The organism is Paenibacillus sp. 2RAB27, assembly GCF_052115445.1.
Classification (GTDB): Bacteria; Bacillota; Bacilli; order Paenibacillales; family NBRC-103111; genus Paenibacillus_E.
Map to the genome: position 1 here is coordinate 1 of NZ_JBFRGR010000046.1, position 57,671 is coordinate 57,671.

Genomic DNA, 57,671 nt, shown 5'->3' on the forward strand with positions numbered 1-57,671 from the left:
AGTAGCACAAAACATAAAAAAGATCGCCCGACAGCTTGCGAAGTGCGCAAACAAAAGGGGGATCTTTTTTATTGCATGTAAATATGCGTGGAAAGCAAATTGGAGGGTATTGAAAGTTTCATGAAAGCGCTTTACTCGACAGCCTGAATATATACAGTTATTTTTGCTAATTAACATGAGTTTTATTTAATAAATGGAAAAAATGCATCTAATTTGAGCGCAAATAGTGGTTTGGTTGATTTTCGCTCAAATTAACTGTAAGAAATACATCTACTGCGCCAAAATGGCGAGAATCAGTAAAAATAACAACACAAAATCCATTTAATTTGTTTGTGACAGTTGGCTGGTTGGCGGCTGGATGCCATCCCGATACTGGCTGGGTGAGATGCCATGCAATTTCTTGAACATCCGACTAAGATGCAGCTGATCCGTATACCCTACAGAGTATGCGATCTCCTTAATCGAAAGTGACGTACTCGTCAGCAGCTCACACGCTTTGCTCAGACGGATCTCGCCTAAGTAGTGCTGAGGCGGTGTCCCGATGGCAGCTTTGAAAAGGCTCGTGATATATTTACGGCTGAGCCCCAGCGTTTGCGCCATTTCCTCGATCGTAATCGTTCGGGTGTAGTTGTTTTTCATAAAAGAGATCGCCTGCGCCACGTACAAGTCTTTCATAGTTTTCTGCTGCGAGAAGGAGGACTCCTGTTGAGAGGACTCCAGCAACAAAGCTAGAAAGGCATACAGCGCCGAAGTCAACTGCAACGGTTTGCTGTAGACCTGTTGGTTCGCATCAAACAGTTTGTTGAAGCACTGCCTGATTTCCAACTCGCGATCGCATGTAATGACGGGATTGTCTGGTGTAAAGCCAGCTTGCCGCAAATAATCTTGGACGATGCCACCGCCGAATGCGACCCACGAAAAGTTCCATGGCTCCTTCTCATCCGCCTGAAAAAAAGAAACGACATAGGGAGATATCAGAAAAACATGTCCCTGAGATAAGTGATACGTTTCATCGCCGACGCGATAAATCCCCTTGCCACTGTGAATATAGAAGATTTTATAGCTCTGCTTAATCGCTGGTCCCCAAAACTGGCCCCCGACGCATTGTTCCGTGCCCGTGTAATAGAATTGGATATCCTGTTGGGCTTCAATCGAGTACTGTGCAATTTTATGGTTGGCCATCGGCAGCTGCTCCCTATACGTATTGAAAGAAAATATGTCTTTATGCTATATAGTTCTTCCATTGTATTATAGCAGTGACTTCCGATATGGACTAGAATGAACGAACCGATTACTGCAGAAGATTTTAGACCGACGTCCATTTAGTCCGCTAGCGGGTGGACTGCTTGGCGGCAATGGCCTTTCAGCTGACAAAGGTACGCGAAGAAGCAGACAAAGTGAGGCGCTCGTAGCTAAGCATCGCAATCAGCTGGAAGAATTTGTAAGCTTGTGCGGCGATCTAGGTGAAAAACCCGCGCATGTGGCATTAGCTTGGCTTCTCGCCAACCCTGCCGTTACAGCGCCAATTATCGGGCCGCGTACGGTGGAGCAGCTGCTGGACACGCTTCGAGCGGTAGAAATTAAGCTAGATGAAGCGACACTGAAGGAGTTGGATCGTATTTTCCCAGGGCCAGGCGGAGCGGCTCCCGAGGCATATGCCTGGTAAGGCGTTAGCTACCGTGAGGTATGTCGGTTACTTTTACAAATAAATGTAAGGAGCTGTGTCTATGAAGAACAATCGTTGGGCCTTGGTCACCGGAGCAGACCGCGGGCTAGGCCTCGCTTTGGTCAAAGGACTTTTAGCAAGAGGTTATGATGTATGGGCAGGGCAGTATGCGGAGGAATGTCAGGCATTGCAAGAGTTGGAGGCCGTCTATGGTAAACGGTTGCGTCCTATTCGTCTAGACATTAGCGATGCGAAGAGTGTAGCGGAAGCACTGCGTACGGTGGCTGCTGAAACGGAGCAGCTTGATCTGCTCATAAATAATGGTGCCATCCTAGGTAACATTACCTCCACGATTCAGGATGAGCTAGATTTTGAAGACATCGAGGAAGTGTTCCGCGTGAACACACTTGGCGCATTGCGTATGACGAATGGACTGATGGATCTCATTTTAAAAAGCAATGACAAGATGATTGTGAACATCTCGTCCGAAGCAGGCAGCATCGGGGCTTGTAAGCGAACAGCTTGGTATGCCTACTGCATGTCCAAGGCTGCGCTCAATATGCAATCGCAGCTCGTTCATAACCAAATTTCTCCGCTAGGCGGTAAAGTGCTGGTTGTGCATCCCGGGCATGTACAGTCCTACATGAAGGGGGAGCTTGATACGTCTGCCAACCTGTCGCCAGAGCAATCTGCTCAGCACATTCTCGGCCTCGTCGAACAGCGGCTCGGACCCGATTGGCCGGATCAGGCGTTGGCACTGAGCGATTACCAAGGCGGACAATGGCCGTGGTAAGATAGGGTGACATGAAGTAAAAAGGAGATGGATTCGTATGGCAAGCATGCCTACCTTGCTTCTAGGCAATAACGACGATGCACCGTACCATACGTTGCGGGCGGTGCAGGAGCTAATTATCGATAATCTTGGAGCGTCTTTTCAAGTGAAAGCGGTAGAAGGGACCGGTCACCTGAAATTGGATATCCTCCAGCCCTATCCGTTAGTTGTTTCATACTTAGATATTTGGGGGAAAGTACCTGCGACCGAGGAAGCAGCAGGCCTCCTTCAGTATGTTGCTAGTGGTGGCGGACTGCTGGTCATCCATAACGGCATCTCCATCCAGGGCAGCCCGGAGCTTAGCCAGTTGATCGGAGCTCGTTTCACGGGGCATCCGGCTTACACCACACTCCCCTTCACGAAGACCGAGAGCAATCATCCGTTGATGGAGGGACTTGAGCCGTTCGTGATGGACGAAGAGCCGTACCGTTTCGAACTAGATCCGTTCGCACCGATCGAGCTTCTTCTTACCTACACGCATGAAGGCCAAGAATGGCCTGCAGCTTGGACGCGCACATATGGATTGGGCAGGGTCGTTTACCTGATGCCCGGCCATCATCCACCATCCTTTCAATCGGAGGCTTATGGGAAGTGGATTCGATCTGCGGGCTTTTGGGCAGCAGGTGTGCCACTAAGTTAAGTTGACATTTGTCTCCATGTAATACACAAGAACCAGCGCCTGGATAGGCGCTGGTTCTTGTGTGCGTTCTATTCATCATGCTCGCACTCGTCATGCAACTCGTACCCGAACCCGAACCCGAACCCGTACCCGAACCCCAACCCCAACCCGAATGTTGTCTGGATAGGTTAGGTGAGCGGATGGCATTCCGGACGAGCTGCTGCTGGCGTAGGGGCGAGCAGAGGGTTGTAGGCGTGGAGACAAAGCGGCGTGTTGGAATGGGTCTCTCCCATTTCTCAAAAATGCAAATGTACAACCTTTCCTACCAATTTTTGGTTGAAATTGACAAATGCGTGCAAATAGGCAACCTTTTTAACGTAATCATGAGTATCTCCTGAAATTACTCCAAATTGATGCCTATGTGCATCAATTTCCAATAACGGCGGGGAAAACCATTCGAAAAGTGCTCTTTTGCATTTTTGATAGGGTTAGAGGACTTGTATGCTACTCATTACTCCACATTCTCCTCTTTATCCTCACTACTCATTACACTCAAAAATTTACTTTCCTTACTACTCACTACTCATATTGGCAGTAAGGGCCTCGCACCCGGGCCCCGCACCCCCGGCACCCCGACCCCGACCCCGACCCCGACCCCCGGCACCCCGACCCCCGAACCAGCCCCCCGCTAATGGACACAGGAGATGTTATTTGTTGAGTAATTGAAGGTTTGGAATTCCTGACGGACACTGTGGACGATATTTGTGAGTAATCGAGGGTTTGGAATTTCTAACGGACAGAGGAAACGCTATTTGTAAGTAATCGAGGTCTTGAAATTTCTAACGGACACGAGTGCCTCTATTCGCCCGATATCTGCCATCAAACAGCACTTTATGCTACAATAACGCCTGTGGTGTCCGTTAGCTCCCCAAAAGGGCCGCTAAGCAAGAATTACTGTCCATGGTGTCCGTTAGCGCAGCAATCCCCTGATTAGCCCCCTATAAACGCCGCTAAATGGTGAGCCAATGTCCTTCATAAGGTGAAGTAACCAAGGCGCCTATTTAATAAGTATAATACTTTTATATAGTCAATTTAAAGACTTGTCTTTTATATGTCCCCTTTCATACAATAGGAGAAGATAGTAAGTAACACCTTAGGATTGGAGCGCTGTGTGATGCGTTTTAAAGATGTGTTTTCCATCATCGGTCCCTCGATGATCGGTCCCTCCTCCTCGCATACCGCGGGTGCGATACGCTTGGGACGCGTCGCCAGGCAGCTGCTAGGCGAGCTGCCGCTCAAAGCAGAGATCACGTTATACGGATCCTTCGCGGATACGTATCGAGGGCATGGCACGGATCTCGCGCTGGTTGGCGGGATTTTGGATTTTGAGACAGATGATCCACGTATTCCTCAAGCGGCAGATGAGGCAGAAGCGTTAGGCGTCGCTGTAGCTTTTCATATTAGTAAAGATAAAGCTGATCATCCGAACACGGTGGGTATTGTACTTACCTCAGAATCGCGGAAAGTCAGCATGAGAGGCGCCTCGATCGGAGGAGGCAATGTAGAAATAATTAATGTTGATCAATTTGATGTGAAATTCACAGCGAATTATCCGACATTGGTCATTTCACATCATGACCGGCCAGGAATGATTGCAGATATTACAACGCTGTTAGGCAGCAATCTAATCAATATTGGCTTTATGGATTTGGATCGAAAAGGGCGCAACCGAGAAGCGATGACGGTCATTGAGACGGATGCATCCATTCCAGCTGCTTTAGTTGAACAAATGCTGCGGTTGAACATGATCACCGACGTTAGAAAAGTGGATCTTGCAGAAAGAGGTGACGCATGAGATTCCGGACATTAAAGCAACTTGCCGAGGTATGCGCAGCAGAAGGCTTGACCATAGCGGAAGTGATGCTGGCTGATCAAAGTCACGAATCAGGGAAATCGCCTGAGTATGTATTTGAGAAGATGCGAGCGTACTATCAAATCATGAAAGAGGCGGTGGCCAAAGGCCTGACCGAGGACACGACATCGCAAAGCGGATTAACAGGGAAGGATGCGCAGCGTGTCGCCTCCTACCTCACGACAACGGAGGCTTCGCTCGGAGAAGAGGCATGCAAGGCGATGGCTTATGCGCTAGCCGTTTCGGAGGTTAACGCATCCATGGGGCGAATTATTGCGACGCCAACAGCGGGCTCGTGCGGGATCATTCCAGGTGTATTTATCAGTTCGCAGCAACGTTTTGGCTGGGAGGATGATCATCTGGTGAAAGGGCTGCTATGTGCGGGTGCAATTGGTTATGTGATCGCAAACAACTCATTTGTTTCTGGTGCGGAAGGCGGATGTCAGGCCGAAGTTGGCTCTGCGATCGGGATGGCGGCTGGTGCACTTGTTGAGCTACGCGGCGGAACGCCAGAACAAGCGATGCATGCAGTAGGGCTTGCGCTTAAGAATACACTTGGATTGATCTGCGATCCTGTAGGCGGACTGGTGGAAATCCCATGCATCGTTCGCAACGGATTCGGTGCGGTTAACGCCATGGCGGCAGCCGATATGGCATTGGCCGGCGTCCGATCTGTGATCCCTTCCGATGAGGTCGTCCAAGTCATGTACGAAGTGGGCATGGCCATGCCGGAGAAGCATCGGGAAACGGCCAAAGGCGGCCTAGCTCAGACACCAACAGGGCGCAAAATTATGAAGGAACTGAATTTAAGTAAAAAAAAGTGACTCTAAAGTCTGTGGGGATACCCGCAGGCTTTTTATTTTAACTTCCCTCCATTTCGGTATATAGTAGACATATTGAGGTTGAAAGGAAGAGGATCATGCGCACACCAATGACTACCACTATGACGGAAGAACAACAAGGTATTTTTCCAGCCGTCTGCCCTCTGGACTGTCCAGATCAGTGTGGTTTATTGCTTCATAAACAAGATGGGAAGATTGTTAAAATAGAAGGAGATCCCGATCACCCCGTGACACAGGGAGCTATTTGCAACAAAGTTCGCAACATGACGGCACGTATTTACGATGATAAAAGGCTGCAGTATCCCATGAAACGTATCGGCCCCAAGGGGGAAGAGGCCTCTTTTGAGCGGATTTCCTGGGATGAGGCATTGGACACCATCACGAGTCGCTGGAAAGAATTGATTGCCTCGGAGGGTCCAGAAGCCATATTGCCGTATAGTTTCTATGGCAATATGGGACGGATTGGGACGGAAGGCATGGATCGTCGCTTCTTCCACCGGATGGGAGCTAGCCGGCTGCTGTATTCGATTTGCGAATCTGCCGGCACTGAGGGCTATAAATATACGATGGGTGGCAGCTATGGGACCGATCCCGAGGATACGGTGCACGCGAAGCTGATCATCATGTGGGGCATCAATGCGGTCAGCACGAATATGCATCAGGTGATGCTGGCTGAGAAAGCCCGCAAAAACGGCGCACAAATCATCGTCATCGATGCGCATAAGAACCAAACAGGCCGCTGGGCGGACTGGTTCATTCCCATTTTACCCGGGACGGACGCGGCTCTGGCCCTAGGGATGATGTACATTCTGTTCGCTGAGGATCTGACGGATCAAGTTTTCCTGGAGCAATTCACGATAGGATATGAGGAGCTTAGGGAGCATGTGAAGTCATATGATCCTGCTAATGTATCCGAGATTACAGGCGTGCCGGTAGAGGACATTTATCGCCTTGCTCGTTTATATGGTGAGACTTCACCTTCCTTTATTCGCATAGGGAACGGGATTCAGCACCACGATAATGGCGGCATGTGCGTACGAACAATTGCTTGCTTACCCGCGTTAACAGGGCAGTGGCTGCATCAAGGCGGCGGCGCGATCAAAGGGAATGGCGCTTATTTGGAGCATAATTTACCGGCCTTGCAGCGACCGGACTTGCGTGCAAAGGAGGCGCGTCAGATCAATATGAACCTGCTGGGCAGCGCTTTACTCGAGTTAGATCCGCCTATCCATGCGCTATATGTGTATAATTCCAACCCAGCGTTGGTCGCACCTCATGCGAATAAAGTGAAAGAGGGGCTGGAGCGAGAGGATTTATTCACCGTCGTGCATGATCTGTTCCTAACGGAAACAGCCAAGTATGCGGATATTGTGTTGCCAGCTACGTCCTCTTTTGAAAATACGGACTTCTATCGCTCCTATTGGCATCACTATGTGCACCTTCAGCTACCGGTGATTGCGCCTTATGGTGAGAGCAAAGCGAATGTGGATGTGTTCCGATTGCTTGCATCGATGATGGGCTACGAGGATGAAGCGCTGCGGGACAGCGATGAGGACATGGTTCGTCAGGCTTTGCACCATCCTGGCAATCCAGCATTGGCTGACATATCGTTCGATGCTTTGTTGGATACCGGATTCATGAAGGCGGCGACTCTGCCCTTATTTCCTGGGAAACTTCGGACGCCTAGTGGCAAAATTGAACTACACTCGGCAGACATGGCGAGTAAGGGGTTTCCAGCGCTTCCAACGTATGTGCCGCTTGCTGAGACTAGTGATTTGCCATTTATGTTCATTCCGGCGCCGAATCATAACTTTTTGAATTCAACTTTTGCGCATAATGAGAAGCATGTCCGCATGGAGAAAATACCGAAGCTGCATATGCATGAAGACGATGCATCGGCTTTAGGTTTGGTCAGCGGCGATCTTGCACGGGTGTGGAACGAGCGCGGCGAGTGTGAGCTGGTCGTTATGGCTGGTCGCGATGTGAGGCGCGGTGTCGTTGTCAGTCAAGGGCTATGGGCAGATGCGCCAGGCAGTAAAACGCGCGTGAATGTCCTGACGCCAGATCGTGTGGCCGATATGGGCGGCGGAGCGACCTTTTTCTCGGGAAGGGTAGGCGTGGAAAAGTTGACCTGAGCTTGAACCTTTGGGCGCCGAGCGGCATACGGTACATCAGGAGATGATGACTTATGCCTATTCAGCAAAAAGCTTACGCCTTAATCGGGAGGCCCGTTGGTATTTCCCTGATGGATGGTACCGGAGTATCCGGCATTCTGTGCAGTGTACAAGGTGGATCGATCTACGTCATTGAATATTTATACCATACACAATTCGCAACTAAACATTATACGTTTAATCAAGTGAGAGATATTTTGCCATACCCGCAATGCCCGCAGCCTTATACACCACAACCTTTGTACTAAGTGGTAGAAAATTGGAATTGAGCACCTAACCGATCCTTTTGGATCGGTTTTTTTGCCACGCCAGAAAGTATAGCGCACAAAAATTGTGCGCTAGAGATTCCGCCGCCGTCAGTCGCGCACTAGCGCACAAAAATTGTGCGCAACGGCATTCTTCCGGCGGGCAGTCGCACGCTAGCGCACAAAAATTGTGCGCAATGGCATTCCGCCGGCGGCAGTCGCACGTTAGCGCACAAAAATTGTGCGCAAGGGCAGTCCTTCGCCGGCAGTCGCACACTAGCGCACAAAAATTTGTGCGCAATGGCAGTCCCCCGCCGGGAGTCGCACGCTAGCGCACAAAAATTGTGCGCAATGGCAGTCTGCCGGCGACAGTCGCATGCTAGCGCACAAAAATTGTGCGCAAGGGCATTCCGCCGGCGGCAGTCGCACACTAGCGCACAAAAATTGTGCGCAAGAGCAGTCCCCCGCCGGCAGTCGCACGCTAGCGCAAAAAATTGTGCGCAAGAGCAGTCCTTCGCCGGCAGTCGCACACTAGCGCACAAAAATTTGTGCGCAATGGCAATCCGCCGGCTGGCAGTCGCACGCTAGCGCACAAAAATTGTGCGCAATGGCAGTCTGTCGCCGGCAGTCGCACGCTAGCGCACAAAAATTGTGCGCAAGAACAGTCCCGCGCCGGCAGTCGCACGCTAGCGCACAAAAATTGTGCGCAAGAGCAATCCGCCGGCTGGCAGTCGCACGCTAGCGCACAAAAATTGTGCGCAACGGCAATCTGCCGGCGGCAGTCGCACACTAGCGCACAAAAATTGCGCGCAAGAGCATTCCCCCGCCGGCAATCGCACGCTAGCGCACAAAAATTGTGCGCTAGAGCAGTCCGCCGGCGTCAGTCGCACGCTAGCGCACAAAAATTGTGCGCAGTGGCAGTCCCCCGCCGTCAGTTGTCTTTGCTCGTCGTGGAATGGCCTCGATAGAGGTGTTTTGATACGAAATCCTAATTTATCCACTCCCTAACCTAAATAAATGACAATTCAATTGCGGAGAAAGCGAGTATGATCATTTTTGTATACGCTTACAATGGACGAAATATAAACGATAAGGAGTTTTGTCGGAATGAAATTTCATCTTTTCAAAAGTAAGATAAGCATCATGTTGATTTGTTCAATGATATTTTCGCTATTACTACTTCCTGTCGCTGGTATGGCGGCTGATCMAGAGGTGGTTGTTAGCGCGCTGCCTCCTGCAGAAGATGGTGCGATCCATTGGAAGACACCTGATATCGAGGTGCCATCTGTATTAGATACGGTCTATGATAGAAAAAATGGATCAACGGATGGGTTATTCAGTGTCTCAACTAGCAGTACGCAAAAGAAACAGATGTATTTTAAGTTTGATGTGACTAGTGCATCAGATCTTAGCTACAAATACATTTTGCAGGTTTCAGCTAAACTAGGAAGCAGTTTGACCACAGCAGATTTGCAAGTTTTCGGATTAACCGATAATTCATGGCGGGAAAACACATTTACATGGAATAATGCCTCTACGCTTCAAAAAGATCTATCGCAAATGGAACAGGTAGGTCAATTTACGATAACCACACTCAATGGTGGTAAGCCTATCTATCATGATATTGATGTTTCCGATTATGTTAGACGACACTTGGCGGATGGGGTTGTAAGTTTCGTGGTAGCAGATTCCTTGGTAACAGGGAAATCCGTAAACCTGTATTCCAAAGATAATACTTCAGCCTCTAACCCAGAAACGCAGCTTCTTGTGAAACGTGTTGTTCAAAGCGACACAATACCGCCGCAATGGCCTAATGGCGCTGCTTTAAAGTCCATAAATTTAGGGACAGACTTTGTCCAACTAGCTTGGCCAGCCGCTACAGATAATAACGCAGTTTCTAATTATAAGGTTTATCAGAACGACACGTTAATTCAAACTGTTGTCGGCAGTACCTATTACACAGCGCAAGGTTTAACCCCTCAATCAAGTGTTACCTATGCTGTCTACGCGGGTGATGTTGCTGGTAACTATTCCACGCAGCCGCTAATCTACAGCACAACAACCTTAGCGGCACCTGTGATCCCCATTCCAGTCGTAGAAGTGAATGCCAGCAGCAGCGACGGAAATGTAGAGAGCAACACCTTGGATAATAACTTATTCAGCCGTTGGTCAGCTTCGGGTGACGGCCAGTATATCATGTTTGATTTAGGTCAAACGAAACGAATTGGCTATTTAGGCATCGCTTTTTATAAAGGTGATCTACGTTCTACACGGCTAGATATTGAGACATCTAATGATGCAATAACATGGACAAACGTTTTTAGTGGAAACAGTCGTGCTACCACAGCGAATATGCAGGCGTTCGATATTCCAGATACGGATGCTCGTTTCGTTCGAATCGTCGGACATGGAAATTCAGATGGCAGTACGTTTACCAGCTTAACAGATGTCATGATCTATGCACCCTATGTGACTGGAGACACGCCAGTTGCTATTGTTCCGAATATTACACCTACTGCACCTCCGGGAGCAGTGCCTTTCACCAAAGCGGGATTAACGAATCCAGACGGTACTGTACATCTGCTACATACACCGAATCCTGTCACTGGATCAATCATTAATGTAACTAGTTATGGTGTGGATCTTGCTGATAATTCTAATGATGACCGTGTAGGCATTCAAAATGCAATTAATGCTGCTTCACCAGGAGATGAAGTCTACCTACCAAACGGTGTGTATAACCTAATTACTACACCTGATGGATTTGTAAATTTGAAGTTGAAGTCCGGTGTGAATTTACGCGGCGAAAGTGAAGTAGGAACTATTTTGAAGTCCAGCATCGATGATATTAAAAATAGTTCGGTTGTGAAGTCATCAAGTCAACACGACATTGTGGTTTCTAACTTGACGATCACTTCAACGTGGAATCGCTCGTTTTCACTTGAACATGCTACAAATAATCCAGATGCTGGGGGGCCAGATAGCAGTATTGCTATTGCCAACTACGGGGATACGCCATCTTTTAATGTGACGATTGATCATGTTACCGTTGAACGTTTTAGACGTATGGCGATTCGAATTGAAAATAGCCATGATGTTATCGTTCGTCATAGTACCTTCCGTAATGCAACAGATTTAGGCGGAGGCGGAGCGGGATACGGAACTTCCATCCAAGGTATGCCTAAGGTGGATCGACTTGGTTTCGACAATGATACGTATTGGAATGTTGTTGAAGATTCAACGTTTGAAGGACCGTATTTACGTCATGGTTCCCTAATCCAAAATGTCGCGCACAATAATGCTCTAAGAAATAATCATTATATAAATACTAAATTAGACTCTATCGATCTACATGGCGAGCTTGAATACTTAAATGAGGTTTACGACAATACCATTGAAAATATTTATACTGGTGGAGGTGTAGGTCTTGGGAATACGGGTGGGACTGCTCCCACTAATCATAGTAAATCTGGCCCTAAGAACCATATTCATGACAATCTAATCCGCAATTCGCGAGAAGGTATTGTTGTAACGATGGGAACGCCAGAAACGCTGATTGAAAATAATATTATTGAAAATACGACATCCGTAAATAATGCAGCAGGCATTAATATTCAAAATGGACCAGGTACTCGCATACTGAATAACATCATTCGTAATAATACGGCGACCAACTACTGGGGAATTTTACTTGAACACGATAAAGGTGACCAAAATGCTAATTTTGTAGGTGCTGGAGATCCTCAAGACGTACAAATAATAGGGAATATCATTACAGGAAATACAAACGGGATTCAATTGCAGGCAGGAACTAATATTCATGTAAGTAAAAATATCTTAAACAATGTCGGAACAGATTATGATAAAGCTGTAGGCGTGACGGCAACGGAAATATGGCCTTCGACGGACAACACGTTAAGCATTTTGGAAATCAGCGCAGGAACGTTAAGTCCAACATTTGATGCGGCTACAAAAGCTTATACATCAATTTTGCCAGATGGTATAAGTGAGATTCTTATTACGCCAACAACCAACAACAGTGGAGCAAAGGTGACTGTGAATGGAGCTTCTATCGTAGGTGGCACAGCTTCCAATGCCATTCAATTACAAGTAGGTGACAATGAGATAGAGATTGTAGTTACCGCAGAAGATCTATCGACGAAGACTTATCAATTGACAGTTACACGCGTTGTATCAACAAATAATAATTTAAGTAACCTAGCCATCAGTGCAGGAACGTTAAGTCCAATATTTGACGAGGCTAAAACGGAGTATACATCGAATGTATCTAATGGGGTAACTGAAATACAAGTAACACCGACGGTAGCTAACAGTGCGGCTAAAGTAACTGTAAATGGAACAACTGTCGAAAGCGGATCGGCTTCCAATGCAATTCAACTACAAGTAGGTGACAATGTCATTGAAATTGTAGTTACCTCAGAAGATCTTTTGACGAAGACATATCGTCTGAAAGTAACTAGAGATAATAGTCCATCAACTTCACCGTCAGCTGGTAGCAATCCGCCAAGTAACCCTTCGGATAGCCTAAACGCCATCATCACAGAGGTTAATGGTAAACCCATAGCTACAGCAACTTTAGATGAAAAAACGCTGGACGCTATTTTAAAAGCACAAGGGAGCGGTCCAATTGCTATAGTGGTGGATTCGCCAAACGATGTAGGGCAGGTACAGCTTACGCTGAATCAGCAGGCTCTGCAGAAGTTGAACGGCATCCCATCCGCGACGATTGAAACAGAAATTGGAAGCGTGAAACTCCCTCTCAATCAGTTGAATATGTCTCAATTAGCTCAGGTCCAAGTGACTATTAGTAAGAACGACAACGCTTTAGCACAAGCAAATGCTGCTGGATTCAACGTATTGAACGCAATCGATTTCACGATGAAGGCAGTCGCAGGAGACGGGAAATCAGCACCTATTTCCAGCTTCAATACTTATGTACCGTATACCGTACAGGTAGATCAAGCGATCAACGAACGTAATCTTGCAGCCGTTAGAGTAGTCAAGGATGCGCAAGGAAATACGACGTATGAACCCGTGCCGTTTAAGGTGAAATCGGGAGAAGTGACCCTTTATAGTCATTCGAATGAGACGTTTCTATTAATTGAAACGAATATTTCGTTTACCGATACGAATAAGCATTGGGCAAAAGATGGCATTGAGCGTATGGCGAATAAATGGCTTGTTCAAGGTGTTTCCAAAGAGGAGTTCCGTCCAGATCAACCAATCACACGTGCAGAGCTGGCAACGCTTCTCACCCGGACGCTCGGCATCAAGTCATCGCATGCGAATACGGCTTTCAAAGATTTGAGCCTTACGGATTGGTTTAATGATTCCGTAAATGCTGCTGTAGAAGGCGGAATCATCACGGGGTACGAAGATGGTACGTTCCGACCTAATCAGACGATTTCACGTGAGGAAATGGCTGTCATGATCGATCGGGCGCTGCAGGCTGCTGGGTATGATCCTCAACAAGCAACAGGCAATGTGCTTGCATTCACAGATCAGAAGCAAATTAAATCATGGTCGACTGACGCGGTTCAACGTTTAGTTCAACTGCAGTTGATGGAGGGCATGAGCCCCACTTCATTTGATCCAGAGAAGGATGCAACAAGAGCACAAAGTGCAGTACTCCTACAGCGCTTATTGCAAATCCTAAATTTTACGAAGTAGGCAAAACAAGAAAAAAGCTTGGTCAAGTCCCATTTGGGATTGATCAAGCTTTTTATTTTCCGCTGGTATCTTAGCGGTTATCAATTTTCTCTGGATACAGATCATGATTCATCAAGCGATGCTCAGCCATTGTTTCGTACTTCGTACCTGGTTGACCCCAGTTACAATAAGGATCAATGGAGATACCGCCGCGAGGCGTGAACTTGCCCCATACCTCGATATAACGCGGATTCATCAATTCGATGAGATCGTTCATAATAATATTGACACAATCCTCGTGGAAATCACCGTGATTGCGGAAGCTGAATAGGTAAAGTTTCAGGGACTTGCTTTCCACCATTTTGATCGTAGGAATATACGAAATGTAGAGGGTAGCGAAATCCGGTTGTCCAGTTACAGGACATAAGCTTGTGAATTCCGGGAAGTTAAATTTGACGAAATAGGCCCGATCTGGGTGTTTATTATCAAATGCTTCCAAGAGTGTAGGATCATAATTGAAAATGTATTTCGTGCCTTGATTACCTAAAAGGGTAATGTCTTTCAAGTCTTCATTGCTTCTTCCTGCCATTGGTAATCCTCATTTCATAGTTTTTTAGAGAGGGAGTTTGCGAACCTCTTCTATAAGCAGATAGGTCCGTAGGTCCGCTCATAGAGGTGACTTCCTATTTCATGAAATGTATCATATTTTGCAGGAAAAAGCATCTTTGAACCGAGTGGCAATAATTACTGACTTGCACATATCGTCTAGCTCACGCTTATAGCAACACGGGTTGGCCTAGTGCCACGGATTTGTAACCCGCTAAGGCGACAACGGTTGAACGTAATCCATCTTCCCCTGTGATCGGCACCTGTTCGCCATTCAGCAACGCTTKAACAAATGCTTTCACTAAGTAAGCATCCATGGAGTCACCCCAGAAATTCCATTGGCCCTTCCCGTTATCTAAGCTATATAGCTCATTCTTTTGAGCAAAAGCATCGATGGAGAGCGTTCCTTTCGTACCCACAATCGTCATCGTCACATCTCCCCATGTTGGGAAAGAGGCATTCCGCGACCAGCTTGTGTCTAAGACGCCGATTACCCCATTAGCGAATTTGACATGGATCATCCCCGCATCATCGATCTCTAAATTTTCATTGAATAATGTAGCAGCGTAAGCATAGACTTCTTTCACTTCGGATTGGGTCATCCAATTCATCAAGTCCATGACGTGTACAGTATGATCTAATAAGGCACCGCCGCCGGATAGCTCGGATTGAAGGAACCAGCCGGAAGGAAGAGAGCCGCGATTGGTTCCCTTGATGGCTACGATCTCTCCGATTTCACCCTGTTCGATTGCCTCCTTGGCTTTAACAACCGAGGCCAAATAGCGGCAAGGGAAAGCCGTCATCAATTGAACACCGTTTTCTTTACAGGCAGCAATCATGGCCTCCATTTCCGAGACCGAAACGCCAAGCGGTTTTTCACATAGCACGTGTTTGCCGGCTTTCGCTGCTGCTATCGTGATCTCTGCGTGATGGACATTTTCGGAACAAATGACAACAGCATCCAGATCCGTGGCGAGTAAATCCTGATAATGTTCATAATGAGGCAAGCCGTATGCAGCGGTTACTTTTTCCGCGCGGCTGTGACTCTCATCTGCAAAACCCGTGACCTCCACCTGCGGGATTGCTCGTAGTGATTCCAAATAAGAGTATGCATGGCCGTGCGCGAAACTGATCATACCTACTTTTAATTTCTTCATATTGTTTCCTCCCCGAACGCCCAGCTCGTCTTCAGTTGGACAGATTTCCCCGTGCGAACCGATTCCAGCGCAGCCATCGTAATTTCTAGTGCTTTATAGGCATCGTTCGCAGTAACGATGGGCTCGCTTCCATCTCGTATGCACTGAATGAAATGGGCAATCTCCAAATTATAGGGACTAGCGTATCCCGGACTTTGCGGAACTTCCGCGAAACGTCTGCCTTCTGAATCGGAAGGGGCTTTGCAGATGTGCAGGGAACTGCTTTTTTGGCTGTCGCTGCGGATTATGCCTTTGCTGCCTGCAATTTCCACGGCGGTTTGGAACGGCCCTTGGTAACCCCAGAAGGCTTCCACGTTGGCGACAGCTCCATTTTCAAAAAGAAGAGTGACTAGCGCATAATCCAAGTCGTTGACACGTTGATTCAAGGCATAGACGGATTTCACTTCGCCGACGGCCCAACGCAGAAAATCAATATCGTGGATCATGAGATCGGCAATGACGCCTCCACTTTTAGTGAAATCTTTGAACCATGGTCTGACATCACCAGGGTGTGAACCGATTCGTTTGGCATGAATGACGCCGACGCGTCCTAACTTGCCCTCATCGATGGCTTGCTTCATTTGTACATATTCAGGGAAGAATCGAACGACGTGTCCGACAAACAAGCGGACGCCGTATTGCTCGCAACCTTGGATCATAGCTGCTGCATCCTCTAAATTAAGGGCAAGTGGTTTCTCGCATATCACATGTTTACCGGCTTGTGCCGCTTTTAACGTATATTCCTTATGTAAGTAGCTTGGCAGTGTCACACTGACGACATCGAAATCAGCCTCATTCAGCATGGCTTCAAAAGATGTAAAAGCAGGTGCTCCTGTCTTAAGGGAAAGTGCTTGTGCTAGCTCGATATCCAGATCGCATACACCTGTCAACTCCACATCAGGCATATTGACATAGCTGAGGGCGTGCACATTCCCMATCCCCCCGCAACCAACGATCGCTATTTTCATGCCAAATTCACTCCTCATATTATCGTATGAAAATATGTAACTAAGTAATATGATATAGGTATTGTGAGGTAGCGTATATGCGGACATTTATTCAGTTTATATCCAAATTTGTCATCAGTGAAAGAGCGGTGTTTGAGAGCCATGCATATTTATAAAGAGCCTATCCCTTATCAGAACCCCTCATTATGCATGAAAGTGTGGCGATTCACCCAATCAGGGGCAGAAAAGGAGTACGGGAATACCTGGCATTATCATAAAGAAATTGAATTCATTTTAGTTGAGCAGGGTATCCACGAAATTCAGACACCCAATCATATTTACACGATCAAAGCAGGAGATGTGCTGCTGATCGGTTCCTCCCAACTGCATAGAGGACGCAAAATAAGCGATAAAGACCTCGTCTATATCGTTCTTCATATTGACCTCCAACCTTATTTTGATCCGGCAATGATGCGGTATTATCGAGATTTTCTGGAGATTTTTCATCCGTTAGAAGCGCTCAATTACATTTTCCAAGAAAATGAACAAGTGAAGAAAGAAATTGCCAAGATTATTACGGATACCCATGATGAAGTTATGGAAACTAAGAAGGGGTATGAAATTGCGGTTAGCATGCACATCAAGCATCTGCTCTTAATGCTGCTTCGCCATGACAATCGGGATCTGTTAACGACACATGGCAATGTGGATGGGGATGCGGATATCATACGGTCACTTGTTGTTTATGTGGACGAGCATTTGACGGAGAAGATCGATATGGGAGAGGTCAGTCGAATCGCTGGCATGAGTTACTCGTACTTTTCGAAATATTTCAAGAAGAAGATGGGCACTTCATTTATCGACTATGTCAACCAGAAACGTATTTCAAAAGCGGAGCGGCTGCTCGTTACTGAAAAACGCAGTGTGAATGAAATCGCAGAGTCGGTTGGCATAGGAAATATGGCGCATTTCTATGAGTTGTTCAAACGATTCAACGGCTGTACACCTAAACAATATCTGCACAAAATGAACGTAAGTGAGAGCTAACTTGAGTGGTCGATGCTTGTAGAAAAAGATTGACAACGGAGTGGAATTATTGAATTATGAACTTGAAAACAAATCTGAAACAAACCAGATAAGATTTTATTTGAGGAAAAGGATGTATAAGTGAACTAGATGAGAATCAGAATGGAGTTTTACAAATTCACTTTGAGAACACGGTGAAGTAAACGGAGGCCATATGATGATCCAACTATCAAATCTGGAAGAGTTATTAGCGTATCAAGTTCACACGATTAAGGATGGGCAGCTTGTCTATGTGGATGGGTATTATCAAAAGGGAGACGGTGGCTCCAAGCTTGTTCGTTGGATGATTGGCAGCACTGAGGCCGACAACGGCGGCACGATTCATGATCCTAGACATGGTGGAAGCGGCCGATGGAAGACCGTGCATAACGGTGTAGGAGATTTTCGGTGGTTCGGCATTCTGGACGCGACAAGGCATGCAGATGACGCCTTGGATGCGATGGTGAACGATGTATCGATTCACCGGATTGAGTCGCATTCTGATCTTAACTTTGTCAGAAGACATACGTACGACCGCAGCAACATCGAACTCGATTTTGGAGGGCACCGTGTCACAACAGTCGGGATCGAGCTAAATGCGAAAAGCAATCCATTCGGAGCTGTTATTTTTTTTCAGGGGAAAGCAACAGGTGAAACACAGACTCTTACACTCTCTGCTAATCTTCCAGAGCAATCTGACGTGCTAGAGGTGCTAGATACGGCGTCTTTTGAGGTGGGAGACTGGTGGGTAGCGAGGATTCAGAACCACCCGGAAGGCTATGCGCAGCGCGAGCTGGATTATATGGTGCAGGTCACAGAAATCATAGACGATAGCCATATTCGTGTGAATTATAAGCTCGGGTGGACGCTTGTTGCTGGACGGGAAATCACGTTCAAGAAGATGCAGCCTGTTTGCCACAGTCACATCAGGAATATGAATTTTATCGGTGTTTCTGTGCCTGATAATGGGTCGACGAGCGTAAAGCCATCTGAGGATTGGGATCAAATAGGATCACATCCCATTGCCTATGAATTCGCCGTTGCTTGCAATGTTAGCGACGTCACAGCCACTAAGGTTTTCTGGCCGGTCATTGAGCGGCGTTACTGCACTCATTTTGTGACGGAGCGTTGCAAGCTAATGAACCCAGAAGAAGTGATCTGGGGAGGAACCGGATATCTGACGCAGCAACTCAACGTGTTGTACGGTCATGTCCGAGATTGCCATACAAGCAACGCCCGTCACTTAAACGATTTCACATGTGGAGCATACTGCATGGTGGAGAACTGCCATGGTGATGGTGATGAACATGGTTCTTTTGTCACACACGGTCAATACGAGCATGATCTCACGTTTATCGGGAACTCAGGTTTATTGTCATTTGCCAACAGCGGTACAACGTGGGGAGATAGTGCGAAACGAATCTCTGTGAAGAAGCATGTGGCTTCGCGTGTAGTTGCACACAAGCGAATTACAGATTTGACACTGGAGGATGTTCATGCCGTCTGGAAAGAGGGATTAGTGGATTCCGGTACGATTTGGGCCAATGCAGATGGGCTGCAAATGAGAGGCTGTACGGCGGACACGATGCTTACACTTTCACAGAGCTCATCTCGTTCACAGCGAAGTAATCTTGCGGATGGTTGTTCCTTTGGCATGACGAAGGGGGCTGAAATCGCTCGTATGCCCGATAATCCCCATGTAGGATTTCGGCCAGTTATGACGGACTTCACGATGCAGAATTGCCAATTTCACAACGTTGATGATAATTCACTGGGTAGTATCAACAAACTAATTTTGATGAATACATGGTTTAGAGGAGCTTCTCCAGAAGCAAAACCCATTCAAGTTTGGTGTCCTGAGGTGGTTGTGCAAGGCGGGGGTTGTGAGAATAGCGGCATGATATTGATGGGTGCATTTCATCTGGATGAGACAGGTGCAAGTGACCAGTCCATTACGGTGGATGGCGGCACCGTGTTCAGTGGGACGAATGCAGCAAAGGCCTTTTTGAAGCGTGAAGAAATGTCAGGAATCGTAACGTGGGTATTCGGCGAGTGCAAAAGCTCAGTAATGGATGCCGAGACGGCGCATTTCAGCATACATAGCGGTCCTAATAAAATGAGGGCGATAGGTTCTCGTTTCTCTGGCGGCAAGTATGAGATTACGGAGGGAGCGATTGGCCATGATTCCTATTTACTCATGATGGCATGTGTAGAAGAAGGAGTCGATCGGTCCGCTCTTCCGGTTGAATCGGATAGAGTGAAGCATAAAGAGGGGAATATGATCATAGTTGAATAACCGTTGGAGCCTGTCTTTTATTAGATAGGCTCCTTTTACGTTACATACATGTCATGTAATTAAGGGTAATTGATTAGTTAGTGTTATGTTATCTAACATTGTAAGCGATTCCAAATTAAAAAGTTATTGACAACACACATGTCAGGTACTTATAATAAAAACATCAGAAACAAACCACAACGAAATGTTCTGATGATTGTGGTGTACTTTACAAATTAGAAATAAACCAGAAAAGAGGTAGGGGTTATGAAAGCAGTAAAGGGCATCAATGGTTCAGCACAAGTGTTGGAGCTTCCGAACCCGGAAATGATTCCTCAATTTGTCAAAGTGAAAACGGAATATTCTGTCGTTAGCGTAGGCACCGAGCTAATGATGATAACCAATAATGGGGATGCCAATTTAGGCTACAGTGCCAGTGGCATTGTAATGGAAATCGGGGAAGGTGTTACGCATGTCATCCCCGGACAACGAGTTGCTTGTTATGGGGTACCAGCCCATAGGGAACTCCTGCTTGTACCCAAGCATTTGGTCGTACCTGTGCCAGAAGGCGTGACTCAGGAGGAAGCAGCATTTGTTGGTATTGGTGCCATTGCGATACATGCTTTGCGTCAAGCTCAACTGAGCTTCGGAGAAACGATTATCATCGCGGGGCTTGGCATACTTGGGCAAGTGATTGCCCGTATTGCACATGCAGCGTCCTATAAAGTGATTGGTTTAGAGTTAATAGAGGAGCGCTGCCGAACGCTTGAGGCTATTGGAGCGATAGCCTGCCGCACCAAGGAAGAACTTCAGAGGGCAGTGGAGTCTGATCCTTCTTGTAAAGGTGCAGATGCTGTCATGCTTTGTGCGAGCAATAGGAAGTTTAGTATGATAGATGATGCGCTGGGTTGGCTGAGAGACCGCGGTCGCGTAGTGATCGTCGGGGATACAGGAACGGAATTTGATCKGGATCTGCTTTTTATGAAAGAAGCGAGTATTCACATTTCACGTGCGGGCGGTCCTGGTCGTTATGAGGAAACCTACGAGCAGCATGGGGTCGATTACCCGATAGGTTATGTTCGTTGGACGGAAGGCAGGAATATGGGGGAGTTTCTACGTTTGATCGCACAGAAAAGGATTGATATTCAATCGTTGATTACCAATGAGTGCGCACTCGAAGAGTTACCCACCATGTATCAAAGCTGCTTTGAAAAGCCACAGAAATCGATGGGTATTGTCGTGCGATATGAACAACCCAATCCCGCCGGAGTAGCAGATTCCTTTAACAATTAATAAAGGAGGTGATGGGGTATGCGAGCAAGTGTGAAGTCGATTACCGGTGAACCCATAGGAAGAAAACGAATGACCACGCATATTTGGAAAACGTTTCTCCGATACAAATGGTTGTACTTACTTATGGTTCCGGGGATTGCATATTACATTATTTATCACTATGTACCGATGTTCGGACTTGTGATTGCGTTTAAGAAGTATAACCTCATGAAGGGATTATGGGGGAGTGAATGGGTTGGCTTCGATAACTTTCGAACGATATTCGGCTCGCCGGAGTTTCCAAGTCTAGTCCGAAATACGCTTCTCATCAGTGTGTATCGTATTTTGTTTAACATGCTTCCGGACGTCATGTTGGCACTTATTTTAAATGAAATTCGTGCTCCTTGGTTTAAAAGAATTGTACAAACGATTACCTATGGGCCTCATTTCTTATCATGGATTATCGTGTACGGTCTTGTGTTTTCATTCTTTGCACCTGGTGCGGGGCTAGTGACGACGTTCTTTCGCGATATGGGTTGGGGAGAGCTTGATGTATTGACCAACTCGGACTATTTCCGTTCCCTGCTAGTGACGTCAGATATTTGGAAGAGCACTGGTTTCGGAGCCATCATCTATTTGGCAGCACTGGCCTCGATCAACCATGAATTATATGAAGCAGCCGTTGTTGATGGCGCAGGTCGTTGGCGGCAATTGTGGCATATTACGCTCCCAGGTATTCGCGAAGTGTTCATTTTACTGTTAATCTTGCGAATCGGACATATTATGGACGCTGGTTTCGAACAGGTATACATATTCCTGAACGCACGAGTTTATGATGTGGGGGATATTCTTGACACCTGGATCTTCCGTAGAGGAATTGAACAAATGGAATTCAGTGTGCCAGCGGCAATGGGTGTATTCAAATCAGTTATCGGTCTGGTGCTTGTGATTGGAGCGAATAAACTGGCCAAAAAAGTCGGCGGGTCCGGCATCTGGTAAAGGAGGCATCGTTATGCCATTCATGCTTAAGAAAACCAAATTAGACCGCATTGTAGATGCCGTTCTTTACACCGTACTCGGACTTTTCTGTTTAGCAACGCTGTTTCCCATCTACTTTGTCTTCATTATGTCAATCACACCCTATACGGAAGTGCTCAAAAACGGTGGATTTGTCATCGTACCGCATGCGATCACCTTCGAAGCATTCAAAACGATTTTCTCCAGCAATACGGTGCCGAAAGCGCTGCAAGTATCGATATTCGTTACGGTCGTTGGTACAGCGTGCAATCTAGCGATTACGACGATGCTAGCCTATCCGTTATCGAAGAAATTTTTGCCGGGACGCAATATCGTCCTGATGGGCATCGTGTTTACCATGTTGTTCTCCGGGGGGATCATCCCCATGTATTTGACCGTGAAAGCCACGGGCTTGATGGATTCCCTATGGGCACTTATCATTCCAGGTCTGGTCTCGTCCTTTAATATTCTGATCATGAAGACCTTCTTCGAAGGCCTGCCCTATGAAATTGAAGAAGCGGCAAAAGTGGATGGCTGCAGCGACATTGGTACACTTATGCGAATTGTGCTGCCGCTCTCGATGCCGATTATGGCAACCTTGGGATTGTTCTACGGTGTCAATCACTGGAATGCGTACTTCGGCGGGGTCATGTATTTGAATGATCGCAGTCTATATCCGATACAGGTTGTGCTGCGGAACATGATTGTGTCACCAGCCATTAGTCAGGAACTTGCGATTTCTCAATCTTCATTAAATACAATGCCGCCGGAAACCATCAAGATGGCAACCGTTGTGGTGGCAATCATACCAGTTCTTATCGTGTATCCGTTTCTACAAAAATATTTCGTCAAAGGCATGCTGTTAGGCGCTGTCAAAGGATAAGTCTAACAGCAGCTTTACCACAATTGGCTGTAAGCCAGTTACGTATTAAGTACGAGGAGGTGACAACGGGAAGTAGATCTACAGTGGTTATTTCGCAAACGATTCGTATCCATTGATTTGACGGAAGTAAATGGCTTGAAAGTAGTTTCATACGCGTTCTCATTCTTCTAAAACGAACAGGGGGGTCTTTCATTTGAAAACGTTATCAAAAGTAACTACGCTATTATTAGCATCTTCGCTGGTCCTTGTCGCATGCACGAGTTCGAAAGAGGAGGCTTCTAGTTCCCCAACTAACACGGCGGCGACAACGTCGTCGAGCCCAGATGCCAAGAAGGAAAAACTAGACCTGAGTTGGATGGTTATCGCAGATGCAAGCGCCCAACTTCCTTCGGCAGATAAAGACTTCGTGAAGAAAGCGATTGAAGAGAAATTCAATGTCTCACTGAAAATGACCTACTTGCCGTTTGGCCAAGACTATACCAATAAATTGAATACAATGATCGCATCAGGCGACATTCCCGATGTTTTCTACGCAGACGGAGTACCTTCTAATAATTACATCCGTGATGGTGTTGCCAGAGATTTGACGGGGATTGTCACACCGGCCAAAATGCCAAACTACTTCAAAAATTGGGTGTCGGAAGCAACTTTGAAGTCGTATCAGGTACAAGGTGCATTCAAGCGTGCTCCTGTTCCGTACGAAACAAGCTACTACCGTACCTTCTACATTCGGAAAGACTGGCTCGACAAGCTTAATTTGAAAATGCCGACGAACTACGACGAGCTTGTAAGTGTCATGAAAGCTTTTACTTTCAATGATCCAGACGGTAATGGCAAAAACGATACGTATGGTTTTACAGCGGCAGGCGGCGGTGCAAGCATTTCGATGGACTTCCCAGAATTCCTGAAAAATGGCTTTGCGGGTGACACATATGTAGAAAATGATCAGTTCATTGACGTTCGTACCGATATCCGCATGCAAAATGTGCTTACAGATATCAAGGCGCTACTGGACATGAAAGTTGTCGATCCGGACTGGTTCCTGAACAAATACGGCCAGCATTTTGATAAAGCTGCACAAGGTAAAGCGGGTATCGTGATCGGTCAAGGCAGAGACCTTGCCTTCGATAACAATCCGGCTGGATTGCAAATGAAAGCGAAGGCAGCAGGTCAAACAACAGCAGACTGGGAGCCGTTCCATCCGTGGGAAAAAACCGGTACTTGGGTAGAAACGATTCCACAAAATCCGTTCTTGCTCAGCTCCAAAAGCTCAGATGCCAAAGTACAGCGCTCTATTGAAATTCTGGATTGGCTCGCTGGAGAAGAAGGCTTCTTGTTGACGCGTTACGGGAAAGAAAACGTGGATTACAAACGCAATGGGAAAGACATCGAAGTCAATCAAGATGCCTATAAAAAAGACGTTATCGACAATAACAACTTTATTGAAGTGTATGGTTGGTTTACACCACGTAAACCTGAAGTGTTCGGATTGAATATCATTGATCCTAAAATAACCGAGCGAGATAAGAAAATCGTTGAAAAAATCAACTCTTACAAGATTCTTCCGTCGGTGGGTACTGCTCTTACTGTCAAGGAAGGCATGGATATCGGAGCTATGCGCAAACGGATGAATGAACTTCATGTTCAAATCTTGTATAAAGAGAAGGACGCTGCGAACTGGCCGCAATATCGCCAAGAAGTGATGACCAAATTCGGCGGCAAAGCGATTTTCGATAACTATGCTGAGCTTACTTCTGCAGCGAAAGGTAAAACAATCAAGTTCAAATCGGATAATTAATCGAGCTGTTCTTCTAAATCAGCAACTCAGACTGGTGAATGCATAGGAGTGTTCGCCAGTCTGACTTTGCAGGTATGTGAACTACCTAGGGAATGGAGGGCTTCCCGCGTGCGATTGCAAGGAAAACGGGCATTGATTACAGGAAGTGCCAGAGGCATCGGTCAAGGGATTGCACATAAATTCGTGCAAGAAGGGGCGAGTGTCGTATTGCTTGATTACAGGGCGGATCAGCTTGAAGCATCTGCAGACACAATTCGAAAGCAAGCCATAGATAGAGAGCAAACACCTCAAGTTGCAACCGTCGTCTGTGATTTAAGTGTGCCGGAGCAAGTGGACAAGGCTGCTGAAAAAGCGTGGGATTACTGGGATGGCATCGACATTTTGGTCAATAACGCTGGCATTGCAACACGCGAGTCGTTTATCGACATCCCGCTCTCTCGTTGGCAGCAGGTAATCAACATTAATTTGAATGCGACTTTCCAACTGAGCCAATGGGTGGCGAAGGGGATGATTGCTGGTGGGATTCATGGTTCGATCGTCAATATGGCTTCGAAAAATGGCTTAGCTGGAAGTGCTGTATTGGCCCATTACAATGCATCAAAAGGTGGCGTTGTTTTGCTAACGCAGTCGATGGCTGTTGATTTGGCTCAGAATCACATTCGTGTTAATTGCGTTGCGCCTGGCTTCATTGATACACCTCTTGATCGCGAACTGAAGGAGAAATCGGAAGTCACACTTTCATTGACGGAAAGAACCCCGATGCGCAGGCTCGGTACCATTGAGGAAGTGGCGAACGCGTTTCTGTTCTTGGCATCAGACGAAGCATCTTACATAACGGGCACGACACTTGTTGTAGACGGAGGTCATCTCGCCAATGCTTGTGATTTGTAAACAAACATCGAGATTACGTGCAGGGAGGACTTACTAACATGGCGGATGAAGACAATATTCATGGGGTAAATGGTGAAGACAAACTTCGTGGTGACAAATATTTTAACGATACCGGGCTTTGGGGTTTTATCCACCGTTCATTTACGAAGTCCATGGGCTACACAGATGATGATTTGAAAAAGCCGGTCATCGGCATTTGCAACACGTTCAGCGAGTTGAATAAATGCCACTCTCACTTTAGGGAATTGACGGACTATGTGAAGCGTGGTGTCTGGCAAGCCGGCGGTCTGCCCATGGAATTTCCGACTATTTCCATAGGCGAACCCTATGTAAAGCCGACGACGATGCTGCTTCGGAATCTCATGGCGATGGACACAGAAGAAATGGTCAAAGCGCATCCGATTGATGGCGTTGTACTCCTGGGCGGATGTGACAAAACGGTACCTGCGCAGCTGATGGCTGCGGTGAGCGCTAATATTCCAGCGATTGTCCTTACCGGCGGACCGATGCTGAACGGCAAATTAAACGGCCAGACGCTTGGCGCGTGCACCGACTGTTATCAGTTTACGCTTGAGCACAAAGCGGGCAATATCTCAGATGAACAACTCACCGTTGCTGAAAATGCCATATGCCGCAGTGATGGTCACTGCATGGTGATGGGGACAGCCAGCACGATGGCGGCGATTGCCGAAGCGCTTGGTATGGCACTTCCGGGCTGTGCGGCAATTCCTGCCCCAGATTCCAGGCGGCGCCATATGTCCGAGCAGACGGGGAAACAGATCGTGGAGCTTGTCCGACGCAACATCCGACCGCGTGACATTATTACCAAGGAATCACTGGATAACGCGATTCGAGTGACGATGGCATGTGCAGGATCAACCAATGCAATCATCCATTTGGTAGCTATTGCTGGACGACTTGGCTACCGGTTACCGCTTGAAAGGTTCGACGAAATTAGCGCGACGACGCCGTTTATCTTGAACGTTCGCCCATCTGGCAAATATCAGATGGAAGAGTTCTTCGAAGCAGGCGGTGTGCCTTCCCTGATGAAGGAAATTGAACCGCTGCTGAACGGCAATTGTTTGACTGTTACTGGTCAAACGGTGACCGAGAACCTGCGAGGCGTGCGGGTTACTGACCGCGAACTGATTTATCCGCTTGAGCAGCCTATTGCTCCACAAGGCGGTATTGCGGTGCTGCGCGGAAACCTCTCTCCGAACGGTGCACTGATCAAGCAAACGGCGGTTTCACCGCATCTCAAGAAGCACCGTGGACGCGCCGTCGTCTTCGAATCGCCGGCCGATCTGAATGCACGGATTGACGATCCCGATTTGGACGTCGATGAGAACAGTGTCCTCGTGTTGAAAAATGCGGGACCGAAAGGCGCGCCAGCGATGCCGGAAATCGGGCAAATCCCGATTCCGAAGAAGTTGCTGATGCAAGGGGTGCGCGACATGGTACGCATCTCGGATGCCCGCATCAGCGGCACTTCGTACGGCACTTTGATTGTGCATGTTGCTCCTGAGGCAGCCATCGGTGGACCTCTGGGGCTTGTGCAGAACGGCGATGAAATCGAGCTCGACATCGACATGCGCAAGCTGGAGTTACATGTAGATGAAGATACGCTTCGAGAACGCAAAGCGAAGTGGGAGGCTCCTCCACCTGCCTATGATCGTGGATATGGCCTTCTGTTCCTAGAACGTGTGCTGCAAGCGGATGAGGGCTGCGATTTCGACTTCTTACTGCCGCCAGAGCTTCGCAAGTAGCGATTTACGTAGTTGTCTTACCTATTCCCCTTACGAAGAGGAGTTGTTCAACGATGTTCTTCCTAGATGACAAGAAGGGAAAATCGAATGCGACGAACGTAAGCACCGAGGAGAATCAAACAAATGGTAAGTCGAATGAGGCCATCAGCAGACGTAAAGTTTTGGCCACGATAGGGCTGGGCGGCGTCATGTTGGCTGGCAGTGTCTTAGGCCCTCGACTCGCCTCGGCGGATAACGGGTCATCGAATGACAAAGATGCCAAAGACAGTAAAGACAGTAAAGACAGCGATCGCGTACTGCAAGTTAACAACGTGGCTGAACTAAAGTCACTCCCAATGGGTCAAATGAAGGACGGCCAACATGTGTTCGTTGGCGGTTACAACAAGAGCGGTGACGGAGGCGGCAAGCTGGTTCGGTTTGTAGCGGACAGTACCAAAGCTGACAATGGCGGGACTGTTCACAGGCTGACGAATGGCGGCAATGGACGCGAGCAAAATGATGCAGCCAGGGGAGGCAAACCACCCAAAGGAGAAGGTTGTTTTGAAGTCGTACACCAGGGTGTAGGCGATTTCAGGTGGTTTGGTATTTTCGACAAAAATATAAATGCGGATAATGCGCTGGATGCGTTGATCAATGATCTTTCAATTCATCGTGTCGAAGCGCACTCAGACCTTAATTTCATAAAACGCCATGTGTATCACCGCAGCGATATTGAAATTGATTTCCACGGCTACACAGTCACAACCGAAGGAATCGAACTGAACACGTTGGATAACCCGTTCGGAGCGGTCATGTTTTTCCAAGGTGTCGTAACTGGTGTGACGCAAACGGTTACGTTAACGGAAGATATATCTGAATATTCAGATATATTTGAAGTGGCTGATTCATCGATGTTTGAAGTGGATAGCTGGTGGCACGCGCAGATTAAGAACAACACGGCTGGCGGTGCTCAACGTGAGCTCGATTACCTGATCAAAGTAACCGAAATTTTCGATGCCACCCACGTCAGGTTCAACTATAAGCTCGGTTGGCTGCTTGCTAAGGGGCGTCCGATTACATACAAAAAAGTGAATCCAGCCTTCCGGTGCCATGTGCGCAACATGAGTTTTGTCGGCATCCCTGTGCCGCCTAACGGCACTAGTCTCAGACCATTCCCGACATGGGATCAGATCGGTTCAAATCCGGTCGCCTATGAATTCGCTGTTGAATGCGATGCATCAGGCATTAAGGCTAGCAAAGTGTTCTGGCCGGTCGTCATGCGGAGATACAATACGCATTATGTAACCGAACTCTGCCAATTGATGAACCCCGAAGAACGCGATTGGGGCGGCACTGGCTATTTGACGCAGCAGATCAACGTGTTGTATGGGCATATCCGAGATTGCAATACGAGCAATGCACGTCATTTGAATGATTTTACCTGCGCAGCTTATTGTATGGTTGAGAACTGTCATGGCGATGGCGACGAGTACGGTCCGTTCGTCACGCATGGTCAGTACGAGCACGATCTGACGTACATCAACAACTCTGGTCTGTTGTCCTTTGCAAACAGCGGTACGACCTGGGGGGATAGCGCGAAGCGTGTGACCGTCAAGAAGCATATCGCATCGCGAATTGTCGCGAGCAAGCGGTTAACTGATTTGACACTTGAGGATTGCCATGCCGTCGTTACGTACACCAAACCTGGTGTTAAAATGGCTAATTCGGGCTCATTCTGGGTGAATATGGACGGCTTGCAAATGAGAGGCTGCACGGCACAAGAGATGGTGACGATATCCAAAGGCTCCTCCCGTGCCAAAAGGAAAAACATCATCGATAGCTGCTCCTTCGGCATGCTGAAGGGCTACGAAATCGCTCGTCCAATCCGTAGTGGAACGACTCAAGTAGGGTACACGCCGAGCAATGGTGAACTCACCATTCTCAACAGTGAATTTTACAATATCGAAGATGTCACACTAGGAAGCATCAATAAACTGACGCTCATTAATACTTGGTTCAAAGGTCTCCCTCAGGTAGGAGGTACTGTGAAGATTGGCACKCGTGAAATCATCATGCAAGGTGGTGGTCTCGTTGACTGTTGCTTCTTGCTCACAGGTGCTTGGGATAAAGTGGGGGACGTCAACAATCCGAAGAATAAGCCGGACCAATGGATCACCATTGACGGCAGTGCGATATTCAGCGGAGTGAATGGTGAGAAGGCGTTTTTGAAAAGTGTAGATGCTACGAATGTCGTTACTTGGAATTTCGGAAACTGTACGAGTATAGCCTCGGATGCTAGTACAGCACATTTCTCCATTCAAGGTGGAATGAATAAATTGAAAGCGATCGGCTCCCAATTTACGGGAGGGAAGTATGAAGTATCGGCTGGCGCTTTCGGCAGCGGTGCCTACTTCTTCATGACTTCTTGCGTGGAAGAAGGCGTCAATCGGACTGCACTTCCAGCAGAAAGTGATACGGTGAAACATCGTGTAGGCAATTTATCGATTCCTTGATAGTAGGCATAAGAATAACAGGCAGAATTAGTGATTGAAGGGTTTCACGCATATCTGGTTACGTTATGTCGTGAAACCTTATGTACATTGACATGTGATGGTGGGTCGTTGCTATAATACTAATAACAATGCGGATACAGGAAGTGCCCATGTCTCCTGATCTTGTCAGTGTATCGGATGGAAATGAGGTTTATAGATGGAAAAACGGACAACTCGCAGCTCCTCTCGCACGCGCCTAAGCGAACTCGTCAACGCATTGAGAGAAGATATTTTGACAGGAAAGCGGCCAGTTGGTGAATATTTACCTTCTGAGAAAACGTTCGCCGCGGAATACAATTTAAGCAATCAATCGGTACGAAAAGGGCTGGACGTACTTGTTGCAGAGGGACTTATTGAGAAAATTCCTCGTGTTGGAACCAAAGTTGTCGGTGCACCTGAAGGCGCTTTCGTCACAGTGAAGCTTGGCTTCCATAGTTCCGTTACGGATGAGGCGGATATTCATAGGCTGCTATCCAGCTTTCAAAAGGAAAACCCACATATCCGCGTACAAGCGGTGCCTACATCCAGCAATAACTACAGTTATATTAGCGAGTACTTGTCCAGCGGTCTTCTCGACGTGGTCATGATGAACTTTAAGGATTTTCAGGAATGTGTGGAAACGGGTGAAGAAGGGATGCTGGAGCCGACGGAACGGAATCCAGAGCTGTATTCATTTCTATCGGATGCTTTTGTGGCAGACGGTCGTCAACTCGTACAACCTTTTATTTATTCACCGCTTATTCTTTGCTATAACCGCGAACATTTCCATGAGGCGAACTTGCCGGAGCCAGATAGCAGCTGGCAATGGAAGGATCTGATCACGTATTCGTCAAAGCTGGCGATTCCGAATGAACGCCTCGGTTTTCACTGTGATTTGTATTCGCCCAATCGTTGGCCGCTGCTTCTGTTGCAAACAGGCGAGAAGTTCGAGCGTCATGAAGATGGCAGACTTAAGCTTGCTGGTACAGCTATGATGGACGCGCTTCGCTATTGTGGCGAGATGAAGCACAGTATTCCTTCGTTATCAGAAGGGATTACAACTGGTGAATCAGAGCTGCTCCTGGCCAAAGGCAAAGCGTCGATCATCATGACCAGTTACTTCTACTTAAATTACTTGCTTGGTGAGAGGCTGTCCTTTGACATTGCACCTGTACCGCATTTTGGTACACCGATGACGATGCTGCTTAACACGGGACTTGCTGTTAATCGGAAGTCACAAGTGAAGGACGCGGCGGTCAAATTAGTGGAATATTTAACTAGCTATAAGGCCCAACTTTTCGTTCGCCAGCACACATACAGTCTTCCCGCCAGAAAATCTGCCGCAGAGTGGGTAGGGGAAGAGAAACGTTATCTGCCGTCCAGATTCTCACTATTTCGCGAGACGATACCTGGTTTCCGATATTTCACGGATTTAGCTATAAGTTCAAGAGAGTTATCAGAAATCAACCAAGAACTCAAAATGTATTGGGCGGGCTTGGAAACGGAAGAGGTATTGTGTTCTCATATCGAAGAACGTCTTACCGTTAGTTCTGTGTGAGAACAGCTTCCAATTACGATCTTTGTAGGTCAAAAGTTGTCAAACCAGAAGGAGTGAGTTATGTGCCGCATTTTAGTGCTTCAACTATTATGTTACTAATTATAACTGCACTGGTATTGTTCGGTCCCAAGAAACTACCTGAATTAGGTCGTGCGTTTGGCAAGACGTTGAGGGAGTTTAAGAAAGGAACCAAAGGCTTCATGGAGGAAGATGAGTCACATCCTTCCCTGCAGTCACGTAAGGATTCCCGGATGGATGAGGCCAATAAACACTAAATGATCTCCTTTGGAATAAAGCTATGAAACAGATCGACTCTATGGGGCAACTGCCGGATGGAGTACGGTCTCTTTCCGATGCCCTTAAAACGCCAACAGACGTAACAGAATGTTAGATCATTTTAGCTAAAAGGCGGTGCAGAAGATGATTTTTGATTGTCATACGCATTTATTTCTTCCCGGTCAAACCGATGGACCCTTCCTAGCTGCGGTAAAACGCAGTTGGGGTGAGCATATGGATATCCTTGCCACGCCAGAGATGCATGAAGAAAATATTCATTCTTTTGATGGGGCTATCGTACTTGCTTTCGACGCTCCTGCTACCGGCATCCAAGTACCTAATCAGGTTGTTGCTGAGTATGTAGCTAAGCAACCTGGACGATTATTCGGCTTTGCGAGCATCGACCCAAACAGGCCAGCTGCAGCTCGGCTGCTAGAAGAGGCTATCAAGGAATATGGCCTTAGCGGACTTAAGCTAGGTCCGATCTACCAGAATTTTTACCCTGGCGAACAACGTCATTTTGAGTTGTATGCCAAAGCGGATGAATTGGGATTGCCAATGATGTGGCATCAAGGCACGTCTTTCGTACCCGAAGGATACCTCGATGCGTCTAGGCCAGCAGCATTAGATCCGATAGCCCGTGCATTTCCTAATCTGAAAATGGTTATTGCACATATGGGCCACCCTTGGGTGGATGAATGTATTGCCGTAGTTCGCAAAAATGCCAATATGTATATGGATTTATCGGCATTAGGTTCACGACCATGGCAGTTCTATAACGCACTCGTTTCAGCCATGGAGTATGGGGTCACACATAAGATTTTATTCGGATCCGATTATCCGTTCTTCAGCACGCAGCAAACCATTGACTCGTTTCGGAATATTAATCACTTGGTGGAAGGCACGAAGATGCCGCACATTCCAGAGCAGATCATCGAAGACATCATTCACCGCAACACGCCAGAGATACTCGGCCTAACCGCGTCCCTCAAATAAATCATTATTCAGGAGGTAAGAGATATGTCAAACAATGCAGAACTGTATGAACAATCGAAACTATATTCGCCAGGCGGGGTACATACGTCCATTCGTAACGTGAATCCTATGAAGGTGTTTACGAAAGGTGAGGGTGCTTATATTTATGATGCAGATGGCAAAAAGTACATCGATTATCAAGGTGCATTCGGCCCGATTATTTTGGGACACAGCCATCCTTATGTCAATCGCAAAGTGATTGAAGCTATTGAACGAACGGATTTGTACGGCGTCGGCTGTACGGATCTAGAAGTGGAATTGGCTCGTAAAATTTGTACGCACGTCCCTTCGTCAGAGCAAGTGCTTTTTTGTAATTCAGGATCCGAAGCCACCTATCATGCGATTCGCTTAACTCGTGCGATTACAGAACGCAACAAGCTGATCAAATTTCAAGGCTGCTATCACGGCTGGCACGATTATGTCGCTCGTAACATGCTTAGTTCTTGGGACATGATTGGCAAAAGGGATCCGGGCTCTGCAGGTATGTTAGATGAAGCGATCGATAATACCTTGGTCTGTACATTCAATGATCTGGATGATGTGGAGAGGACCTTCCGTGAAAATAAAGGGCAAATCGCATCGTTGATTGTCGAGCCGATTCCCCATAATATCGGTTGCGTGATGCCGCAGCCTGGCTTCTTGGAAGGGCTTCGTGAGCTTTGCAGTGCACATGGTGCACTCCTTATCTTTGATGAAGTGATTACAGGCTTCCGCCATGATATTGGCGGTTATCAGAAGGTTGCGGGTGTTACCCCCGATTTGACAACGATGGGTAAAGCGATGGCGAATGGCTATCCAATCGCCGCTGTAGCGGGTAAGCGTGAATATATGCAGCGTTTCAATACGTACCCAGGTGGGGACGTATGGTTTGCAGGCACGTATAACGGGCATGCCGTAGGCACGGCCGCATCGATTGCCACACTTGAACTGATGGAGAACGAACCGGTGCATGAGCATATTTTCCGATTGGGCGAGAAGATGCGTTCCGGCATTCGGGGCATTCATGAACGACTTGGCATCGAGGCGTATGTGGCAGGCTTCGGTTCTGTATGGACGACGTATTTCATGAAGAGCGAGCCGAAGAATTACTCAGATTTGCAGCAAAATGATGCGGAGCTGTATGTAGACTATCGTAAGAAGTTGATCGAGAAGGGCATCTTCAAAATGCCGATGAACATTAAACGCAATCATATTAGTTATTCTCATACCGATGAGGACGTCGACACAACACTTACGATCATCGAGTCCGTGTTGAAGGAACTTGTTTAATTAATCTAAAGATAGGAGGATACGGCACATGAAATTCCTTTCGTTTCTTCATAAAGGTGACTACCGATTAGGTGTCAAAATAGAGCAAGGTGTGGTCGATGTTGTGGCGGCACTCTCCGCAGTTACGGAAGAGAAAGCAATTCCGACAACCATCCATGAGGTTATTTATGGCGGTGCCGAGGCTTTGAACCATCTGCTTTCATTTATAGAATGGGTCCTTGTTTCGGATGCAGATCAAACCGCTTATCTATTGGATGAATCTACATTAACCCTTGGACCATGCGTCATGCATCCGAATAAAATCATATGCGTGGGACTTAATTATCGCAGACATGCGGAGGAAACGAATGCACAAATCCCGCAATTTCCTATTCTGTTCAACAAGTTCAATAACGCCTTAGCGAGTCATGGGGAGGACATTTCGTTACCTAAGGTTTCGGAGAAAGTGGATTATGAAGCGGAATTAGCCATTGTCATTGGTAAAACAGCGAAATATATTTCGAAGGAACAAGCACTTTCTCACGTCTTTGGGTACTGTAATGCGAATGATTTGTCTGCCCGCGATTTACAGGTAAGGACGCAGCAATGGCTATTGGGGAAATCGTGTGATCAATTTGCGCCTATCGGTCCCTATATTGTGACAGCTGATGAAATTGGCAACCCGAACGATCTTGAGATTAAAACGGTTGTAAATGGAGAGGTAAGGCAGCATTCGAATACATCGGATATGATATTCCATTGCGATGAAATCGTCAGTTATATTTCACAGCATATGACGTTAATGCCGGGAGATATCATTTTAACAGGGACACCTGAGGGTGTTGTTTTAGGCTATCCGCCTGAGAGGCAGGTATACTTGAAAGATGGAGATATCGTGACGATTGAGATTGAGAAGCTCGGAGCACTGACCAATCGGATGGTGGCGGAGTAAGAGGAGTTTTGACAAAACGGGACTGTTCCACAAGTAGTGTAAACTACTTACGAGACAGCCCCGTTTCTTTATGTCATCTATGTAGTTCGATTAGGCCAATAATTTCAAGAATTCCCGCATGAATCCTGGTAAATCCGGCCAAGCATGACCGCTGACGAGCTTCCCATCGACATGCAGCGTATCAGTTGTATACGTCGCGCCAAGCGCTTCTACATCCAAGCGACATGCGTTATACGCTGTCAACGTGCGACCCTCGAAGAGGGAGCGGTCCTTCAGAGCGGCGAATACTTGTGCACCATGGCAGATGGCACCGATAGGCTTATCCGCTTCAAGGAAATGCCGAAGGATGCGTGGAACATCTTCACTCGAACGAATGTATTCAGGAGCTCTGCCGCCAGGAATGATGAGCCCATCGAACTGGCTAGGATCAACATCGGCGAAAGCGACGTGGGAGGGGAGAAGATGTCCTGGTTTCTCGGTGTACGTTTCCCAATCTTCAACAAAGTCGTGAACGACGGTACGAAGTACTTTCTTCGTTGGAGATGCGATAACGGCCTCGTATCCCTCTTCTAGTACACGGTAGTAGGGATAGTACACTTCCAATACTTCAACAGCATCACCCGTTAGAAATAAGATTTTCTTGGACATGAAATCACTCCTTGGAAATAGTTGGTAACCCATGTTTAATTATGAACAAACCTGGTTTTCTTGTATACGGGTGGAATTTGAGATGAATTGTCGAATTGGATGATGTTATAATAGAAGATATGTCGAAAATGTGGGGAATGATTAAATTATGAAAGCTTATTTAGAACTGCTTAAGGATGTCTTAGATCAAGGTGTAGAAAAGGGAGATCGCACGGGAACGGGAACGATTTCTGTTTTTGGGCGTCAGATGCGAATCAACCTGAGCGAAGGGTTCCCTCTTTTAACTACAAAGAAGTTGCACATCAAATCCATTGTTCATGAACTGCTGTGGTTCATAAGCGGCAGCACGAATGTCCAATATTTGCGCGATAATGGTGTTACAATCTGGGACGAGTGGGCGGACGAAGACGGAAATCTTGGCCGCGTATACGGTGCACAGTGGCGTACATGGCTTGCGCCAAATGGGCAAGTTATCGATCAAATTGAGAAGCTGATTCACCAAATCAAGACGAATCCAGATTCACGCAGACACTTGGTCAGCGCTTGGAACCCTGCCGAAGTGGATCACATGGCGCTGCCGCCGTGCCACTATGCGTTTCAATTTTATGTAGCGAATGGTCGTTTATCGTGTATGTTCCAAATGAGATCCGTGGACACGTTCTTGGGTCTGCCTTTTAATCTGGCGTCGTATGCCCTGTTAACCCATATGATTGCTCAGCAGTGCGATCTCGAAGTGGGGGATCTGATCTGGAACGGCGGCGATGTACACATTTATCAGAATCATGTTGAACAAGTGAATAAACAGTTAGTGAGAGAGCCACAAGAGCTGCCAACGCTTCATATCAAAAGGAAGCCAGCTTCCATTTTCGACTACCAATTCGATGATTTTGAATTTCTTAACTATACACCGCTGCCGGGCATTAAGGCGCCGATTGCGATCTAAGGAAGTTATTGTAACGAAAGGAGTGTTGGCCGTATGAGTATCTCATTTATTTTTGCCATGGATCGTAACCGAGCCATTGGCGTCAATAATAAGCTGCCTTGGCATCTGCCAGGCGATTTGAAATTTTTCAAAAACGTGACGATGGGGCACCCCATCCTGATGGGACGCAAAACGTACGAGTCCATCGGCAAGCCGCTTCCCGGAAGACGCAACGTCATTCTCACGCAAAATTCCGCGTACCAGGCCGAAGGCTGTGAAGTTATTCACTCGGTAGACGAAGCGATCGACGCGTTCCGTGATCAGGAGCTGTTCGTCATCGGCGGAGCAGAGATCTTCAAGCTATTTGCCTCCCATGTGAATCGGATGTACATCACTTACATCGAGGATGAGTTCGAAGCGGATACCTTTATGTCGGACCTCGACTTGTCCAATTGGACCCTGGTTTCATCTGAGCAAGGTGAACGGAACGAGAAGAACCCGTATGAGTACTATTTCCGGATTTACGAGAGATGAGCTTCTCGGACCTAGTCCTCTGGGGCTGTTGGACAATGAGATGAGTTAACTGTTTTAGATGGTTGCAAAGACGTCTATCGAATGTATCATCCGATGGACGTCTTTTTCTGGTTGTATCGCGATGCAAAAAAAGGACTGCCCACAAGGAACACCTTGTGAACAGCCCTTTAAACCAATGAAACCGTTACTACTTACGTTTTCTTACCAACGATACGATCAACGCTAACGCGCCAAGCACCACAGCAGCAATCGACAGGTACAGCGATGTGTTTGATTCTGAACTATCTCCAGCAGAAGCTGTGCCAGCCGTTACATTCCCGTGACTATCCGTTGTCGCACCTGCGGCAGCTTTCGCTTTAACAGTAGTGACGGATGCGGGTTTGTCGGAGCCATTCGCCCCAACCCATTCCACGACAGAGCCATCCTTGTAAGTTTGGTAGGCTTTCCAGATGATTTGAGTAGCGGCATCAGCCACTTTACCTTGCATGCTGAAATCACCGAATTCAGTTGCTCCTAGACCATCACCCGTTGCAGTCCAAGTAACGCCAGTGATTTTGCCAGCAGCATCCTTGGCGATATCGTACTTCCAACCTGCTTTAGGTTCAAAACGAGAAACAGCTACGGAATCAAGCGGGAATTTGATTTCGACCTTAACTGTCGCAATGTCCTTCTCGGAAGGTACACGTACAGTGAAAACTTCATAGCTGCCTTGCGTAGCTTCTTTGGGATATACAACGACATGAGCACTTGCGATCCCTACGAGAAGCATGGATGCGATCATCATCGAACTTACGGTTAACATAAACTTTTTAAACATGGAATTATATTCCCCTTTCAATCTCAACTCTTATCATGTTGTCCATGTTACCTGATCGACAAGCATAAGAGTATGACTCGACTGGGCTATTTTTTCGACTAGTTTTGTCCAAATCGTAGCATTTTTGTGACTCATGTCATAAGTCGTCTCTATTTTTGGATAAGGGCGTGATGATGTGTGACATGCTGGCTGCGAGTAGAGAGGGAGTGGAAATAGTGTGGCCAGTTGAGTAGCCTTATTTTCAAATAAATGTAAAATATACAGTTAATTCTGCTGGTTTTCATGAGGTTTAGTGAATAGAGGGAAAAAGTCCATCTAATTTGAGTGGAATTAGTAGTTTGGTGGATTTTAAAAGAAATTAGCTGTAGGAAATCCATCTATTGCTCGTAAGTAGTGAGAATCAACAAAAATAACAACATAAAATCCATTTAATTTGTTTGTGGCGGGTGGAGGAAGGTTTGGCGGTAGAAGTAGAAGTAGAAGTAGAAGTAGAAGTAGAAGTAGAAGTAGAAGTAGAAGTAGAAGTAGAAGTAGAAGTAGAAGTAGAAGTAGAAGTAGAAGTAGAAGTAGAAGTAGAACCTCACGCGTGGCGATTGGATACAGCAGTAAAAACCAGTTAGCATCCGCAAAGTCGAATGTTAACTGGTTTATTTCATTTCCGTGTCAACCCGTGCTTAATGGCAAACGCGGTAAGCTGTACACGATTCTCTAGGGATAGCTTTACGAGTATATTTTTCATGTGATTTTTCACGGTATGCTCGGAGATGAGCAGCTTTTCGGCAATCACCCGATTATTATCCCCTTGTGCGACATAGGCGGTAATTTCTTGTTCACGCGATGTAAGCATGTGAGGGCTTGGGCCTTCCGTGTGTGCGCCGACAGGTGAGCGGAAACGTCCGAAGAGCTTGTCCGCCATCCCGCGCGCCACTTCTGAATTATCGTCAAGCAGGGCACGCAGATAGCTGAGCCATTCATCGGGATCCATGTTTTTGAGCAAATAGCCTTGTGCGCCGAATTGCAAAGCCGTGAAGAGATCAGCAACATCATCCGACACTGTGAGCATAACGATGCGTATCCCGCCATAGGCTTGTTTAATGTGTCGTGTAGCCTGTAATCCGTCCATGGGTGACATATGGATATCCATTAAGACGACATCGGGAGCAAGCTCTCCGCAAAGTCGGATGGCATCTTCTCCTGTGCTGGCTTCGCCAACGATGAAGAAATCAGCACATGGCGCAAGCATGCTTTGTATCGCTTTGCGTGCTAAGGGATGATCGTCAACAATTAGAACGCGAAATGGCATGAGATCAGGCATTAGCTGTTCTCCTTTCTTTCGGCTTGTACAATTAGTTCCGTGCCAGCGTCTTTCTGGCTCTGAAGCTCAAGTGTAGCTCCGAGCTCGGAAGCCCGTTTTTGCATGAGATCGATGCCGTAAGTCGTGCTCTTAGCATTAGCTTTCGGATCGGGTTGTAGTCCGCACCCATTGTCCGTGATGTGCATTCGCCAGCGATTGTTGTCATCTTCCAAATGGAAGGTAGCATCTGTGGCCATCGAATGCTTGCGGATGTTGGTGAAAGCCTCCTGCATAATGCCGAAAAGGAGAATTTCCTCATTAGGTGTGAAGCTGTTTTCGGTAATTTTCACGGTCTCTTGAAGTTCAATGCCTGTGACTAACCGCCAGTTGTCTAAGTAGGTATGAATGCGTTGCCCGAAGGAAGTACCTTCTTCCGGCGGCGTTCTCAGATTGAAAATAGCCTGACGAAGTGAATTGTCGATCTCGGAAACAGCAGCTTTCGCTTCTTCGATGTCGCCTTGACGCAGCTTCACGTTCAAGAAGAAGAGGGTCTGAGCCAAATCGTCATGCAGCTCTCGAGCCAGACGTTCTCGTTCCTCGAAGACCGCTCTGCGGGCTTCACTGGTCAGGATTTTCTCATTGCTGCGTTCCATGCTGGTAAACATCCAGGAAGCGAAGAGATACGAGAGGAGCAACGTAATGACTGTAATCGTGAAATTGCCGGCCTCCATCGTCAAATAGCGCAGTAAAAATTCATGACGAATATATTCAAAGCCTCCAATAATTAAGACGGGCACCAGCACTGTAAAAAGCTTGTATTTACGCATAGACATGCAGGGGATCAGCTCCTTTTTTGAAATAAAAGCATGGATATGTTTCCTAAGTAAGATGGCTGTAGGATTGGAACGGTTTCTATTATATCAGATCTCATTTAGAATTCTTCACAAAAAATAGATGCGCTACTTCTCAATTCCCGTAAGCTTGTGCTACATTATTAGTAAATCGTAACACGGATAGGAAAGGTGTGGTTGAATTACTATGTGGAAATCTTTACTGCAGGAGAGGAAAAGCTGGGCCGGATACATTGGCTTTATCATCCTCCTACACGTATTAGGGCTGATCGGATTATATACCGTGGCCAAAACATCTCCCGCTTTCTGGGGGATCGGGCTTCTTGCTTACACGTTAGGGATGCGTCATGCGTTCGATGTTGATCATATTGCAGCCATCGACAATACGGTACGGAAGCTGGTGCAACAGAAGAAAAACCCACTTGGCGTCGGTTTTTACTTTTCTTTAGGGCATTCGTCAGTCGTGTTCGTTATGGCGATTGTAACGGCCTTCTCTGTGCAATGGGCAGCTCGTGAACTGCCGTGGATGCAGCGTTTTGGCGGCGTGATCGGCGCTTCCGTGTCGGGGCTATTCCTTGTCATCATTGGTATCATCAATCTGTTAATCCTTATTAGTCTCTATAAAATGTTTCTGAAGTTTCGCGGCGGCAATTACGATAACGACGAGTTTGAAGAGCTCTTAGAATCACGCGGGTTTATTGCGCGACTCATTAAACCGCTATTCTCGTTTATCACCAAAAGCTGGCATGTATATCCGTTAGGCTTCCTTTTCGGTTTAGGCTTTGATACGGCAAGTGAAATCGCCTTACTGGCCATATCCGCACACGCGGCGAAAGATGCAATTCCGTTCATCGGTGTCATTTCGCTGCCGCTCTTGTTCGCAGCTGGGATGAGCCTATTCGATACAGCAGATGGTATGTTTATGACAAAAGCGTACAAATGGGCTTTTCATACACCGGTACGCAAGCTTTATTACAATTTGACCGTTACCGCACTTGCGGTTGTAGCGGCATTAATTATTGGTGTGATCGAGCTTGGACAGGTGCTTTCCGAGGAATTCAGTATGGAAGGTACATTCTGGACGTGGCTGCAAGAGATTGATTTCGGTACGTTAGGCTTTATTCTGGTTGGGATGTTCGTCATCGCGTGGATCGTTTCGATCGCCGTCTGGAGAGGTATGAAGATTGAGGAGCGCTGGGGAGCAAAGTATAATCCATAGAAGACATAGGGCCTCTGTGCATATGCAAGGGGGCCTTTTTGTGCATGGTGAACAATGGAATATGAATTTTTTCTAAAGGTAATGCTAGAAAAAAGGATTTTTCAATTATTCGTTGAAAGTAGTCTGTCTAGCACTTGAAATTGTGTAAAAGAAAGTAGGACGAATCATGATTGAGTTTAAACATCTTTCAAAAGTATATCCAAATGGTACTGTTGGCCTAAATGACATTAACCTTACCATACACCCAGGGGAGTTCGTTGTAATCGTTGGTTTATCAGGCGCTGGTAAATCCACACTGCTACGTTCAATTAATCGTCTGCATGAGACGACTAGCGGTGAAATTCTAATCGATGGGAAATCCATTACCAAAGCGAATGGTGCACAGTTGCGTCGGATGCGTAGAGACATCGGGATGATTTTCCAAACCTTTAATTTAGTCAAAAGATCCACGGTTATCCGTAACGTCCTTTCCGGCCGCGTTGGCTATCATTCCACACTTCGCACGATGTTTGGATTGTTCCCTAAAGCAGACCTTGAGCTTTCGCTCAAAGCACTGGAGCGGGTTAACATCCGTGAAAAAGCGTATTCGCGCGCCGATGAATTGTCCGGCGGTCAACAGCAGCGTGTTTCCATTGCTAGAGCGCTCGCACAGGAAGCGAAGATCATCTTGGCGGACGAGCCTGTTGCGTCATTGGATCCGCTCACGACCCGTCAAGTTATGGATGACCTGAAACGGATTAACAAAGACCTAGGCATTACAACCGTCGTCAACCTTCACTTTATCGATTTGGCTCGCGAGTACGCGACACGCATTATAGGACTTCGTGCAGGGAAGGTCGTGTACGATGGACCAGTAGCTGATGCGACGGATGATGTGTTCTCCGAGATTTACGGCCGCGCTATCAAGAAAGATGAGCTGCTGGGGGTGCAGGAGGGATGAGTGTAGCAACCGTCAAAAAGCCTCCGCGCACTAAGTTTTATATGATCATCGCGATCATGGTGCTCTTCTTGATCGGCAGCATTTATCAGACAGATGCGACGCTGACAAGATTAGCTACAGGTACGCCGGAGATCATGAAATTCATCGCAGAAATGTTTCCGCCGGATTGGCTATTCTTCGCTGATATTTGGAAGCCGATGGCACAAACCATCCAAATGTCCATCCTGGGCACGATTGTCGGAGCACTATTTGCATTCCCAATGGCGCTGTTGGCTGCTCGTAACGTAACATCGTCGCCATGGTTGTCCTATCCTGCTCGATTTATTATGAATTTTGTTCGTACCATTCCAGATTTGCTCTATGCAGCCTTATTTGCCGTATTAGTAGGCTTTGGTCCAACAGCAGGTACGTTAGCACTAATTTTCTTTACTTTTGGTATTATTTCAAAGCTTTCTTATGAATCAACGGAAGCGATCGATCCGGGTCCGCTTGAAGCGATGACGGCAGTCGGAGCTAATAAGTTGAAACTGATCCGCTTCGGCGTTCTGCCACAAGTTGCTCCTACGTATCTGGCGCATTTCCTGTACACATTTGAAGTGAGTATCCGTGCTTCCGCAATTCTAGGTCTGGTTGGCGCGGGTGGTATCGGCTTATTGCTCAAAAATACACTAGATCTGTTCCGTTATGATCAGTCATGTGCCATTGTTATTTATACATTGCTGATCGTCGTCATCATTGATTTGGTGAGTACACGATTCCGTACGTATTTGCTAAAAGGCAGTGCCAAACCGATGTCTGAGACACAAGCTAACACGTATAAAATTATTGGCGCAGTGGCTGTGATCGGTCTTCTTGTTTGGGCTCTAACGGGCTTGGAGTTAACAGGCTTCCAACCAACGACTTGGATTCTTACAAAAGCGATGATCAGTGGATTATTCCATCCAGACTGGGCTTATGTCTATATTCCAGAAGGCGAAGATTTACTTCGTTCCTTGCTTGAAACCTTATCGATTTCCTATTTAGGTAATTTCGTATCCGCAATCGTTTGTCTTCCTTTTGCTTTCTGGGCCGCGGCGAACATGAGCAAGTACCGTGCTGTTTCTGGTACAGGAAAGCTATTCCTAAGCGTCGTTCGTACGATTCCAGAAATCATTATGGCTTTGATCTTTATTAAAGCAGTTGGACCGAACGCCTACGCGGGCGTAATGGCTCTTGGCTTGCATTCTGTAGGGATGTTGGGCAAATTGTATGCCGAGGCCATTGAGAACATGGATATGGGGCCTACAGAGGCCATGACGGCCGTTGGAGCGAACTTCTGGCAGCGGATGTCATTCGCCGTCATTCCGCAGGTTATACCGGATTTCATTTCGTATACGTTGTACCGTTTTGAAATTAATGTCCGTTCCGCGACTCTACTAGGGGTCATTGGTGCTGGAGGGATCGGGACACCACTCATCTTCGCACTGAATGCAAGGCAGTGGCCGCGAGTAGGAATTATCTTGATTGGGATTATCGTGACTGTCTCGATTATTGACTATATTTCGGGAACACTACGGAAACGAATCGTATAACATGTTCGAACAAAAAAGGCAGTTCCTGAAGGTTGTAACCTTCAAGAACTGCCTTTTCTTTCTTCAAGAACCATTTACTTACTGATGACCCCACCCTGTGCAACCAAGTGGAGGATACGAGGCTCACGAAGTCGATGCGAGGCTTGAGAGATGGGGTCATCCGGCCCTATAATTTCAATTTGATCAATTAAGGTGAGCGGGATCATGATGTTGTTTATTTTTAAAAGCTGAAATTCTGGGTAATACTGCGCAATAACGCCTCGAACTTCATCGGTGCCGCACCGAATAATCACTTCTGTTTTACGCATGATCAGCATTTCGTACATCCCGTTTTTCACCCCACAATGAGTTATGACACGACCGACTTAGTAAACGTTTGATAGATAAAAGTAAACGATGAGCTTGGACGGGCGTGCCACATTCATAATATGCAAGGAAAGTCTGGTATAGAATGTAAATTTTAGAAGGGAAAAACCACCGCGTCATGGATGTTAGACACATGCTGCGGTGGTTTGTTCTGTCGTGTGTAATTTAATTTACAATTATTTTGAAATTATTTCAAGCCCATTGCTTTATTCGCTTCACGAACGATGTTGAATTTATCATCAGTCGTAGCTACATAACCTTGGTGTGTGTATACATCGATGATCACTTTTTTACCTTCTGGATCGTTACCAATCGCGATGAAAGCATCTTGAATTTTCTTCTTCCAAGCCGCATCCATATCGGAACGAACAGCGATTGTATCGTTTGGAATTTTGTCGGAGTAAGAAAGAACCTTCGTTTGTTTGAAAATTTCCGGGTAATCTTTCAACATGTTAGTACGGATATCTTGGAACACGCCAACTGCATCAACTTGGCCGTTTAGAAGTGCGATAACTGCTTTGTCATGTCCTTGGAATTGAACGCCTGTTACATCTTTCACTGGATCAACACCAGCTTGCTTTAATACAAGACCTGGGTAAACGTAACCAGCTGCGGAAGTAACACCTTGCCAGCCCATTTTTTTACCTTTCAAATCAGCAACGGATTTAATTGGTGAATCAGCTTTAACAAGAATTTCGGATTTGTAGAAATCAACAAGATCTTTCGTTGGTTGACCCGTAGCATCATCAACGCCAAAACGTTGTGCTTGTACAAGAAGATCAGCAGCTTTACGATTATCGTGAGCAACAACATAGTTACTTGGTGGCAAGAAACCAACATCAACTTGTTTGGAAGACATCGCTTCGATAACAACGTTGTAATCTGTGGAAACGGAAACCTTAACTGGGATTCCTAATTTATCTCCAAGCAATTTTTCAAGCGGCTTAGCTTTTGCTTCAAGTGTCTCTGCATTTTGGGAAGGAACGAATTGTACTCTAAGTTCTTTTGGAACGAAACCTGCAGCTGCCGCTGGAGTAGCCGTTGCAGCTGTTGTTGCTGCTGCTGTCGCTTTAGCAGTTGATGAAGCAGCTGGAGTTTCGTCTTTTTTCGCGCAACCAACAAGTGCACCTGCCGCTACGATCATGGATAAACTTAGTACTGTTAATTTTTTCATGTTTTTTTGACCTCCGTTTAAATATTTACTTTTTATCTATGTTGTACTATAACATTATCATAAGAGATATGGAAGATAGTGTGAAGTATTTGTTAATTTGACAAATAGTATGTATAAATTGACAATATTTCGGAATGGAGTGAACCGCTTGAAGCATGCAGGGCAAGAGAAAACTAGTCACATTACGATTTTAGAAACGAGCGACCTCCATGGGAATATGTTCCCCATTCATTATGCAAATAACCATCCCAATGATGTAGGATTGACGAAAATCGCCACCTTAATCGCACAGGAACGCGCCAAGGAAACGCATGTTATTGTGTTGGATAACGGGGATTTGATCCAAGGAACGCCACTCGCCTATCACCATGCTCGCTTGGATAATGAACCTATGAATCCCATGGTGCTAGGTCTAAACTATTTGAAATATGATGGAGCGGTACTCGGGAATCATGAATTCAATTATGGCATGGACGTGCTTCAGAAAGCAGTTCGGGAATCTAATTTCCCTTGGTTGTGTGCCAATATTGTGAATGAGGAGACGGGAGAGCCATTCTTTGGAAAACCGTATCTTATTAAGCAATTTGCGGATGGTGTGCGTGTAGGAATTCTTGGATTAACAACACCGTATATTCCGAATTGGGAAGATCCGAAGCATATTGTAGGCTTACGGTTTGAAGATCCAATTGCAGCAGCTCGAGCATGGATACCATTCCTTAAGGAGCAGGAACAGGTTGATGTCATTGTTGTTTCCTACCATGGTGGATTTGAAAGAGATATCGCAACTGGTGAGCCTACGGAACCGCTGACAGGCGAGAATCAAGGGTACCAACTGTGTATGGAAGTAGAAGGGATAGACGTTCTTCTCACAGGTCATCAGCATCGAAGTATTGCTGGGGCACAAATTAACGGAGTAACCATCGTTCAACCTGGCACAGCTGGCGTTACGCTTGGGAAGGTGGACATCGTGCTAGAGCAGGTAGAAGGGAAGTGGCGCATTGCTTCTAAACAGTCGGAGCTTCTATCGGTTGCGAATGTGGAGCCAGATGAGGTGCTGCTCACGCAGATCAGTTCTTACGAGGTGAAGACACAGATATGGTTGGATCAACCCATCGGAAAGCTTACGGGGGACATGCTTGTGAAAGATCCTATGCAGATTCGTACGGAGGATAATGCGCTAATTGAGTTTATTAACAAGGTCCAGATGGAGCTGTCAGGTGCCCAGATTTCAAACACGGCGCTATTTGATAACGTTTCACCTGGATTTCCATCGGATATTACCATGAGAGATATCGTTTCCAACTATATTTACCCGAACACGCTCAAGGTCATTCGAATCTCAGGTCAAGATATTAAGGATGCCTTGGAGCAGTCTGCGGAGTATTTTGAATTAGCGGAAAATGGAGAGCTGCAAGTAAGCAAGTCCTTCATGGAACCGAAGCCTGCTCATTACAATTACGATATGTGGGAAGGGATCTCCTACACGTTAAACGTTTCTCGTCCAGTCGGAGATCGGGTTGTTCAGCTGGATTATGAAGGGGAACCGATTGGGCTCAATGTCTCTTTCGATGTGGTCATGAACAATTACCGCGCTGCAGGCGGGGGCAACTATGCTATGTTTCAGAATAAGCCAGTCGTCAAAGATATTCCAACGGATGTAGCAGAGCTTCTAGCGGGCTATATTATGGAACGAGGTACCATCGAGGCGAGCGTAAACCATAACTGGAAAGTGATTTGGACATAGTTCGTTTGCATATAAAAAGCCTGACAAGAGCGAGAGAATCGTATAATCCTCCGCTATTGCCAGGCTTTTGGTTTCTGAAAAGCAGGTTACTTTTCACGAATATAAGCACGATCTCCCGTTCGAGGATTGTAGTAAACCCGATAGGTGAATCCGTCTTTGGGATCTATGAAAACTTCAGGTGTAGAAAGAAAGCCGTTTGGAGGCGATTGTGGTGTCGCGGCCCCATCCGTTTTGTACCGTTTGTCGTAAACGAGATAACCTAGAAGAAGTAAAATAAGGAAGCCTACAACCCACAAGCCGTATACGAACAAGATGGAGAAATTCCCGCTCATAGCCTTCGCGTCCGAACGACAGTGCCATACGCGACGATTTCGCTCATATTTTGACCAATATCCCCGCTGTCGAACCGCATCATGACAATCGCATCCCCACCCATGGCAGCGGCATTCTTGACCAGTCGGTCCATGGCTTGCCTGCGTCCATCCTCCACCATTTGCGTATACTGCGTGACTTCTCCGCCGATTAACCCTTTCAGAGAAGCCATAATATCTCCGCCAATGCCTCGGGCCCGCACGACGACACCAAAGGTACTGCCTAGAACTTCTGTAACCTCATAACCGGCAATGTTTTCTGTTGTAACTACAATCATGTTAAATCGCTCCTTCAGAATTGAAATAGATGCTTTTCTACTGGGTAAGGATTGGCTATTATTAACTTAGTACGTTAATCACATGAGGGGGTTTCACATTGAACACAGGGACAACAATTGAATTATGGCCAGGAGCTACTGAGGACAGTCAAGGTGAGGAAAACCAAGGCTGCCCAAGCTTAAGCTTATATCCAGCAGAGGGAGACGGCTTGCGTGCAGCAGTTATTGTATGTCCAGGCGGTGGTTACGGTAGACGTGCCCCTCATGAAGGCGAGCCTATTGCCAAATGGCTGAATGGTTTAGGCATATCCGCTTATGTGTTGAACTATCGCGTAGCACCTTATAAACATCCTGTTCCTTTGCAAGATGCGCAGCGGGCCATTCGTACCGTGAGACATCATGCCGAGGCATGGGGAGTCGATGCGAACCGAATTGGCATTCTTGGTTTTTCGGCAGGCGGGCATTTGGCAGCAACAGCGGGTACGCACTACGATGCGGGAGATCAAACCTTCGACGATCCAATTGAACATCACAGCTCTCGTCCGAATCTGATGGTGCTGTGTTATCCAGTTATTTCATTTGGTATGAATGCGCACCAAGGTTCACGAATTAATTTGATAGGCGCAGATGCTAGTGAAGAGTTAGTACAGAATTTAAGCAATGAACTTCAAGTAACGACAGATACGCCGCCAACTTTCTTGTGGCACACAGCAGATGATGCAGCGGTTCCGGTTGAAAATAGCTTGTTGTTTGCTAGTGCGCTTAGCCGCAATAAAATTCCATTCGACCTGCATGTCTTCGAGTCAGGACGTCACGGTATTGGAATTGCAGACGATCATCCAGAAGCGTATGTCTGGCCTAATGTTTGCGCGAATTGGTTGAAAAAGCAGCATTTCGCATGACCAAGCTTGCCTACGAATGCCATCCGCTTGGAGATTCAGCGATCGTGATTCGTATAGGTGCGGACATTTCGTTAACGAATCTACATAAGGTCAGGCAAGTCGTGAATTATTTAGAAAATAACTGGCAGGATGGCTTCATTGAGCTGGTCGCCGCTTATACAACCATTACAATTTATTATGATGCATTCCGCATTTATAACTATTCTTCTGACGTTGTGTTAAAAAGTGGGCGACCCGATGGGACAGCAGATTGGCTTCCCTATGACGAAGTCCTGCAAAGCATTGAGCAGTTACTAGATGCGTATAGGCAGGAAGACAGTGAGGGATTAGCTGTGCAGTTAGGGGCTATCAGGGAGATCCCGGTCTGCTATGAGGCGGCATTTGGACCCGATCTAGTAGATGTAGCGGATTATCATCAGGTGAGCACGGAAGAAATTGTGTCTTGGCATACTTCTCGTGTGTATCCAGTTTACATGATTGGTTTCGCACCTGGTTTTCCTTATTTGGGCGGGATGGATGAACGACTTGCTACACCGCGTAAATCAGTGCCGCGCACACAAATTCCAGCAGGTTCTGTCGGTATTGGCGGGGCGCAGACGGGCATCTACCCTTTTGAAACACCAGGAGGCTGGCAGCTTATTGGTCGTACGCCACTCCGTATGTTTCGTCCGGACATCGTTCCCCCATCCTTCCTCAAGGTTGGTGATCAAGTGAGATTTGTGTCGATCACATCAGAGCAGTTTCATGCCTTAGAGAAAGGGAATGCGAGTCATGAGCTTTGAGGTCATTAAACCAGGCCTTTTGTCCACCATTCAGGATGAGGGCCGCTATGGTTTTCGAAAACATGGTGTCATAGTGTCTGGACCGATGGATCGGTTTGCACACCGGGCAGCCAATCTGTTGGTTGGTAATAGCCCGCAAGCCGCTGCCTTGGAAATGACACTTCAGGGGCCAATTCTAGTTGCACAGCGTGATATGCTGGTAGCCATTTGCGGAGCAGACATGGGGGCAGAAGTAGATGGTGTTGCAGCACCTTTATGGCAGCCATTTATTCTTTATTCAGGGAACGAGCTGCACCTTCATTATGCAACCCATGGGTGTAGAGCGTATCTAGCTGTGCATGGCGGGTTTAAGGCGGATTACGTACTCGGAAGTCGCAGCACCTATCAGCGATCGGCTATTGGTGGATATGAAGGAAGGGCACTTCGTGCTGGGGATGTATTTGAAGTAGAGAAAAATGGATTGGCTTCTGAGGTTCTGAACGAGGTTGACCGTCGCGGCAAGTTTGTCAGTACAATGATTCGTCCTGACTATCGCGACAATCCGACAATACGGATCGTGAAGGGGAAGGAAGCCTCCTCATTTACATCTAACAGCTGGTCGAGATTGCTTTCTCAAAACTTTCTCGTTACCTCACAATCGGATCGAATGGGGTATCGGTTGTCGAGTGAAACTAAGCTTGAGCTCGAAGCTGGCTTAACCTACGAAATGATCTCTGAGGCAGTCGTTGCAGGGACGATCCAAGTTCCCGCGAGTGGACAACCCATTCTCCTGATGGCGGATTGCCAAACAACAGGCGGCTACCCCCGAATTGGTCACGTGATCACCGCAGATCTACCGCTGGTGGCGCAGGTGAAGCCAGGTGGACAGCTGCGTTTTCAAGAGGTTACGCACCTGGAAGCACAGGAGCAGCTGTTGCTTCAGGCGATGGATCTTAAGCTGATGGGAGCGGGGATCAGGGCTTGGTTAATGGGTTYGTGAACATTTCGAAGACTACCTAGCTCCCCCTCAGCAACTTTAACTGGAAAAACTCCAGCTATTTTAGGCACTTTTCAATGTTTTTGGAAATTAACTGGAAAAACTCCAGTTAATTTCGCTTAAATCACCCGTTGGGAAGGAAATAGCTATAATTAACTGGAGGAAATACAGTTATCTCGTAAATTTACTCAAATGCTCTTTGATTAGCTGGAGAAAATACAGTTATTTCTTAAATTTACTCAAATGCTCCTCCATTTATCTGGAAAATCCCATAACATCTGCCGACGGTACCCCCACCGCCTCTCCACTCCCACACCACACTCCCAAGAATGAAAATAATGCTCTTTGTAGTGTGTTGAGTAGGAAATATGCTGAATTGGGATGAGTAAGTGTCAGAGTGAATTGAGAGAAKAATGAATTGAGAGAAGAATGAATTGAGTAAAGAATGAAATGAGTAAAAATTGAGTGAATAATGATACAGAGTGGCATTCATCTAAATGGAGAGTGAAATCGTCATGCTGCGCATTGACTTGAATTGTGACATGGGCGAAGGCTTCGGCGCGTATCGCCTCGGCCGCGACGCGGAGCTGCTCGACTACGTCAGCTCCGCCAACATCGCCTGCGGGTTCCACGCAGGCGACCCCGCAACCATGCGCAGCACAGTTCAGCTGTGCCTGCGCAAGGGCGTTGCGATCGGGGCCCATCCGGGCCTCCCCGATCTGCAAGGCTTTGGCCGGCGCGAGATCGCGATCACGCCGGCAGAGGCTTACGAGCTGACGTTGTATCAGCTCGGGGCACTGCAGGCGTTCGTCCACGCCGAAGGCGGACGCCTGCAGCACGTCAAGCCGCATGGCGCGCTCTACCACATGGCCGCGAAGCGCCATGAGTTAGCCGCCGCGATTGCGGCAGCAACGGCTAGCGTCAGCGCGGAGCTGACGCTGTATGGCCCGCCAGGCAGCGAGCTGCTGCGGGCGGGCACCGCCGCGGGGCTGCGGACCGCGAGCGAGGCTTTCGCGGACCGCAGCTACCAGCGGGACGGCTCTTTGACGCCCCGCGATCAAGCGGGGGCGCTGCTTGAGAGCGCCGCCGAGGCTGCGGCGCAGGTGGAGAGGCTTGTCCGCGATGGCAAGGTCCTCTCCCTCACGGGAGAGGACCTGAGCATGCGTGCGGACACGATCTGTATCCACGGCGATGGGGTGCACGCCGTGGAATTCGCGCGCGATATCCGCGCGCTGTTGAACCAATGCGGCATCGAAGTCAAGCCGCTTTGGACCTAGCGCAAACGCTAGGTCTTTTTTTCATGTGTAACCAACTAGACGAGTGCGGTCCTCAGCACGTTTCTATAAGATACCATCTCATTTCAAAACTGTGCCCAATAAAATAACTGGAAAACCTACAGCTAATCAGAGGGTTTTATCACTTTCTTGAGAAATAACTGGATTTCCTGTAGCTAATTTATCCGATTTCATCATAAAGCGGGTTAAATTCGAATTTTAGCTGTAGGTTTTCCAGTTAAATCTGTTTTTCTCCGAAAAATGAGGGAATTAGATGTAGTTTTTACAGCTAATTCGCCAATTCGGCGAAAGTCCTCACTCACTCCCCACAAGGAAAGAATCCCTATAACCATTCTTTCACTTGAGACCAGCTCGGCAATATGAGTTAATAGGTATGTAGCCGGCCGGCTAATGCCTTCGGAAAGGAGTGATCAAGGTGATTACAACGCAAACAGAGGTGATCTTTGCGTAAGCAGAGGTCACTGTTCCAAGCGGGGGCCACTAGGCCCTCGCATAACTTTTACTTACGAGTAGACAGCGAGAAGCTTTTTACATATAATGAGAAATGTGAACACGAAGTGAACACAACAATAAACTACGGTGAAGGGAGTGCTTTTTAATGAACACAATGACAATGACAGTAGCGATGAATGTTGCGGCCGCCGCAGAGGTACTCGTCTCCTAACTGAATATCATTCGTGGAATAACCGTTCACCTGAATTGTATAATTGCATATACAACCKACAGGCACGATTATGATCGTGTTTTTTTTATTCCATTTTTGAGAATGGTAGGAGGTTAAGGGGCGATGAAGATACTCTCTGCAAATCAGTCAAAGTTAAGCTTTGCGACAATTTGAGGAGGTTTTCATCCATGAGTTATAAGAACGGGAAAGATGTTCTYCCCCCTAACCTATTAAAACAATTACAAGAATATATCCAAGGCGAAATCGTCTATATCCCTAAGAAAGAGCAGAAACGCGCTGGCTGGGGAGAGAATAACGGCACTCGCATCATCATTGAGCGGAGAAATCGTGAGATTTTCCGATTGTATCAAACGGGTTCGACGGTGTTGGAGCTGATCAAGGTGTTTCATTTGTCCGAAGACAGCATCCGCAAAATTATCGTCAAAACACGTGAATTAACAGCCAATCAGGCATAGCAGCGGCATCCTTCGTGATGCTGCTTTTTTTTTGTAGGAAAACTTAGTTTCCATGCCGAAATCATTCATACAGTGGTGTAAATGTATAGGAGGAGTAGAGAGATGATAACTGTATTTGTATATGGCACGTTACTAGCGGGGGAAAGCAATCATCATGTTGTCTCTCCGTATTTATTGGAAGTGCAACCTGGCTCGATCTATGGACGTTTATATGATGTAGGACCTTACCCTGCGTTAGTACTTACAGACGATGAACATAGGATTGAAGGAGAATGGTTTGAAGTGACCGAAGAGGGACTGGCCGCTATGGACATTTTGGAAACGTACTACAGTCCAGGTCATGCTGATAATGAGTACGAGCGAATTTGGGTAAAAGATGCCACTTTGGAGAAGGAAGGTTGGGTGTATTGTTATCCTAATCCGCGCGGTCTTCCAGCTATTCACGGCTCCTCTTGGAAATCTTACCTGCACAATAAGTAGGCATGACTTTATTCGAGTTTTTCCGACATTTTCCTATCTTGGCCACAGATATGATGATATAATTAGTACTAATTTATGGACTCGAGGAGAGAGAATATGTCAGCTTACAAAATTTTGCTAGCCGATGATGAATTGGCACTTCGCTTTCTGCTGACGGAGACGTTATCGGATGAGGGATATCTCATCACAGAGGTTGAGGATGGTCAACAAGCGATCGAGCAGCTCAGCAAGGAAGCCTACGATTTAATTATTCTGGATTACATGATGCCGGAACGTACGGGCGTAGAGGTGTGCTCCTGGTTGAGACAAAGTGATAATGTGAATAAGGACTTGCCGGTGATTCTGCTGACGGCTAAAGCGCTAGAGAAAGATAAAGAGAAAGCGAAGGCAGCGGGTGTCACCACGTACATTGTAAAGCCTTTCAGTCCACTTCAATTATTAGATACCATCGGACAGCTATTGCAACGCTAAGTTGGAGATGGATGCGCTGGGATCAGCTAGATTAAGCTTATAAAGGGTGATTGTCTGCTATGAGCCATAGGAATATAGAGAGAGCCAAGGATTCAGCTTCTGAATCCGATCGTGATGCAAGAATCCTCAAACAAGGAAAAAAGCTGTTTATTCGTGAATATGACAAGCAACTGCAGCAGTTGCAGTCCTTACTGACAGCGGTTCAGATGAAGCCGATCCTAGAGGATTTGCAACAATGCTATCGGATTGCACATACACTCAAAGGTAGTGCGCCAGTCTTTGGTTATATGCGAATTGGTAAACTAGCAGAAGACATGGTGCGGAAATGGGAATGGACCCTAGCTATTGAGAAGCCCGACAATGAGTTGCTTCTTTCGATGAGCCCTGTACATGAGAGTATTGAACGAACGGATGAGTTATTGCTTGAATTGAAAATGGAACTGGATATCGGCTTAACGGAAACTCAGCTGGATGAGGAGAAGGATCCTGCCTCAGGCTCCATGCTTCGAACGCTCAAAAGTCGTATTTTACTCGTTGATGATGACGATGCACTTCGCTCTTATTTGACTAGACGATTGCAACTTGATGATTGTGTGGTTGATGAAGCTGCTGATGTCGAGTCAGCGAAAAAGTTACTGCGCGAGCATACGTATGATCTGGTTACGCTAGATCTTATGATGCATCCGCAGTCAGGCTATGAGTTGTTCGATTTTCTCAAAGAAGATCCTACGCTGAAATGGTTGCCGCTTATCGTGTTATCCGGTCGTGATGATATCAGCGATAAAGTTCGTTGTTTCCATTTAGGAGCGGATGATTATGTGACGAAGCCATTCCAATATGAGGAATTGGCAGCGCGTATCTATGGACTCCTTAAGCGGACCCGGAATTTTGAACAACTGGCCTTTCGCGACCCGCTGACGGGTGTGTTTAATCGCCGCTATTTTGATCTGCAAATTGGATTAGAGCTGCAGCGCATCGAGCGCTACCCAGCGCCAATTTCTCTCGTGTTTATCGATATTGACAGCTTCAAAAACGTCAATGATACGTATGGACATCATGTAGGGGATCTGGTTCTCCAAGGTCTGGCACATCTGTTGCAGGTCAATCTGCGTTCGACAGATTTATTGGCTCGTTTTGGCGGTGAAGAGTTTGTCATCGCACTTCCGAATACGACAGTGGATCAAGCTAGGTCTATTATGCAGGATATTTTAGATAAAGTTCGTATGAAGCCCGTAGCGCAGAATGAGGGTCAAACGTTCTCCATTACGTTCTCAGCTGGTGTAGCCGAATGGCAGGTAGGGATGACGATTGCGGAGTGGGTAGCGAAAGCAGACGATGCGATGTATCAAGCGAAACAGCAAGGTAAGAATCGCATTGTTCTGGCTGACTTAGAAGATGAGGGTGCACAATTCACGAAGTTGGTTGCCCATGCCAATGCCCAGCTGCAGAAGAAAAAGCTCTTGATCGTTGATGATGATCCGATTCTCAGAGCGATTCTGATTTCGCAATTGGAGCACTTGCCGATTGTAATTACACAGGTTTCTGATGGTGAAGCGGCATGGCAGCTATTGAGTGCTCAAGTGTTCGATGCTTGTATTTTGGACGGCATCTTGCCAGGACTTGACGGGTTTACGATCTTAGAGAAGCTCAAGACGGATACGAATGTGCGATCCAAGGATCTGAAGGTACTGATGCTTTCTGGTAAGAAGAAGGAAGCGGATGTGGCGAAAGGTCTGCTAATGGGAGCTGACGATTATATGACGAAGCCATTCTCACTCGTGGAGCTGGAGAATCGCGTCAAACAGTTAATGAAACTTATCTAGGAAGGAGGGGGACATGTCCTCTCCTTTTTTTGCTTTTTCGTCACATGAACGTTGTCTAGGGTTCAATTTCCCTTGAATGAGGTTTGCGACTCCAACACTTTCTGATACAGTAGAATGATAGATGAAGATACAGATGAAGGAGCAAGATGAATGTCGGATAAAGACAATCTGGTACGTTTTGGAATTTCGATGCCGCAGTCTCTAATCGAGCAATTCGACCGATTGATTGCCTTACAAGGGTATGATAATCGCTCGGAGGCGATTCGTGATCTGGCGCGCAAAGCGCTTTTGACCTCAAGCAGTATGCAGCCAACAGAAATGGTCGCGGGCACCATTGTTATGGTATATGACCACGATAGCCGTGATTTGCCGATCACCCTAATGGATCTTCAGCATGACTACCATCATGCCATCATTTCAACGATGCATATCCATTTAAACCATCAGCAATGCTTGGAAATACTCGTCGTTCGCGGTGAAGTTCAGAAGCTTCGGGAGCTGCAGCAGCGCATACAAGTGTTAAAAGGTGTTGCCTACGCTGAGCTGTCTGTTACGCATGTGGACGAGCATAGTCAAAGACATGGACACAGCCATCATCATGGGCATCATCACGCTTACGATAAGGCTGAGACGGAATAGTGGAATTCGTAGTTCGTTTGTTTTTTTGCTAAAATAAAGGATATGGAGGTGCGTTATGTCGGAGAAGAGATGGTTCTCTTTGGAAGAGGCCAATCATTTATTGCCATTTGTTGATCAGGAATTGAAGAAGATGCAAGCCTTGAAGCGTGAATTCGAGGACAAATATATGGAGTTGCGCCATAAGAAGAATGAATATGCGGAAAAGCCTAGCACGGAGAAGGATCCCTTTTTCGTTATGGAAGCTGCGCTTGAATTTCTTCAACTTGAAGCGCGTGGACTTATTCAAAGTTTTCAAAAGACGGGAATTGAGCTGAAGGATATCGATACGGGACTTGTTGATTTCCCGGCGTTCATGAATGGACAGGAAGTGTTGCTGTGTTGGAAGCAAGGAGAGGATAGGATTCGTTATTATCACGGCGAGCAAGATGGTTTTGCTGGCCGTAGACCGATAGCGGATTAGAGGGATACGAATGGGAATATTACATCAACGAAGTAAAATTTGGTTCCTGCGGATGCCGCTAGGCGTGATTGCTGTGTTAGCGATCATGCTGATGAGTGCTGTCCTTGCGCCCCAATCCGTCTCTGCGCATGCTTCTCTAGTTGAAGCGACACCAGAAGCGGGAGCAAAGCTTGAAAGCTCGCCAGCTGTGGTGTCCGTCACGTTCAATGAACAATTAGACAGCGGACTCTTTTATATTAAGGTTTATGATCATAGCGGAGCGGAAGTAACGAATCGCAAAGCGATGATGAATAAGGATCAAATGGGTATCAAGCTGGATGTGCCGAAGTTGGCAGAAGGCGTGTATTTGATTAGTTATCACGTCATTTCAGCGGATGGTCATCCTGTGGGTGGAAGTTATCCGATCACGGTTGGGAATCCGCCTCAGGAGGATCTACTTGATGTACCATCCGCACATACAGGACACGATCACAGCGCAGGACCGCTGACGACCAAGGGGCTGCTGCAATACGCTTCCCGCGGCTTATGGTTTCTGATGCTGTTGGCCTTGACGGGTTGGGCATTCTGGTTACGATTGGTGAGAACTCAAGGTGAGGAAGCTCAGAAATCGGTCTCAAGTTGGTCGCTCAATCTTCAACGCGGACATATTGTTGCCCTATTACTGCTCATTTTCACACATATTGAGGATCTATTGGGCGGCGGTGGTGTGGATGAAATAT

At 46.9% G+C, this 57,671-nt stretch carries 51 protein-coding genes, 1 pseudogene and 1 riboswitch (1 of these 53 running past the window's edge); of the genes and pseudogenes, 40 read left to right on the top strand and 12 right to left on the bottom strand.

Annotation, left to right across the window (positions count from 1 at the left end; genetic code table 11):
- Window positions 1-321: 321 nt before the first annotated feature.
- The gene (locus AB4114_RS32040) at window positions 322-1,182 is read right to left on the bottom strand and encodes a helix-turn-helix domain-containing protein (protein WP_441992043.1); all 861 of its coding nucleotides are present in this window, start codon (window positions 1,180-1,182) and stop codon (window positions 322-324) included.
- A gap of 139 nt (window positions 1,183-1,321) precedes the next feature.
- On the opposite strand from AB4114_RS32040, the pseudogene AB4114_RS32045 reads away from it, so the two are divergent.
- The 8 genes and pseudogenes from AB4114_RS32045 to AB4114_RS32080 all read left to right on the top strand — a co-directional run.
- A pseudogene (locus AB4114_RS32045) lies at window positions 1,322-1,666 on the top strand (aldo/keto reductase); the annotation flags it as partial.
- A gap of 61 nt (window positions 1,667-1,727) precedes the next feature.
- Window positions 1,728-2,459 carry an SDR family NAD(P)-dependent oxidoreductase gene (locus AB4114_RS32050; protein ID WP_441992044.1) on the top strand — a complete coding sequence of 244 codons (732 nt, stop codon included), beginning with the start codon at window positions 1,728-1,730 and terminating at the stop codon, window positions 2,457-2,459.
- Between the two features lie 37 nt (window positions 2,460-2,496).
- A complete protein-coding gene (locus AB4114_RS32055; RefSeq protein ID WP_441992045.1) occupies window positions 2,497-3,138 on the top strand; it encodes a ThuA domain-containing protein in 642 nt (213 codons plus the stop codon).
- Window positions 3,139-4,291: 1,153 nt separating this feature from the next.
- On the top strand, window positions 4,292-4,972 hold the full coding sequence (gene sdaAB / locus AB4114_RS32060; protein WP_441992046.1) for an L-serine ammonia-lyase, iron-sulfur-dependent subunit beta: 681 nt from the start codon (window positions 4,292-4,294) through the stop codon (window positions 4,970-4,972).
- The gene (gene sdaAA / locus AB4114_RS32065; protein ID WP_441992047.1) at window positions 4,969-5,853 is read left to right on the top strand and encodes an L-serine ammonia-lyase, iron-sulfur-dependent, subunit alpha; all 885 of its coding nucleotides are present in this window, start codon (window positions 4,969-4,971) and stop codon (window positions 5,851-5,853) included. Before sdaAB ends, sdaAA begins: the two co-directional genes overlap by 4 nt.
- Before the next feature lie 95 nt (window positions 5,854-5,948).
- Window positions 5,949-8,006, top strand: a complete 2,058-nt coding sequence (locus AB4114_RS32070; RefSeq protein WP_441992048.1) for a molybdopterin oxidoreductase family protein — start codon at window positions 5,949-5,951, stop codon at window positions 8,004-8,006.
- Between the two features lie 53 nt (window positions 8,007-8,059).
- A complete protein-coding gene (locus AB4114_RS32075; protein ID WP_173110707.1) occupies window positions 8,060-8,293 on the top strand; it encodes a hypothetical protein in 234 nt (77 codons plus the stop codon).
- Between the two features lie 1,104 nt (window positions 8,294-9,397).
- Window positions 9,398-13,981, top strand: coding sequence for an S-layer homology domain-containing protein (locus AB4114_RS32080; RefSeq protein WP_441992049.1), 4,584 nt, complete (start codon window positions 9,398-9,400; stop codon window positions 13,979-13,981).
- A gap of 70 nt (window positions 13,982-14,051) precedes the next feature.
- Here the strand turns inward: AB4114_RS32080 and queF are convergent, their stop codons facing one another.
- The 3 genes from queF to AB4114_RS32095 form a co-directional block, all read right to left on the bottom strand.
- Window positions 14,052-14,549, bottom strand: a complete 498-nt coding sequence (gene queF / locus AB4114_RS32085) for a preQ(1) synthase (RefSeq protein WP_171633131.1) — start codon at window positions 14,547-14,549, stop codon at window positions 14,052-14,054.
- Window positions 14,550-14,559: 10 nt separating this feature from the next.
- A riboswitch (PreQ1 riboswitch) is annotated at window positions 14,560-14,603 on the bottom strand.
- A gap of 133 nt (window positions 14,604-14,736) precedes the next feature.
- Window positions 14,737-15,723 carry a Gfo/Idh/MocA family protein gene (locus tag AB4114_RS32090; protein WP_441992050.1) on the bottom strand — a complete coding sequence of 329 codons (987 nt, stop codon included), beginning with the start codon at window positions 15,721-15,723 and terminating at the stop codon, window positions 14,737-14,739.
- Entirely contained in the window at window positions 15,720-16,730 is a 1,011-nt protein-coding gene (locus AB4114_RS32095) for a Gfo/Idh/MocA family protein (protein ID WP_441992051.1), read from the bottom strand. Before AB4114_RS32095 ends, AB4114_RS32090 begins: the two co-directional genes overlap by 4 nt.
- Window positions 16,731-16,871: 141 nt before the next feature.
- Between AB4114_RS32095 and AB4114_RS32100 the strand changes: the two genes are divergently transcribed.
- The 14 genes from AB4114_RS32100 (at window position 16,872) to AB4114_RS32165 (ending at window position 35,255) form a co-directional block, all read left to right on the top strand.
- Window positions 16,872-17,756: an AraC family transcriptional regulator gene (locus AB4114_RS32100; protein WP_441992052.1), complete on the top strand. Its 885-nt coding sequence runs from the start codon at window positions 16,872-16,874 to the stop codon at window positions 17,754-17,756.
- Window positions 17,757-17,949: 193 nt separating this feature from the next.
- Entirely contained in the window at window positions 17,950-20,070 is a 2,121-nt protein-coding gene (locus AB4114_RS32105; RefSeq protein ID WP_441992053.1) for a hypothetical protein, read from the top strand.
- A gap of 246 nt (window positions 20,071-20,316) precedes the next feature.
- Window positions 20,317-21,342, top strand: coding sequence for a zinc-dependent alcohol dehydrogenase (locus AB4114_RS32110; RefSeq protein WP_441992054.1), 1,026 nt, complete (start codon window positions 20,317-20,319; stop codon window positions 21,340-21,342).
- An 18-nt stretch (window positions 21,343-21,360) separates the two neighbouring features.
- Window positions 21,361-22,320 carry an ABC transporter permease gene (locus AB4114_RS32115; protein ID WP_441992055.1) on the top strand — a complete coding sequence of 320 codons (960 nt, stop codon included), beginning with the start codon at window positions 21,361-21,363 and terminating at the stop codon, window positions 22,318-22,320.
- Between the two features lie 13 nt (window positions 22,321-22,333).
- Window positions 22,334-23,221 carry a carbohydrate ABC transporter permease gene (locus AB4114_RS32120; protein WP_441992056.1) on the top strand — a complete coding sequence of 296 codons (888 nt, stop codon included), beginning with the start codon at window positions 22,334-22,336 and terminating at the stop codon, window positions 23,219-23,221.
- Window positions 23,222-23,414: 193 nt separating this feature from the next.
- On the top strand, window positions 23,415-25,019 hold the full coding sequence (locus tag AB4114_RS32125) for a hypothetical protein (RefSeq protein WP_441992057.1): 1,605 nt from the start codon (window positions 23,415-23,417) through the stop codon (window positions 25,017-25,019).
- 108 nt (window positions 25,020-25,127) lie between these two features.
- Window positions 25,128-25,910, top strand: coding sequence for an SDR family NAD(P)-dependent oxidoreductase (locus tag AB4114_RS32130; protein ID WP_441992058.1), 783 nt, complete (start codon window positions 25,128-25,130; stop codon window positions 25,908-25,910).
- A gap of 38 nt (window positions 25,911-25,948) precedes the next feature.
- Complete coding sequence (locus tag AB4114_RS32135; RefSeq protein WP_441992059.1) at window positions 25,949-27,676, top strand: IlvD/Edd family dehydratase; 1,728 nt, start codon at window positions 25,949-25,951, stop codon at window positions 27,674-27,676.
- 53 nt (window positions 27,677-27,729) lie between these two features.
- On the top strand, window positions 27,730-30,168 hold the full coding sequence (locus AB4114_RS32140; RefSeq protein WP_441992060.1) for a hypothetical protein: 2,439 nt from the start codon (window positions 27,730-27,732) through the stop codon (window positions 30,166-30,168).
- 196 nt (window positions 30,169-30,364) lie between these two features.
- Window positions 30,365-31,744: an extracellular solute-binding protein gene (locus AB4114_RS32145; RefSeq protein ID WP_441992061.1), complete on the top strand. Its 1,380-nt coding sequence runs from the start codon at window positions 30,365-30,367 to the stop codon at window positions 31,742-31,744.
- 62 nt (window positions 31,745-31,806) lie between these two features.
- Window positions 31,807-32,019 (top strand): twin-arginine translocase TatA/TatE family subunit, encoded by a 213-nt coding sequence (locus AB4114_RS32150; RefSeq protein ID WP_312886318.1) that lies wholly within the window; start codon window positions 31,807-31,809, stop codon window positions 32,017-32,019.
- 145 nt (window positions 32,020-32,164) lie between these two features.
- Window positions 32,165-33,016: an amidohydrolase family protein gene (locus AB4114_RS32155; RefSeq protein WP_441992062.1), complete on the top strand. Its 852-nt coding sequence runs from the start codon at window positions 32,165-32,167 to the stop codon at window positions 33,014-33,016.
- A 24-nt stretch (window positions 33,017-33,040) separates the two neighbouring features.
- Entirely contained in the window at window positions 33,041-34,324 is a 1,284-nt protein-coding gene (locus AB4114_RS32160; protein WP_441992063.1) for an aspartate aminotransferase family protein, read from the top strand.
- A gap of 28 nt (window positions 34,325-34,352) precedes the next feature.
- Entirely contained in the window at window positions 34,353-35,255 is a 903-nt protein-coding gene (locus AB4114_RS32165) for a fumarylacetoacetate hydrolase family protein (protein WP_441992064.1), read from the top strand.
- A 90-nt stretch (window positions 35,256-35,345) separates the two neighbouring features.
- Here the strand turns inward: AB4114_RS32165 and AB4114_RS32170 are convergent, their stop codons facing one another.
- Entirely contained in the window at window positions 35,346-35,903 is a 558-nt protein-coding gene (locus AB4114_RS32170) for a DJ-1/PfpI family protein (protein WP_441992065.1), read from the bottom strand.
- Between the two features lie 148 nt (window positions 35,904-36,051).
- On the opposite strand from AB4114_RS32170, the gene thyA reads away from it, so the two are divergent.
- Window positions 36,052-36,846, top strand: coding sequence for a thymidylate synthase (gene thyA, locus AB4114_RS32175; RefSeq protein ID WP_441992066.1), 795 nt, complete (start codon window positions 36,052-36,054; stop codon window positions 36,844-36,846).
- A 33-nt stretch (window positions 36,847-36,879) separates the two neighbouring features.
- Complete coding sequence (locus tag AB4114_RS32180) at window positions 36,880-37,359, top strand: dihydrofolate reductase (protein WP_441992067.1); 480 nt, start codon at window positions 36,880-36,882, stop codon at window positions 37,357-37,359.
- Between the two features lie 187 nt (window positions 37,360-37,546).
- Here the strand turns inward: AB4114_RS32180 and AB4114_RS32185 are convergent, their stop codons facing one another.
- On the bottom strand, window positions 37,547-38,176 hold the full coding sequence (locus tag AB4114_RS32185) for a YcnI family copper-binding membrane protein (RefSeq protein ID WP_441992068.1): 630 nt from the start codon (window positions 38,174-38,176) through the stop codon (window positions 37,547-37,549).
- 458 nt (window positions 38,177-38,634) lie between these two features.
- On the opposite strand from AB4114_RS32185, the gene AB4114_RS32190 reads away from it, so the two are divergent.
- Complete coding sequence (locus AB4114_RS32190) at window positions 38,635-38,796, top strand: hypothetical protein (protein WP_441992069.1); 162 nt, start codon at window positions 38,635-38,637, stop codon at window positions 38,794-38,796.
- Between the two features lie 32 nt (window positions 38,797-38,828).
- Here AB4114_RS32190 and AB4114_RS32195 read toward each other — a convergent pair whose 3' ends face one another.
- Window positions 38,829-39,491: a response regulator gene (locus AB4114_RS32195; RefSeq protein WP_441992070.1), complete on the bottom strand. Its 663-nt coding sequence runs from the start codon at window positions 39,489-39,491 to the stop codon at window positions 38,829-38,831.
- Complete coding sequence (locus AB4114_RS32200) at window positions 39,491-40,303, bottom strand: sensor histidine kinase (protein WP_441992071.1); 813 nt, start codon at window positions 40,301-40,303, stop codon at window positions 39,491-39,493. Before AB4114_RS32200 ends, AB4114_RS32195 begins: the two co-directional genes overlap by 1 nt.
- 205 nt (window positions 40,304-40,508) lie before the next feature.
- Between AB4114_RS32200 and AB4114_RS32205 the strand changes: the two genes are divergently transcribed.
- The 3 genes from AB4114_RS32205 (at window position 40,509) to phnE (ending at window position 44,051) form a co-directional block, all read left to right on the top strand.
- Window positions 40,509-41,540 carry a HoxN/HupN/NixA family nickel/cobalt transporter gene (locus AB4114_RS32205; RefSeq protein WP_441992072.1) on the top strand — a complete coding sequence of 344 codons (1,032 nt, stop codon included), beginning with the start codon at window positions 40,509-40,511 and terminating at the stop codon, window positions 41,538-41,540.
- A 166-nt stretch (window positions 41,541-41,706) separates the two neighbouring features.
- On the top strand, window positions 41,707-42,480 hold the full coding sequence (gene phnC, locus AB4114_RS32210; protein ID WP_056609336.1) for a phosphonate ABC transporter ATP-binding protein: 774 nt from the start codon (window positions 41,707-41,709) through the stop codon (window positions 42,478-42,480).
- A complete protein-coding gene (gene phnE / locus AB4114_RS32215; RefSeq protein WP_441992073.1) occupies window positions 42,477-44,051 on the top strand; it encodes a phosphonate ABC transporter, permease protein PhnE in 1,575 nt (524 codons plus the stop codon). Before phnC ends, phnE begins: the two co-directional genes overlap by 4 nt.
- A gap of 74 nt (window positions 44,052-44,125) precedes the next feature.
- On the opposite strand, the gene AB4114_RS32220 is transcribed toward phnE, so the two are convergent.
- Entirely contained in the window at window positions 44,126-44,377 is a 252-nt protein-coding gene (locus AB4114_RS32220) for a hypothetical protein (protein ID WP_441992074.1), read from the bottom strand.
- A gap of 227 nt (window positions 44,378-44,604) precedes the next feature.
- On the bottom strand, window positions 44,605-45,591 hold the full coding sequence (locus tag AB4114_RS32225) for a phosphate/phosphite/phosphonate ABC transporter substrate-binding protein (RefSeq protein ID WP_441992075.1): 987 nt from the start codon (window positions 45,589-45,591) through the stop codon (window positions 44,605-44,607).
- Window positions 45,592-45,700: 109 nt separating this feature from the next.
- Between AB4114_RS32225 and AB4114_RS32230 the strand changes: the two genes are divergently transcribed.
- Window positions 45,701-47,335 carry a bifunctional metallophosphatase/5'-nucleotidase gene (locus AB4114_RS32230; RefSeq protein ID WP_441992097.1) on the top strand — a complete coding sequence of 545 codons (1,635 nt, stop codon included), beginning with the start codon at window positions 45,701-45,703 and terminating at the stop codon, window positions 47,333-47,335.
- Between the two features lie 86 nt (window positions 47,336-47,421).
- Here the strand turns inward: AB4114_RS32230 and AB4114_RS32235 are convergent, their stop codons facing one another.
- Window positions 47,422-47,667: an HD family phosphohydrolase gene (locus tag AB4114_RS32235; protein WP_441992076.1), complete on the bottom strand. Its 246-nt coding sequence runs from the start codon at window positions 47,665-47,667 to the stop codon at window positions 47,422-47,424.
- Entirely contained in the window at window positions 47,664-47,984 is a 321-nt protein-coding gene (locus AB4114_RS32240; RefSeq protein WP_441992077.1) for a heavy metal-binding domain-containing protein, read from the bottom strand. Before AB4114_RS32240 ends, AB4114_RS32235 begins: the two co-directional genes overlap by 4 nt.
- Before the next feature lie 98 nt (window positions 47,985-48,082).
- Here AB4114_RS32240 and AB4114_RS32245 point away from each other — a divergent pair, with 98 nt between their 5' ends.
- From AB4114_RS32245 to AB4114_RS32295, 11 genes are all read left to right on the top strand, one after another.
- Window positions 48,083-48,886 (top strand): alpha/beta hydrolase, encoded by an 804-nt coding sequence (locus tag AB4114_RS32245; protein WP_441992078.1) that lies wholly within the window; start codon window positions 48,083-48,085, stop codon window positions 48,884-48,886.
- A complete protein-coding gene (gene pxpB, locus AB4114_RS32250) occupies window positions 48,883-49,668 on the top strand; it encodes a 5-oxoprolinase subunit PxpB (protein ID WP_441992079.1) in 786 nt (261 codons plus the stop codon). The genes AB4114_RS32245 and pxpB overlap by 4 nt, the downstream gene beginning before the upstream one ends.
- Entirely contained in the window at window positions 49,658-50,647 is a 990-nt protein-coding gene (locus AB4114_RS32255; protein ID WP_441992080.1) for a biotin-dependent carboxyltransferase family protein, read from the top strand. The genes pxpB and AB4114_RS32255 overlap by 11 nt, the downstream gene beginning before the upstream one ends.
- Before the next feature lie 512 nt (window positions 50,648-51,159).
- A complete protein-coding gene (locus tag AB4114_RS32260) occupies window positions 51,160-51,921 on the top strand; it encodes a LamB/YcsF family protein (protein WP_441992081.1) in 762 nt (253 codons plus the stop codon).
- 870 nt (window positions 51,922-52,791) lie between these two features.
- A complete protein-coding gene (locus AB4114_RS32265; protein WP_028556449.1) occupies window positions 52,792-53,079 on the top strand; it encodes a CD3324 family protein in 288 nt (95 codons plus the stop codon).
- 102 nt (window positions 53,080-53,181) lie between these two features.
- Window positions 53,182-53,559, top strand: a complete 378-nt coding sequence (locus tag AB4114_RS32270) for a gamma-glutamylcyclotransferase family protein (RefSeq protein WP_441992082.1) — start codon at window positions 53,182-53,184, stop codon at window positions 53,557-53,559.
- A gap of 96 nt (window positions 53,560-53,655) precedes the next feature.
- A complete protein-coding gene (locus AB4114_RS32275; protein WP_441992083.1) occupies window positions 53,656-54,030 on the top strand; it encodes a response regulator in 375 nt (124 codons plus the stop codon).
- A gap of 59 nt (window positions 54,031-54,089) precedes the next feature.
- Window positions 54,090-55,853 (top strand): diguanylate cyclase, encoded by a 1,764-nt coding sequence (locus AB4114_RS32280; RefSeq protein ID WP_441992084.1) that lies wholly within the window; start codon window positions 54,090-54,092, stop codon window positions 55,851-55,853.
- A 150-nt stretch (window positions 55,854-56,003) separates the two neighbouring features.
- Window positions 56,004-56,492, top strand: coding sequence for a nickel-responsive transcriptional regulator NikR (gene nikR, locus AB4114_RS32285; protein ID WP_441992085.1), 489 nt, complete (start codon window positions 56,004-56,006; stop codon window positions 56,490-56,492).
- 55 nt (window positions 56,493-56,547) lie between these two features.
- Complete coding sequence (locus AB4114_RS32290) at window positions 56,548-56,952, top strand: DUF2203 domain-containing protein (protein WP_441992086.1); 405 nt, start codon at window positions 56,548-56,550, stop codon at window positions 56,950-56,952.
- Window positions 56,953-56,962: 10 nt separating this feature from the next.
- On the top strand, window positions 56,963-57,671 hold the beginning of the coding sequence (locus AB4114_RS32295; RefSeq protein ID WP_441992087.1) for a copper resistance CopC/CopD family protein. It continues 944 nt past the right edge of the window; 709 of the gene's 1,653 nt are visible here — the first part of the coding sequence; it begins with the start codon at window positions 56,963-56,965; its stop codon lies off the right edge, out of view.

Excerpts from the sequence above, each read along its gene's own strand:
- AB4114_RS32040 (WP_441992043.1), bottom strand. The coding sequence starts at position 1,182 with ATGGCCAACCATAAAATTGCACAGTACTCGATTGAAGCCCAACAGGAT.
- AB4114_RS32050 (WP_441992044.1), top strand. The coding sequence starts at position 1,728 with ATGAAGAACAATCGTTGGGCCTTGGTCACCGGAGCAGACCGCGGGCTA.
- AB4114_RS32055 (WP_441992045.1), top strand. The coding sequence starts at position 2,497 with ATGGCAAGCATGCCTACCTTGCTTCTAGGCAATAACGACGATGCACCG.
- sdaAB (WP_441992046.1), top strand. The coding sequence starts at position 4,292 with ATGCGTTTTAAAGATGTGTTTTCCATCATCGGTCCCTCGATGATCGGT.
- sdaAA (WP_441992047.1), top strand. The coding sequence starts at position 4,969 with ATGAGATTCCGGACATTAAAGCAACTTGCCGAGGTATGCGCAGCAGAA.
- AB4114_RS32070 (WP_441992048.1), top strand. The coding sequence starts at position 5,949 with ATGCGCACACCAATGACTACCACTATGACGGAAGAACAACAAGGTATT.
- AB4114_RS32075 (WP_173110707.1), top strand. The coding sequence starts at position 8,060 with ATGCCTATTCAGCAAAAAGCTTACGCCTTAATCGGGAGGCCCGTTGGT.
- queF (WP_171633131.1), bottom strand. The coding sequence starts at position 14,549 with ATGGCAGGAAGAAGCAATGAAGACTTGAAAGACATTACCCTTTTAGGT.
- AB4114_RS32100 (WP_441992052.1), top strand. The coding sequence starts at position 16,872 with ATGCATATTTATAAAGAGCCTATCCCTTATCAGAACCCCTCATTATGC.
- AB4114_RS32105 (WP_441992053.1), top strand. The coding sequence starts at position 17,950 with ATGATGATCCAACTATCAAATCTGGAAGAGTTATTAGCGTATCAAGTT.
- AB4114_RS32115 (WP_441992055.1), top strand. The coding sequence starts at position 21,361 with ATGCGAGCAAGTGTGAAGTCGATTACCGGTGAACCCATAGGAAGAAAA.
- AB4114_RS32120 (WP_441992056.1), top strand. The coding sequence starts at position 22,334 with ATGCCATTCATGCTTAAGAAAACCAAATTAGACCGCATTGTAGATGCC.
- AB4114_RS32135 (WP_441992059.1), top strand. The coding sequence starts at position 25,949 with ATGGCGGATGAAGACAATATTCATGGGGTAAATGGTGAAGACAAACTT.
- AB4114_RS32145 (WP_441992061.1), top strand. The coding sequence starts at position 30,365 with ATGGAAAAACGGACAACTCGCAGCTCCTCTCGCACGCGCCTAAGCGAA.
- AB4114_RS32155 (WP_441992062.1), top strand. The coding sequence starts at position 32,165 with ATGATTTTTGATTGTCATACGCATTTATTTCTTCCCGGTCAAACCGAT.
- AB4114_RS32160 (WP_441992063.1), top strand. The coding sequence starts at position 33,041 with ATGTCAAACAATGCAGAACTGTATGAACAATCGAAACTATATTCGCCA.
- AB4114_RS32165 (WP_441992064.1), top strand. The coding sequence starts at position 34,353 with ATGAAATTCCTTTCGTTTCTTCATAAAGGTGACTACCGATTAGGTGTC.
- AB4114_RS32170 (WP_441992065.1), bottom strand. The coding sequence starts at position 35,903 with ATGTCCAAGAAAATCTTATTTCTAACGGGTGATGCTGTTGAAGTATTG.
- thyA (WP_441992066.1), top strand. The coding sequence starts at position 36,052 with ATGAAAGCTTATTTAGAACTGCTTAAGGATGTCTTAGATCAAGGTGTA.
- AB4114_RS32180 (WP_441992067.1), top strand. The coding sequence starts at position 36,880 with ATGAGTATCTCATTTATTTTTGCCATGGATCGTAACCGAGCCATTGGC.
- AB4114_RS32185 (WP_441992068.1), bottom strand. The coding sequence starts at position 38,176 with ATGTTTAAAAAGTTTATGTTAACCGTAAGTTCGATGATGATCGCATCC.
- AB4114_RS32195 (WP_441992070.1), bottom strand. The coding sequence starts at position 39,491 with ATGCCTGATCTCATGCCATTTCGCGTTCTAATTGTTGACGATCATCCC.
- AB4114_RS32200 (WP_441992071.1), bottom strand. The coding sequence starts at position 40,303 with ATGTCTATGCGTAAATACAAGCTTTTTACAGTGCTGGTGCCCGTCTTA.
- AB4114_RS32205 (WP_441992072.1), top strand. The coding sequence starts at position 40,509 with ATGTGGAAATCTTTACTGCAGGAGAGGAAAAGCTGGGCCGGATACATT.
- phnC (WP_056609336.1), top strand. The coding sequence starts at position 41,707 with ATGATTGAGTTTAAACATCTTTCAAAAGTATATCCAAATGGTACTGTT.
- phnE (WP_441992073.1), top strand. The coding sequence starts at position 42,477 with ATGAGTGTAGCAACCGTCAAAAAGCCTCCGCGCACTAAGTTTTATATG.
- AB4114_RS32220 (WP_441992074.1), bottom strand. The coding sequence starts at position 44,377 with ATGTACGAAATGCTGATCATGCGTAAAACAGAAGTGATTATTCGGTGC.
- AB4114_RS32225 (WP_441992075.1), bottom strand. The coding sequence starts at position 45,591 with ATGAAAAAATTAACAGTACTAAGTTTATCCATGATCGTAGCGGCAGGT.
- AB4114_RS32230 (WP_441992097.1), top strand. The coding sequence starts at position 45,701 with ATGTATAAATTGACAATATTTCGGAATGGAGTGAACCGCTTGAAGCAT.
- AB4114_RS32235 (WP_441992076.1), bottom strand. The coding sequence starts at position 47,667 with ATGAGCGGGAATTTCTCCATCTTGTTCGTATACGGCTTGTGGGTTGTA.
- AB4114_RS32240 (WP_441992077.1), bottom strand. The coding sequence starts at position 47,984 with ATGATTGTAGTTACAACAGAAAACATTGCCGGTTATGAGGTTACAGAA.
- pxpB (WP_441992079.1), top strand. The coding sequence starts at position 48,883 with ATGACCAAGCTTGCCTACGAATGCCATCCGCTTGGAGATTCAGCGATC.
- AB4114_RS32260 (WP_441992081.1), top strand. The coding sequence starts at position 51,160 with ATGCTGCGCATTGACTTGAATTGTGACATGGGCGAAGGCTTCGGCGCG.
- AB4114_RS32270 (WP_441992082.1), top strand. The coding sequence starts at position 53,182 with ATGATAACTGTATTTGTATATGGCACGTTACTAGCGGGGGAAAGCAAT.
- AB4114_RS32275 (WP_441992083.1), top strand. The coding sequence starts at position 53,656 with ATGTCAGCTTACAAAATTTTGCTAGCCGATGATGAATTGGCACTTCGC.
- AB4114_RS32280 (WP_441992084.1), top strand. The coding sequence starts at position 54,090 with ATGAGCCATAGGAATATAGAGAGAGCCAAGGATTCAGCTTCTGAATCC.
- nikR (WP_441992085.1), top strand. The coding sequence starts at position 56,004 with ATGTCGGATAAAGACAATCTGGTACGTTTTGGAATTTCGATGCCGCAG.
- AB4114_RS32290 (WP_441992086.1), top strand. The coding sequence starts at position 56,548 with ATGTCGGAGAAGAGATGGTTCTCTTTGGAAGAGGCCAATCATTTATTG.